General features: G+C 70.7%; 42 protein-coding genes and 1 riboswitch (2 of these 43 cut by a window edge). Of the genes, 32 read left to right on the plus strand and 10 right to left on the minus strand.

The genetic code is table 11. From position 1 onward, the window contains the following. The 4 genes in view from ABZY45_RS24660 to ABZY45_RS24675 are tightly spaced (at most 60 nt apart) and all read left to right on the plus strand, a layout consistent with a single transcriptional unit that may run on beyond the window. A protein-coding gene (locus tag ABZY45_RS24660) for an IucA/IucC family protein (protein ID WP_356743050.1) crosses the window boundary here: on the plus strand, positions 1–1746 show its 3' portion. The gene continues 156 nt to the left of window position 1, outside the view; the window shows 1746 of its 1902 coding nt (coding positions 157–1902); its start codon lies off the left edge, out of view; the stop codon is at positions 1744–1746. 39 nt (positions 1747–1785) lie between these two features. After that, a complete protein-coding gene (locus ABZY45_RS24665; protein ID WP_356743052.1) occupies positions 1786–2511 on the plus strand; it encodes a GNAT family N-acetyltransferase in 726 nt (241 codons plus the stop codon). Positions 2512–2571: 60 nt separating this feature from the next. Continuing rightward, entirely contained in the window at positions 2572–4476 is a 1905-nt protein-coding gene (locus ABZY45_RS24670) for an IucA/IucC family siderophore biosynthesis protein (RefSeq protein WP_356743054.1), read from the plus strand. A gap of 49 nt (positions 4477–4525) precedes the next feature. Next, positions 4526–6493 carry an ATP-dependent DNA helicase gene (locus ABZY45_RS24675; RefSeq protein WP_356743056.1) on the plus strand — a complete coding sequence of 656 codons (1968 nt, stop codon included), beginning with the start codon at positions 4526–4528 and terminating at the stop codon, positions 6491–6493. Positions 6494–6792: 299 nt separating this feature from the next. Here the strand turns inward: ABZY45_RS24675 and lexA are convergent, their stop codons facing one another. Beyond that, positions 6793–7590, minus strand: a complete 798-nt coding sequence (gene lexA / locus ABZY45_RS24680; RefSeq protein WP_356743058.1) for a transcriptional repressor LexA — start codon at positions 7588–7590, stop codon at positions 6793–6795. A gap of 535 nt (positions 7591–8125) precedes the next feature. Here lexA and nrdR point away from each other — a divergent pair. The 3 genes from nrdR to ABZY45_RS24695 all read left to right on the plus strand — a co-directional run bounded on the left by nrdR (position 8126) and on the right by ABZY45_RS24695 (position 12417). Beyond that, positions 8126–8641: a transcriptional regulator NrdR gene (gene nrdR, locus ABZY45_RS24685; RefSeq protein ID WP_356743060.1), complete on the plus strand. Its 516-nt coding sequence runs from the start codon at positions 8126–8128 to the stop codon at positions 8639–8641. A 155-nt stretch (positions 8642–8796) separates the two neighbouring features. Then, entirely contained in the window at positions 8797–11706 is a 2910-nt protein-coding gene (locus ABZY45_RS24690) for a vitamin B12-dependent ribonucleotide reductase (RefSeq protein WP_356743062.1), read from the plus strand. Positions 11707–12267: 561 nt separating this feature from the next. Further along, positions 12268–12417 (plus strand): hypothetical protein, encoded by a 150-nt coding sequence (locus ABZY45_RS24695; RefSeq protein WP_356743063.1) that lies wholly within the window; start codon positions 12268–12270, stop codon positions 12415–12417. A 31-nt stretch (positions 12418–12448) separates the two neighbouring features. Here ABZY45_RS24695 and ABZY45_RS24700 read toward each other — a convergent pair whose 3' ends face one another. Then, positions 12449–12979: a TerD family protein gene (locus tag ABZY45_RS24700; protein WP_356743064.1), complete on the minus strand. Its 531-nt coding sequence runs from the start codon at positions 12977–12979 to the stop codon at positions 12449–12451. Between the two features lie 193 nt (positions 12980–13172). On the opposite strand from ABZY45_RS24700, the gene ABZY45_RS24705 reads away from it, so the two are divergent. The 6 genes from ABZY45_RS24705 (at position 13173) to ABZY45_RS24730 (ending at position 19748) form a co-directional block, all read left to right on the plus strand. Beyond that, positions 13173–13778 carry a YdbC family protein gene (locus ABZY45_RS24705; RefSeq protein ID WP_356743066.1) on the plus strand — a complete coding sequence of 202 codons (606 nt, stop codon included), beginning with the start codon at positions 13173–13175 and terminating at the stop codon, positions 13776–13778. Positions 13779–13927: 149 nt separating this feature from the next. Continuing rightward, positions 13928–14587, plus strand: a complete 660-nt coding sequence (locus tag ABZY45_RS24710) for a histidine phosphatase family protein (RefSeq protein ID WP_356743068.1) — start codon at positions 13928–13930, stop codon at positions 14585–14587. A gap of 12 nt (positions 14588–14599) precedes the next feature. Beyond that, the gene (locus tag ABZY45_RS24715) at positions 14600–15514 is read left to right on the plus strand and encodes an ADP-ribosylglycohydrolase family protein (protein WP_356743069.1); all 915 of its coding nucleotides are present in this window, start codon (positions 14600–14602) and stop codon (positions 15512–15514) included. A 321-nt stretch (positions 15515–15835) separates the two neighbouring features. After that, positions 15836–17743, plus strand: coding sequence for a DUF4173 domain-containing protein (locus ABZY45_RS24720; protein ID WP_356743071.1), 1908 nt, complete (start codon positions 15836–15838; stop codon positions 17741–17743). A gap of 579 nt (positions 17744–18322) precedes the next feature. Next, positions 18323–19033 (plus strand): ribonuclease HII, encoded by a 711-nt coding sequence (locus ABZY45_RS24725; protein WP_356743072.1) that lies wholly within the window; start codon positions 18323–18325, stop codon positions 19031–19033. 58 nt (positions 19034–19091) lie between these two features. Further along, the gene (locus tag ABZY45_RS24730; protein WP_356743384.1) at positions 19092–19748 is read left to right on the plus strand and encodes a hypothetical protein; all 657 of its coding nucleotides are present in this window, start codon (positions 19092–19094) and stop codon (positions 19746–19748) included. 57 nt (positions 19749–19805) lie between these two features. Here ABZY45_RS24730 and ABZY45_RS24735 read toward each other — a convergent pair whose 3' ends face one another. Then, positions 19806–20438 (minus strand): hypothetical protein, encoded by a 633-nt coding sequence (locus ABZY45_RS24735; RefSeq protein WP_356743073.1) that lies wholly within the window; start codon positions 20436–20438, stop codon positions 19806–19808. Between the two features lie 216 nt (positions 20439–20654). Next, positions 20655–22826, minus strand: coding sequence for a RecQ family ATP-dependent DNA helicase (locus tag ABZY45_RS24740; protein ID WP_356743074.1), 2172 nt, complete (start codon positions 22824–22826; stop codon positions 20655–20657). A 110-nt stretch (positions 22827–22936) separates the two neighbouring features. On the opposite strand from ABZY45_RS24740, the gene ABZY45_RS24745 reads away from it, so the two are divergent. The 6 genes from ABZY45_RS24745 to ABZY45_RS24770 all read left to right on the plus strand — a co-directional run bounded on the left by ABZY45_RS24745 (position 22937) and on the right by ABZY45_RS24770 (position 31295). Then, complete coding sequence (locus tag ABZY45_RS24745; protein WP_356743076.1) at positions 22937–24349, plus strand: DUF4192 domain-containing protein; 1413 nt, start codon at positions 22937–22939, stop codon at positions 24347–24349. A gap of 157 nt (positions 24350–24506) precedes the next feature. Then, on the plus strand, positions 24507–25271 hold the full coding sequence (locus tag ABZY45_RS24750; protein WP_356743077.1) for an NUDIX domain-containing protein: 765 nt from the start codon (positions 24507–24509) through the stop codon (positions 25269–25271). 388 nt (positions 25272–25659) lie between these two features. Further along, positions 25660–27420 (plus strand): ATP-binding cassette domain-containing protein, encoded by a 1761-nt coding sequence (locus ABZY45_RS24755; protein ID WP_356743078.1) that lies wholly within the window; start codon positions 25660–25662, stop codon positions 27418–27420. 181 nt (positions 27421–27601) lie between these two features. After that, positions 27602–28465, plus strand: coding sequence for a FadR/GntR family transcriptional regulator (locus ABZY45_RS24760; RefSeq protein ID WP_356743385.1), 864 nt, complete (start codon positions 27602–27604; stop codon positions 28463–28465). Between the two features lie 323 nt (positions 28466–28788). Beyond that, a complete protein-coding gene (locus ABZY45_RS24765) occupies positions 28789–30336 on the plus strand; it encodes an RNA polymerase sigma factor (protein ID WP_356743080.1) in 1548 nt (515 codons plus the stop codon). Positions 30337–30464: 128 nt separating this feature from the next. Then, positions 30465–31295 carry a serine protease gene (locus ABZY45_RS24770; protein WP_356743081.1) on the plus strand — a complete coding sequence of 277 codons (831 nt, stop codon included), beginning with the start codon at positions 30465–30467 and terminating at the stop codon, positions 31293–31295. A 105-nt stretch (positions 31296–31400) separates the two neighbouring features. Here ABZY45_RS24770 and ABZY45_RS24775 read toward each other — a convergent pair whose 3' ends face one another. Continuing rightward, the gene (locus tag ABZY45_RS24775) at positions 31401–31631 is read right to left on the minus strand and encodes a hypothetical protein (protein WP_014048767.1); all 231 of its coding nucleotides are present in this window, start codon (positions 31629–31631) and stop codon (positions 31401–31403) included. 432 nt (positions 31632–32063) lie between these two features. Here ABZY45_RS24775 and ABZY45_RS24780 point away from each other — a divergent pair, with 432 nt between their 5' ends. The 3 genes from ABZY45_RS24780 to ABZY45_RS24790 all read left to right on the plus strand — a co-directional run bounded on the left by ABZY45_RS24780 (position 32064) and on the right by ABZY45_RS24790 (position 36656). Then, positions 32064–34190 (plus strand): DNA topoisomerase IV subunit B, encoded by a 2127-nt coding sequence (locus ABZY45_RS24780; protein WP_356743083.1) that lies wholly within the window; start codon positions 32064–32066, stop codon positions 34188–34190. A 436-nt stretch (positions 34191–34626) separates the two neighbouring features. Beyond that, complete coding sequence (locus ABZY45_RS24785; protein ID WP_356743387.1) at positions 34627–35067, plus strand: DUF485 domain-containing protein; 441 nt, start codon at positions 34627–34629, stop codon at positions 35065–35067. Then, positions 35064–36656, plus strand: a complete 1593-nt coding sequence (locus ABZY45_RS24790) for a cation acetate symporter (RefSeq protein ID WP_356743084.1) — start codon at positions 35064–35066, stop codon at positions 36654–36656. Before ABZY45_RS24785 ends, ABZY45_RS24790 begins: the two co-directional genes overlap by 4 nt. A 16-nt stretch (positions 36657–36672) precedes the next feature. Here the strand turns inward: ABZY45_RS24790 and ABZY45_RS24795 are convergent, their stop codons facing one another. Both ABZY45_RS24795 and ABZY45_RS24800 read right to left on the minus strand, forming a co-directional pair. After that, positions 36673–37350 (minus strand): response regulator, encoded by a 678-nt coding sequence (locus ABZY45_RS24795; RefSeq protein WP_356743086.1) that lies wholly within the window; start codon positions 37348–37350, stop codon positions 36673–36675. Then, positions 37347–39146, minus strand: a complete 1800-nt coding sequence (locus ABZY45_RS24800; protein ID WP_356743088.1) for a sensor histidine kinase — start codon at positions 39144–39146, stop codon at positions 37347–37349. The genes ABZY45_RS24795 and ABZY45_RS24800 overlap by 4 nt, the downstream gene beginning before the upstream one ends. A 295-nt stretch (positions 39147–39441) precedes the next feature. On the opposite strand from ABZY45_RS24800, the gene ABZY45_RS24805 reads away from it, so the two are divergent. Then, a complete protein-coding gene (locus tag ABZY45_RS24805) occupies positions 39442–40449 on the plus strand; it encodes a LacI family DNA-binding transcriptional regulator (RefSeq protein ID WP_356743090.1) in 1008 nt (335 codons plus the stop codon). Positions 40450–40587: 138 nt separating this feature from the next. On the opposite strand, the gene ABZY45_RS24810 is transcribed toward ABZY45_RS24805, so the two are convergent. Then, a complete protein-coding gene (locus tag ABZY45_RS24810; RefSeq protein WP_356743092.1) occupies positions 40588–41946 on the minus strand; it encodes a citrate/2-methylcitrate synthase in 1359 nt (452 codons plus the stop codon). 140 nt (positions 41947–42086) lie between these two features. Between ABZY45_RS24810 and ABZY45_RS24815 the strand changes: the two genes are divergently transcribed. Together ABZY45_RS24815 and ABZY45_RS24820 are read left to right on the plus strand one after the other, a co-directional pair. Beyond that, the gene (locus tag ABZY45_RS24815) at positions 42087–43250 is read left to right on the plus strand and encodes a citrate synthase/methylcitrate synthase (RefSeq protein ID WP_356743094.1); all 1164 of its coding nucleotides are present in this window, start codon (positions 42087–42089) and stop codon (positions 43248–43250) included. Positions 43251–43271: 21 nt separating this feature from the next. Further along, on the plus strand, positions 43272–44396 hold the full coding sequence (locus tag ABZY45_RS24820; protein ID WP_356743096.1) for a GTP-binding protein: 1125 nt from the start codon (positions 43272–43274) through the stop codon (positions 44394–44396). A gap of 174 nt (positions 44397–44570) precedes the next feature. Here ABZY45_RS24820 and ABZY45_RS24825 read toward each other — a convergent pair whose 3' ends face one another. Then, positions 44571–47021 (minus strand): DNA topoisomerase IV subunit A, encoded by a 2451-nt coding sequence (locus tag ABZY45_RS24825; protein ID WP_356743098.1) that lies wholly within the window; start codon positions 47019–47021, stop codon positions 44571–44573. 246 nt (positions 47022–47267) lie between these two features. On the opposite strand from ABZY45_RS24825, the gene ABZY45_RS24830 reads away from it, so the two are divergent. The 4 genes from ABZY45_RS24830 (at position 47268) to ABZY45_RS24845 (ending at position 52174) form a co-directional block, all read left to right on the plus strand. After that, the gene (locus tag ABZY45_RS24830) at positions 47268–48620 is read left to right on the plus strand and encodes a pitrilysin family protein (RefSeq protein ID WP_356743100.1); all 1353 of its coding nucleotides are present in this window, start codon (positions 47268–47270) and stop codon (positions 48618–48620) included. A gap of 26 nt (positions 48621–48646) precedes the next feature. Continuing rightward, positions 48647–50029, plus strand: a complete 1383-nt coding sequence (locus ABZY45_RS24835; RefSeq protein WP_356743388.1) for a pitrilysin family protein — start codon at positions 48647–48649, stop codon at positions 50027–50029. A gap of 209 nt (positions 50030–50238) precedes the next feature. Further along, a riboswitch (cyclic di-AMP (ydaO/yuaA leader) is annotated at positions 50239–50411 on the plus strand. Positions 50412–50423: 12 nt separating this feature from the next. Next, the gene (locus ABZY45_RS24840) at positions 50424–51218 is read left to right on the plus strand and encodes a M23 family metallopeptidase (protein ID WP_356743102.1); all 795 of its coding nucleotides are present in this window, start codon (positions 50424–50426) and stop codon (positions 51216–51218) included. Positions 51219–51475: 257 nt separating this feature from the next. Further along, positions 51476–52174, plus strand: a complete 699-nt coding sequence (locus tag ABZY45_RS24845; protein ID WP_356743104.1) for a GntR family transcriptional regulator — start codon at positions 51476–51478, stop codon at positions 52172–52174. A gap of 165 nt (positions 52175–52339) precedes the next feature. Here ABZY45_RS24845 and ABZY45_RS24850 read toward each other — a convergent pair whose 3' ends face one another. Then, complete coding sequence (locus ABZY45_RS24850; RefSeq protein ID WP_356743106.1) at positions 52340–52621, minus strand: HPr family phosphocarrier protein; 282 nt, start codon at positions 52619–52621, stop codon at positions 52340–52342. Between the two features lie 164 nt (positions 52622–52785). Here ABZY45_RS24850 and ABZY45_RS24855 point away from each other — a divergent pair, with 164 nt between their 5' ends. The 3 genes from ABZY45_RS24855 to ABZY45_RS24865 all read left to right on the plus strand — a co-directional run. Further along, positions 52786–55857: a GNAT family N-acetyltransferase gene (locus ABZY45_RS24855; RefSeq protein WP_356743108.1), complete on the plus strand. Its 3072-nt coding sequence runs from the start codon at positions 52786–52788 to the stop codon at positions 55855–55857. Between the two features lie 143 nt (positions 55858–56000). After that, on the plus strand, positions 56001–56597 hold the full coding sequence (locus tag ABZY45_RS24860; RefSeq protein ID WP_356743110.1) for a DUF5998 family protein: 597 nt from the start codon (positions 56001–56003) through the stop codon (positions 56595–56597). Beyond that, positions 56597–57671 carry the 5' portion of a nucleotide pyrophosphatase/phosphodiesterase family protein gene (locus ABZY45_RS24865; protein WP_356743112.1) on the plus strand. It continues 116 nt past the right edge of the window, so only the first 1075 of its 1191 coding nucleotides appear in the window; its start codon is at positions 56597–56599; its stop codon lies beyond the right edge, outside the window. The genes ABZY45_RS24860 and ABZY45_RS24865 overlap by 1 nt, the downstream gene beginning before the upstream one ends.

Consider the following 57671-nt stretch of genomic DNA (forward strand, 5'->3'; position numbering starts at 1 on the left):
ACGGCGCTCCTGCCGGGCCCCACCGAACCGGACCCGCTGGACCATCCCGACCCGCTCCGGGCGGCCGACTCGGCCGGCACCGAGAATCTGCTGCGCTGCTGGGCCAGGGAGAACGACCTGCCGCGGCCGCAGGGGAGCACCCTGCGCATTCCGCTCCCCGCGAGTGGCACCGCCCTGCTCGTCCCGGTCTCCCACTGGTCCGCGACCGGATGGCACCGCTTCGGCACGCCGGCCCTGGAGAACGCGCCGGCCGGAGCCCCGGGGGTGGACGCCGTCACCGTGGCCGCACTCCTCGGCCGGGAGAGCGGGCGCGACGCCGGACCCGATCTGGTCGCCAGGGTGGCCGACTCCGTGCGTCACACGGCGGCCTTCATCGCGGAGCGGCGCCGTACGCCCACCGCACTGTCCGAGGCCGACCTCTTCCTCACAGCCGAGCAGTCCCTGGTCCTCGGCCACCCCCTGCATCCCACGCCCAAGAGCCGCGAGGGCCTCACCGAGACCGAATCGCTGCTCTACTCACCCGAGTTGCGCGGCTCCTTCCCGCTCCACTGGATGGCCGTGGACCGTTCGGTGCTGGCCACGGAGTCGTCCTGGACGAAGGCGGGACGCACGGTCCCCGCGGAGGCGCTGCTCGCCCCCCACACCGAGGGGCTGAGCCTCCCCGACGGCACCGCCGCCCTCCCGCTCCACCCCTGGCAGGCGGCAGAGGTGCTGCGCCGCCCCGAGGTCGTCGCGATGTGCGAGAAGGGTCTCCTCCACGATCTCGGCCCGTACGGCGAACGCTGGCACCCCACCTCCTCCGTGCGCACCGTCCACAGGCCCGGCTCCGACCTCATGCTGAAGCTCTCCCTGGGCGTACGCATCACCAACTCCCGCCGGGAGAACCTCCGTAAGGAACTCCACCGCGGAGCCGAGGTCCACCGGCTGCTGCGCACCGGGCTGGCCGAGCGGTGGCAGCGGGAACACCCGGGCTTCGACATCGTCCGAGACCCCGCCTGGCTGGCCGTCGACGGCACGGACGGCAGCCCCGTCCCCGGCCTCGACGTGATGCTGCGCCACAACCCCTTCGGCCCGGCGGACGACGCGGTGTGCATCGCCGGGCTCACCGCACCCCGGCCCCGGCCGGGCAGGCCCGGCACGCACTCGCGGCTCGCCGACACGATCTCCTCGCTGGCAGCCCGGACCGGCAGGACGACCGGAGCGGTCTGCGCCGAGTGGTTCCTCCGCTACCTCGACCGCGTGGTCCTTCCGGTGCTCTGGCTCGACGCCCACGCGGGTGTCGCCCTGGAAGCCCATCAGCAGAACACCCTGGTCATCCTCGACCCGGACGGCTGGCCCGTCGGAGGCAGGTACCGCGACAACCAGGGGTACTACTTCCGGGAATCCCACCGCGCCGCACTCGAGCAGCGGCTCCCGGGCATCGGCGCCGTCAGCGACACCTTCGTCTCGGACGCCGTCACCGACGAGCGCTTCGCCTACTACCTGGGCATCAACAACGTCTTCGGGCTCATCGGAGCCTTCGGCTCGCAGCGGCTGGCCGACGAGCGGCTGCTCCTGGCCGCGCTCCGCCGGTTCCTGCAAGGCGCGGTGGCGCTGGGCTCCCCGCTGCCCGAGTATCTCCTCGGGACACCTCAACTGCGCTGCAAGGCCAACCTGCTGACACGGCTGCACGGCCTCGACGAACTGGTCGGACCGGTGGACACCCAGTCCGTGTACGTCACCATCGCCAACCCCCTGCGCAGCTGAGAGACACGGCCGCCCGACCCACGAGAGGAGAGCGTCACGGTGCACCAGGCCGATGCGCACACCGAGGCCGCGGCCGACGCCGTCCCGGCGGACGGCACAGGCACCGAGGACACCCTGGAGCTGCGGCTCACCGAGGAGCTCCTCGCCCTGCTCGGCCCCGAACGCGCGTCGCCCGAAGCACCGCCCGACGCCTCCGCCCTCGTGGGCAGCCCGGGTGCCTGGAGCCCGGTGACGACCCCGGCGGGCGTCTTCCAGCTGGTTCCCGTGCAGCTCGCACGCGATCTCGCGGTGATCAGCCGCTGGATGAACGACCCCGCCGTCGCGGCCTTCTGGGAGCTCGCCGGACCCGAATCGGTCACCGCCGACCACCTCCGCGCCCAGCTGGAAGGGGACGGCCGCAGCGTCCCGTGCCTCGGAGTGCTCGGCGGAAGGCCGATGAGCTACTGGGAGATCTACCGGGCGGACCTGGACCCGTTGGCCCGTCACTACCCCGCCCGGCCGCACGACACCGGCATCCACCTCCTCATCGGCGGGGTGGCCAACCGGGGGAGAGGCATCGGCTCCGTACTGCTCCGGGCGGTCTCCGGCCTCGTGCTCGACAACCGCCCGCTCTGCGCCCGTGTGGTCGCGGAGCCGGACCTGCGCAACACCCCGTCGGTCTCCGCGTTCCTGAGCGCCGGCTTCCGCTTCAGCGCGGAAGTGGAACTCCCCGACAAGCGAGCCGCCCTGATGATCCGAGACCGAGCCCACCGAGACCACCTGTGAACGATTCGCCGCACCGCACAGCCCGCTCGAACCCCATCGGTCCCACCCGGAGGAGTCCCCGTGCCGACATATCCTGCGAGCCAGCACCAGGCAGCGCCTCGAACGCCGCTCGAGACGCCTGAACTCAACCGGGCCGTCTGGGGCCGGGTCGCGGCCAGGCTCCTCGCGAAGATGCTGGGTGAGTTCGCCTACGAGGAGATCATCGAGCCCGAGCTCCAGCCCTGTACCGAGCCCCGTCCTGAAGTCCGGCCCGGCCCTCCTCCCGGGGCACCGCGGACGGAGAGCCGTCGGGGAACGGCCGACGCGTACACGCTGCCGCTGGACGACGGCGGCATCCTGAGCTTCCACGCCCGGCGCGGTGTCTACGGCAGCTGGCGTGTCGACCCCCTGTCGATCCGCGAGGTCACCGCCGGGACCGGCGGTGACGGCACGCCCTTCGGGGACCCGCTGCGCTTCCTCGCGAGGGGCCGACGCCTTCTCGGTCTCGACGGCGCCACCCTCGGCCACCTCATCCGCGAGCTCACCGCCACCCTCACCGCCGACGCCCGCCTCGACCACCACGCGCTCAGCGCCGCACAGCTCGCCGAACTCCCGTACGCGGAGCTCGAGGGCCACCAGACCGGACACCCCTGGCTGGTGGCGAACAAAGGACGGCTGGGCTTCTCGGCCGCCGACGCCGCCCGCTTCACCCCCGAAGCGCGTACCGCCACCGCACTGCCCTGGATCGCCGTCAGCAAGCGCATAGCGGGCTACCGCGGCGTGCGCGGGCTCGCCGCACCCGGGGACCTCTACGACCGGGAACTGGACCCGCACGTCCGGGAATCCTTCGACGCGATCCTGCGTGGCCGGGAACTCGCCCCGGAGGACTACCTGTTCCTCCCCGTGCACCCGTGGCAGTGGGACGAATGGATCGTGCCGCTCTTCGCGCCGGCCATCGCCGACGGGGACATCGTGCCGCTGCACGCCGACGCCGACCTCCGGCTCCCGCAGCAGTCCATCCGCACCTTCACCAATGTCGGCAGGCCCGACCGGCACACCGTCAAGCTGTCCCTGTCGATCCTCAACACCCTCGTCTGGCGTGGCCTGCCGACCGAACGCACGCTCGCGGCCCCGGCCGTCACCGCGTGGGTCCAGGGCCTGTGCGACGGCGATCCGTTCCTCCGCGACACCTGCGGCGTCATCCTGCTCGGCGAGGTCGCGTCCGTGGCGGTCGAGCACCCGCTCTACGATCACCTCCCCGAGTCGCCGTACCAGTTCAAGGAGATCCTCGGTGCGATCTGGCGGGAGCCGCTCCAGCCACGGCTCGGCGCCGGCGAACGCGCCCGAACGCTGGCCTCGCTGCTGCACACCGACCCCGACGGACGTTCCTTCACCGCCGAGCTCGTCGCCCGCTCCGGACTGACCCCGGCCACCTGGCTGACGAGGCTCTTCGCGGCCCTGCTGCCGCCGCTGCTGCACTTCCTCTACCGCTACGGCACCGTGTTCTCCCCCCACGGCGAGAACGCCATCGTGGTCTTCGACGAGAACGACGTGCCCGTGCGCCTCGCGATCAAGGACTTCGTGGACGACGTGAACATCAGCGGCCGGCCGCTGCCCGAGCACGACACGATGCCGGAGGACGTCCGGGCCGTCCTGCTCACGGAGGACCCCTCCTTCCTCACCCAGTTCATCCACTCCGGTCTCTTCGTAGGGGTCTTCCGCTATCTGTCCCCGCTCTGCGAGGAGCAACTCGACGTCCCGGAGGATGAATTCTGGTCACTCGTCCGTGCGGAGATCCTTCGGCACCACGGCCGCTTCCCGGAGCTCAAGGAGCGCTTCGAGATCTTCGACATGCTGGCTCCGACGATCGAGCGCCTCTGCCTGAACCGCAACCGTCTGCATCTGGACGGCTACCGTGACCGTCCGGAGCGCCCGCACGCCGCCGTCCACGGCCTCGTCCCCAATCCGCTGCACCCCTCCGCCTGAGTCCGGAGCGCGTACTGATGTCAGTGGGGCGCCGTAGGGTGGACGGGCTATGACGAAGCCATCTCTCCCCGACCTCCTCCACGCCGCCGTCACCGCTGTCGGCGGTACGGAGCGGCCCGGCCAGGTGTCCATGGCCGAGGCCGTCGCCGAGGCCGTCGACGACAACGCCCACCTGCTCGTGCAGGCCGGTACCGGCACCGGTAAGTCCCTCGGCTATCTGGTGCCGGCACTGGCCCACGGCGAGCGCGTCGTGGTGGCCACGGCGACGCTCGCCCTCCAGCGCCAGCTGGTGGAGCGGGACCTCCCGCGCACGGTCGACGCGCTGCACCCGCTGCTGCGCCGCCGCCCGCAGTTCGCGATGCTGAAGGGCCGGTCGAACTACCTCTGCCTGCACCGCCTCCACGAGGGTGTGCCGCAGGACGAGGAGGAGGGGCTCTTCGACCAGTTCGAGGCCGCGGCGCCGTCGAGCAAGCTCGGCCAGGACCTGCTGCGCCTGCGCGACTGGTCGGACGACACGGAGACCGGTGACCGGGACGACCTGACCCCGGGCGTCTCGGACCGGGCCTGGGCCCAGGTCTCGGTCTCCTCGCGCGAGTGCCTCGGCGCCAGCAAGTGCGCGTACGGAGCCGAGTGCTTCGCGGAGACGGCACGGGAGCGGGCCAAGCTCGCGGACGTGGTCGTCACGAACCACGCCCTGCTCGCGATCGACGCGATCGAGGGGGCGCCGGTGCTTCCGAAGCACGAGGTGCTCATCGTCGACGAGGCGCACGAGCTGGTCTCGCGGGTGACCGGTGTGGCCACGGGGGAGCTCACTCCTGGCCAGGTGAACCGCGCGGTGCGCCGGGCGGCCAAGCTGGTCAACGAGAAGGCGGCCGACGCCCTGATGACCGCGTCGGAGGGGTTCGAGCGGGTCATGGAGCTGGCGCTCCCGGGCCGCCTGGAAGAGGTGCCGGAGGATCTCGGCTACGCACTGATGGCTCTGCGTGACGCCGCGCGCACGGTGATCTCCGCCCTCGGCGGCACCCGGGACAAGTCCGTCCAGGACGAGGACGCGGTGCGCAAGCAGGCCATGGCGTCGGTGGAGTCGATCCACAGCGTGGCCGAGCGCATCACCCAGGGCTCCGAGTACGACGTCGTGTGGTACGAGCGCCACGACCGCTTCGGCGCCTCCGTGCGGGTGGCCCCGCTCTCGGTCTCCGGGCTGCTGCGGGAGAAGCTCTTCGCCGACCGGTCCGTGGTCCTGACCTCGGCCACTCTCAAGCTCGGCGGCGACTTCAACGGTGTGGGGGCGTCGCTGGGACTCGCGCCCGAGGGCACCGCGGGGGACGACATCCCCCAGTGGAAGGGGCTCGACGTCGGCTCTCCGTTCAACTACCCGAAGCAGGGCATCCTGTACGTCGCACGGCACCTGGCCACGCCCGGCCGGGAGGGGTCCCGCACCGACATGCTCGACGAGCTGGCCGAGCTGGTGGAGGCCGCCGGCGGCCGCACCCTCGGGCTGTTCTCCTCGATGAGGGCGGCCCAGGCCGCCGCGGAGGAGCTGCGCGGCCGGCAGGACAAGCCGATCCTGCTCCAGGGCGAGGAGACGCTCGGGGAGCTGATCAAGAATTTCGCCGCCGATCCGGAGACCTGCCTCTTCGGGACGCTCTCGCTCTGGCAGGGCGTCGATGTACCGGGTCCGAGCTGCCAGCTCGTGGTCATGGACCGGATTCCGTTCCCGCGGCCGGACGACCCGCTGATGAGCGCGCGCCAGAAGGCGGTCGAGGAGGCGGGTGGCAACGGCTTCATGGCGGTCGCGGCGACCCATGCCGCGCTGCTGATGGCGCAGGGCGCCGGTCGCCTCGTCCGCGCCATGGGGGACAAGGGCGTGGTGGCCGTTCTCGACCCCCGTCTTGCCAACGCCCGGTACGGGAGCTATCTCCGGGCCTCGCTGCCTGATTTCTGGTACACCACGGACCGTAATCAGGCTCGCCGCTCGCTCGCGGCCATCGACGCGGCAGCCAAGGCCGCTGAGTGAGGGCGGGACAGGCGACGGGGTGAGTCCTGTGGAAGCCGTGAGGTGAATGCGCGATCGGCCCGGTGCGCGCGGCGGGCCGACCGCGCAGAGAGCGCGGGCCGGGCTTCGAGCGCGGGCCAGGCGGCGCGGTGACTGCGGCGCGGGGTCAGGCGGCGCGGTGACTTCGGTGCAGGCCATCCGTGATCCCTGAGCTGATCCCTGAGCCGGTCACACCGAGCGTGCTCAGGCCGGGGAGGCGGACATGCCAGGGCCCCGGGACCGGCGCAGGGATCCCGGGGCCCAGTCCGGACCGGCGGAGCTCAAACCCGCCGCAGCACCGCCACGACCTTGCCCAGGATGGTGGCCTCGTCGCCGGGGATCGGCTGGTACGCGGAGTTGTGCGGCAGCAGCCACACATGGCCGTCCTCGCGCTTGAAGCGCTTCACGGTGGCCTCGCCGTCCAGCATGGCCGCGACGATGTCGCCGTTCTCCGCGACGGGCTGACGGCGGACGGTCACCCAGTCGCCGTCCATGATCGCGGCCTCGATCATCGAGTCACCGACGACCTTCAGCACGAACAGCTCGCCGTCACCGACGAGCTGGCGGGGAAGCGGGAAGACGTCCTCGACGGACTCCTCGGCGAGGATGGGCCCACCGGCCGCGATACGGCCGACCAACGGCACGTACGAAGCGGCCGGCTTCCCCGTGGTGTCGGTCGGCTGGGTGCTCGGCTGGTCCGAGCCCCGGACCTCGTACGCGCGCGGGCGGTGCGGGTCACGGCGCAGGAAGCCCTTGCGCTCCAGAGCCATCAGCTGGTGAGCGACGGACGAGGTGCTGGACAGTCCCACCGCCTGGCCGATCTCGCGCATCGACGGGGGATAGCCACGCCGCTGCACGGAATCCCGGATCACCTCGATCACGCGCCGCTGCCTGTCGGTGAGCCCCGAGCTGTCCGCCCGGATTCCTGGAGGGCGGCCGGGCAATGAGCGCGCGGGTCGCGCGGACTCTGGGCCCTCCGCGTTCATGACTGACTCATTCATGGCATGCACCGGCTCAAGTCGGCTCTGGGGGCGGTGGTCCTGGGCGGTGATGGTGGCACTGTCTGCGGTGGTGGTCACGTCGGCGGCCCCTCTCGAATGGTCTCCCTAGTTAGGCAACGGTAGTAGCTTTCGAAAGGTTGCGCCAAACACACGTTCGAGTGAAAAACAAATAAAGGGCTGCCGTGCGCCTGCTGCGGGGTGTATGAGCTGCTGCGGCCGGCTTGCGGGCCCGCTTCGGCTCGGGGGGTCCACGCTAGCGTTCCTCCGGCCTGTTCCTGCGCGCGGGGGGTGTCTCCCGGGAGCGTGGCGGAGCACCGTCCGGGGCGTCGTGGCGGTCTCCGGGTAGGGGGTCCGTGGGCTCGGCGCTCGCGCGTTTCCCGTACCCTCGTGCCGGGCCGTAGGCTGCCTCCCGCCCCGCGGAGAGCGCGACACGCGCGGGGGTATAGGTGGGGGGAAACCCTAGATGTAGTGGTTGGATCGTCACCGCCACCCATAAGTAGTGGTCCCCGGTCCATCAAGGTCGAGTTCATCGCCTATGCTTGGGGCTGTCCTCGAGGGCCTGTTCCGGGCCCCGGAGGGCTAATCGGACGTGCCGTGAAGGAGGGTTGGAGATATGCACTGCCCCTTCTGCAGGCACCCCGACAGCCGGGTCGTGGACAGTCGCACCACGGACGACGGGACGTCGATCCGGCGGCGCCGCCAGTGCCCCGACTGCTCCCGTCGCTTCACGACGGTGGAGACCTGCTCGCTGATGGTGGTCAAGCGCAGTGGTGTGACCGAGCCCTTCAGTCGAACCAAGGTCATCTCGGGTGTCCGCAAGGCGTGCCAGGGCCGTCCGGTCACGGAGGACGCGCTCGCGAAGCTCGGCCAGCGGGTCGAGGAGGCGGTGCGTGCGACGGGCAGTGCCGAGCTGACGACACACGACGTGGGCCTGGCCATACTCGGCCCCCTGCAGGAGCTCGACCTCGTCGCGTACCTGCGCTTCGCATCCGTGTACCGGGCGTTCAACTCGCTCGAAGACTTCGAGACCGCTATCGCGGAGCTGCGCGAACAGCGGCCCCGCGCTGAGCAACGCGGGAACGGCGAGTCCTTGGAGGCTCCCGCTCCCGCCGCTGTCGCCGCTGATTGACCACCGGGCCGGCCGGCAGGGCGGGAGAGCCGGCGGCGAGCGGCACCAGACCTGCTCCCGGGCGCTGTGCGTGGCGTCCGGAGCATAAGAAACAGACTGTGCCCTGGGAAGAACTGGGCACTTCAGGGCGTTTTTGCCCACATATGGGAGGCGGCATGACAGAGACGGCGAGCGGCCCGGCACGAGGTTCCCGTACCAAGGGAGCCAAGTCGACTGCGACCAAGCAGGGCCTGCGCATCGAGCGCATCCACACGACCCCTGGCGTGCACCCGTACGACGAGGTCGCGTGGGAGCGCCGTGACGTCGTCATGACCAACTGGCGCGACGGCTCGATCAACTTCGAGCAGCGTGGCGTCGAGTTCCCCGACTTCTGGTCGGTGAACGCGGTCAACATCGTCACCAGCAAGTACTTCCGGGGTGCTGTCGGCACGCCGCAGCGCGAAACCGGGCTGCGGCAGCTGATCGACCGGATCGTGAAGACGTACCGGAAGGCCGGCGAGGACTACAACTACTTCGCTTCCCCCGCCGACGCCGAGATCTTCGAGCACGAGCTGGCCTACGCCCTCCTGCACCAGATCTTCAGCTTCAACTCGCCGGTCTGGTTCAACGTCGGCACGCCCCAGCCGCAGCAGGTCTCGGCCTGCTTCATCCTGGCCGTCGACGACTCCATGGAGTCCATCCTCGACTGGTACAAGGAAGAGGGGATGATCTTCAAGGGCGGCTCCGGCGCCGGCCTGAACCTCTCCCGCATCCGCTCCTCCAAGGAACTGCTCTCCTCCGGCGGCAACGCCTCCGGCCCGGTCTCCTTCATGCGCGGCGCCGACGCGTCCGCAGGAACGATCAAGTCCGGTGGCGCCACCCGCCGCGCGGCCAAGATGGTCATCCTCGACGTCGACCACCCCGACATCGAGAACTTCATCGAGACCAAGGTGAAGGAGGAGGAGAAGATCCGCGCCCTGCGTGACGCGGGCTTCGACATGGACCTGGGCGGCGACGACATCACGTCCGTCCAGTACCAGAACGCCAACAACTCGGTCCGCGTGAACGACGAGTTCATGAAGGCCGTCGAGTCCGGCGGAAAGTTCGGCCTGCGCGCCCGGATGACCGGTGACGTCATCGAAGAGGTCGAGGCCAAGTCCCTCTTCCGCAAGATGGCGGAAGCCGCCTGGGCGTGTGCCGACCCGGGCATCCAGTACGACGACACCATCAACCACTGGCACACCTGCCCGGAGTCCGGCCGGATCAACGGCTCGAACCCCTGCAGCGAGTACATGCACCTGGACAACACCTCGTGCAACCTGGCCTCGCTGAACCTGATGAAGTTCCTGAAGGACGACGGCGAGGGCCACCAGTCCTTCGAGGCCGAGCGCTTCGCCAAGGTCGTCGAGCTGGTCATCACCGCGATGGACATCTCGATCTGCTTCGCGGACTTCCCGACCCAGAAGATCGGCGAGAACACCCGCGCCTACCGTCAGCTGGGCATCGGATACGCCAACCTCGGCGCCCTCCTGATGGCGACCGGCCACGCGTACGACAGCGAGGGCGGCCGTGCGCTCGCCGGCGCCATCACCTCGCTGATGACCGGCACCTCCTACCGCCGTTCCGCCGAGCTCGCCGCGGTCGTCGGCGCGTACGACGGCTACGCCCGTAACGCCGAGCCGCACCAGCGCGTCATGAAGCAGCACTCCGACGCGAACGCCGTGGCCGTCCGCATGGACGACCTGGACGCGCCGATCTGGGCCGCCGCCACGGAGGCCTGGCAGGACGTGCTCCGCCTCGGCGCGAAGAACGGCTTCCGCAACGCGCAGGCGTCGGTCATCGCCCCGACCGGCACCATCGGTCTCGCGATGTCCTGCGACACCACCGGCCTCGAGCCGGACCTCGCGCTGGTCAAGTTCAAGAAGCTCGTCGGCGGCGGCTCGATGCAGATCGTCAACGGCACGGTTCCGCAGGCGCTGCGCCGCCTCGGCTACCAGCCGGAGCAGATCGAGGCGATCGTCGCCCACATCGCCGACCACGGCAATGTGATCGACGCCCCCGGCCTGAAGACCGAGCACTACGAGGTCTTCGACTGCGCGATGGGCGAGCGTTCCATCTCGGCCATGGGCCACGTGCGGATGATGGCGGCGATCCAGCCGTGGATCTCGGGCGCCCTCTCCAAGACGGTCAACCTGCCGGAGACGGCGACCGTCGAGGACGTCGAGGAGGTCTACTTCGAGGCCTGGAAGATGGGCGTCAAGGCGCTCGCCATCTACCGCGACAACTGCAAGGTCGGCCAGCCCCTCTCCGCCAAGACCAAGGAGAAGGAGAAGGAGGCGGTCACCGCCAAGGCCGAGGACACCATCCGTACGGCCGTCGAGAAGGTCGTCGAGTACCGCCCGGTCCGCAAGCGCCTGCCCAAGGGCCGTCCCGGCATCACCACCTCCTTCACGGTGGGCGGGGCCGAGGGTTACATGACCGCCAACTCGTACCCGGACGACGGTCTCGGCGAGGTCTTCCTGAAGATGTCCAAGCAGGGCTCCACCCTCGCGGGCATGATGGACGCCTTCTCGATCGCCGTGTCGGTCGGTCTGCAGTACGGCGTGCCGCTGGAGACCTATGTCTCCAAGTTCACCAACATGCGCTTCGAGCCGGCCGGTATGACGGACGACCCGGACGTGCGGATGGCGCAGTCGATCGTCGACTACATCTTCCGCCGCCTGGCGCTCGACTTCCTGCCCTTCGAGACGCGGTCGGCACTCGGCATCCACTCGGCGGAGGAGCGTCAGCGCCACCTCGACACCGGTTCGTACGAGCCGGAATTCGAGGAGGACGACGTCGACGTCGAGAGCCTGGCCCAGTCCGCTCCCGTGCACGTCGAGCCGCTGAAGGCGGTCGCCTCGCCCGAGGAGACCGCCGCCGAGAAGCCGGCCCCCAGGGCCGCGCACACCTCGGCCGAGCTGGTCGAGATGCAGCTCGGCATCAGCGCGGACGCCCCGCTCTGCTTCTCGTGCGGGACGAAGATGCAGCGCGCCGGGTCCTGCTACATCTGCGAGGGCTGCGGCTCGACCAGCGGTTGCAGCTGACCGGGCAGGTCGCGTCCGGTGCGGGTCTGAGCACCTGCAACTGACGCGCTGATCCGCACACGGAGAGGGTGCCGGCCACGAGCCGGCACCCTCTCCTGCGTCCCTGGGGGCTCGGAGATCCAGGCCGTCGCCTGACGGGCTCTACCGGTCCCTCGTCCGGAGACCGTGCCCCAGGGGAGGGGGATCGCCGGGCGAGCGACCGGGGACGTGCGCGGGCGCCGGACACGCCCCCATGCGCCGGGGCCGTCCGCGAGAAACTGGTGCGACACGAGACCGCGACAGGCCGGACAATCGTCCGGTGACTGAAGAGAAGAGTCGTCTCACCCTCCGTGTCGTCGTTCCGGAGCAGTCGCAGACGGGTGAGCCCGTGCAGGTCAGGCCGCTGGTCGACGGCCTGGACATCCTGGCGGACGCGTTCACCGAGGGGCCGGGCGAGGACCCCATGTACCTCCTGTCGCCGGACGGCCAGAACCCGACCAGGTCAGGCTCTTCCTCTTCCATCCGGGGCGCGCGGCTGTCGGGGGAGACCGCCCGTGGCTGCAGTTCCAGACTGTCCGCGCCGTGTCCGACGACGACCCCGCGGCGCAGGCGAGGAGACTCGCCGAACAGGTCCTGGCCGACGATCCCCGCAGGGTGGCCGAGGTCTGCGGCGGATCGCCGGTCTTCGCCGGGCAGCTCGGTTACGTCTGGCCTCGGTCCACGAGAGCGTGAACCGGTCACGCGTCTCTTCGCCCGCCGCCTGTCAGCCGGCGGCGTTTCCCATCATGGCGGCGAACGAACCGGGGTCGCCGTCGAAGCCGCGCACGGCCGCGCGAAAGGCCCAGGACCCCGCGGCATCCCGTACGAACTCGGCGACGACCGCGGCGGTGGCGGTGGCAACGGCGGAGAAGTCGTCCTCCGCGAGGCTGGTGTAGCCCTCCCGGATCTGTACGGCGGTGTGCTCTATCTGACCGAAAGTCTTGTGACCGTCACGCTGCTGGATGGCGACGCCGACCACGACCCGGGCGTACGCGTCCGACAGCCGGTCGAGTTCGAGCGTCATGACCTCGTCGAAGCCGTAGCCCTGCCCCGTCCGGCTGTCCCGGTTCAGCGTGATCGTTCCGTCCGGGGACCTGCTGTCGAAGTGCACGAGGTAGGCGGGGCTGCCGTAGGGCGCGTCCGCCCCGTAGGTGGCCGCGATGATGTCGAGATCGTTGGCGGGTTCACCGGCAGGGCTCGGATCCCACTTGACCCGCACTTCCACCTTCTCGATGTCCTTGTTGGGAGTGCTCACCGGACGTCCCTCCTCGCTGCCGGGCCGACTGGCCTCTTCCACCCTCAGATCATGTCCGTAACTGTCGGTGATTCCAACCGCGTTGGTGTCCGGCGTCGCTTTCGGGCCACGGCATGGCCGGGGTTGAGCGGTCGACCGCCGCCGACCGCCCGGAGCGTGACCCGCGCCACGCGGGGCGCCGTACGATGGCGCAGTGCTGGTCAAGTGGATTCGCTGCACCGTGGTGGACCGCCGCGGTTTCGAGCGGGGGCAGCGGAAGTGGGCGGGGCTGCTCGACGAGCCCGGATTCCGCGGGCAGGGCGGCGGGTGGAGCCGAGGGCAGCCCGACGTGGCCCACGTGTTCGCCTTCTGGGAGAACCGGGTGTTCTACGACTCCTTCATGGCCAGTGGACACGACCGGCTGGCCGCCGGGCAGTCCGGCATGTACAAGGACATGCGGGTCAAGCTCTTCGAATACCGCTTCGACGTGAAGACCGGATTCGAGCCCCACTTCACCGACGCGGACGTGGTGAGGGTGGCGCACAGCCGTGTGTACGAGGACCGCGTGGACCACTTCGCCCTCATACAGCAGAGGGTGTGGAACCCGGCCATGGCCGGATCCCCAGGGATGCTGCGCGGAGTGTTCGGGGAAGCGCCGGGGCACGAGTTCCTGGTGCTGTCGATGTGGCAGTCGAGCGCGGAGCGGGGCAAGTACCGGCCCGAGAGCATCGCCCGGCTCTCGGCGCGTGCGGAGACCGAGAGGGACGTCGAGACCCTCACGGGCGACGTGGTCCAGCTGGAACCGTCGTGGACGGTCTGACGCACGCCACGGTCTGACACACGCCCTTGCCATCGTCCCCGCGGGGACGCCTGCCTGCCGCACGCGGACCCGCGGTTCTCTCGGTCACATACACCCGATGGAGTCCGCACAATTGCTCGATCCGGCCGTACGGCAACTAGGGTCGGTACATGGCACGACCGCAACGCATCGTTCTCGTCCGGCACGGTGAGTCCGAGGGCAATGTCGACGACTCGGTCTACGAACGTGAGCCCGACCACGCGCTGAGGCTCACGGCGAAGGGCCTGCGCCAGGCAGGGGAGACGGGCGCCCTCCTGCGCGAGCAGTTCGGGGACGAACGGGTCAGCGTGTACATCTCGCCCTACCGGCGTACCCACGAGACGTTCAGGGCCTTCGGTCTCGATCTCGCGCGCGTCCGGGTCAGGGAGGAGCCCCGGCTGCGGGAGCAGGACTGGGGCAACTGGCAGGACCGGGACGACGTCAGGCTGCAGAAGGCGTATCGGGACGCCTACGGCCACTTCTTCTACCGCTTCGCCCAGGGTGAGTCGGGGGCGGACGTGTACGACAGGGTCGACGCGTTCCTGGAGAGCCTTCACCGCAGCTTCGAGGCCGCCGACCATCCGGAGAACGTCCTGCTGGTCACCCACGGCCTCACGATGAGGCTCTTCTGCATGCGGTGGTTCCACTGGTCGGTGGCGGAGTTCGAATCGCTCTCCAACCCTGGAAACGGCGAATCCAGGACCCTGCTGCTCGGCGAGAACGGCCGCTACACGCTCGACCGGCCCTTCGAGCGGTGGCGGACCCCTGAGCCGTACGGCATCACCGGATAGAGTGGCAGGGCGATGACCGCTGACTCCGCTTCCGACCGGCGCTTCGAACGCGCTCTGGCCAGCCTGCGTGGACTGTCCGTGGGCGATGCCCTGGGCTCCCAGTTCTTCGTACCGGCCAACTACCCGCTGCTCAAGGACCGGGCTCTGCCGCCCGGTACCTGGCAGTGGACCGACGACACCGAGATGGCGTGCTCCGTGCTCGCCGTGCTGGCCACGCACGAGCGCGTCGACCAGGACGCCCTCGCGCAGTCCTTCGCCCACCACCATGACTTCGACCGCGGCTACGGGCCCGCAGTGAACCGGCTGCTCCGGCTGGTGAGGGAGGGCGGCGACTGGCGTGAGCTGGCGTCGGCGCTCTTCCAGGGCCAGGGGTCCTGGGGAAACGGCTCGGCGATGCGCATCGCACCGCTGGGCGCCTGGTACGCCCACGATCCGGAGCAGGCCACGCATCAGGCCGAGATCTCCTCCTACACCACCCACCAGCACCGCGAAGCCGTCGTGGGCGCCATGGCCGTCGCGGCAGCCGCGGCGCTCGTCGCCGCGCCGGAAGGACCGCCCACGCCGGAGGACCTGCTCGACGGCGTCGTCGCGCTCGTCCCGCGCAGCGCGGTCGGGGCCGGCCTGCGCCGTGCGCGCGACATGCTGGACTACCGGGACGCGGGGACGGTCGCCGCGGTGCTCGGCAACGGCCGGCGTACGAGCGCGCACGACACCGTGCCGTTCGCCCTCTGGTCGGCCGCCCGGAGTCTCGGTGACTTCGAGGAGGCCTTCTGGGTGACGGCGCAGGCGGGCGGTGACGTGGACACCACCTGCGCGATCGTCGGCGGCATCGTTGCCTCCGGTGCGGGTGGCGCACCCCCTGCGGACTGGTTGGTTCGCACGGAGGAACTGCCGGAGTGGGTCCCGCTCGCTCGCGCGAGTCGCTGACGTACGACGGGCGGCGGTCCCGGACCGGCCTCGGTGACGTTGCCGCTGATGGGGCGGGGCTGCTCAGGGCCTGGCTGCACCGCTCTCCCGGCCGCTGGGAAGGACCTCTGCTCCGCCGACGGTCGCCCGCTGCTCTGCTTTGTCATGTCTACTGTCACGGTCCTGCCACAGGGGCGGCCCCGACCGGCCGAAGAGCCCGGAGGGGACTTACGCTTCGGCCACGCCGCCCCCAGCGATCTTGGTGGGTGTGCGCCTTAAAGACTCCGGGGCCGGCGCGCCGCGATGTGGCCGTGCGAGCGGCCCCGGGTGGGGAGGGGTCCCATGTCCGATCAGCAGCCCGAGGCTTCCGAGCCCGAGGCGTCCGTGCCTGAGGTGTCTGTGTCCAAGGCATCCGAGGCGTCCGCGCCTGAGGATTCTGTGCCGAAGGCGTCCGCGCCTGAGGCCGCCGAGGCGCCCGGGTCCGAGGTGCCTGAGCGCAAGGCGTCGTCCGGGTCCGTCGACGCCGCCGGGGCGGGTACGCCCGGCGGCTCGCCCGGCTCCGGCGGGGAGGCCGCTCCTGAGAATGCCGGCCGCGCGAAGGCACGGAGCGCGTCCGCGCAGGCGCCTGCCTCAGCCGTGCCGCCGCAGTATCCCGGCCCGGACGTGCCGAAGGTGCCCGCCTACCTCCAGGCACCGCCCCCGCCGGACGTCTGGCAGCGACGGGCACAGCAGCAACCGCCCAGCCTGCTGTCCCGGCTGCGGCCGCCCGCCCCGCCCGCGATCGACGCTGCGACGCTCTGGTCGGTGCTCGCCACGGCGCTCCTCAGCGGACTGCTGCTCGGCGACGGCCTGGGGGTGAACCTTTTGATCGTGGCCGTGCCGGCCGCTCTCGCGGCGTACTTCGCCGCGCGCGCGGCGGGGCGCAGGCTGCGGCCCTGGACCGCTGTATGGGCGGTGGGCGGCCTCGCGCTCCTGGCGATCCCGGCTCTCCGCGACGCGGGCTGGCCCGTGTTCCTCGCCGTCGTGTCCGCCCTGGCCCTCGGCTCGCTCGCCCTCCACGGCAGCCGCAGCTGGCCGGGAGTGCTGCTGGGATCGGTGGGACTGTTCCCCTCGATCGCGGCAGGCATGCGCTGGGGATGGCGTGGAGTGCGCGCCCGTGCGGACGACTCCAAAGGCCGTGTGCGCACTGTGGTGCGCACCTCGGCGGTGGCAGTCGTACTGCTCGTCGTCTTCGGCACCCTCTTCGCCAGCGCGGACGCCGCCTTCGCCGATCTGCTGGGCAGCCTGACCCCCGATGTGTCGGTCGGCGACAGCCCGTGGCGTGTCTTCCTCTTCGTGCTCGGACTCGTCGGAGCACTCGCGGCCGCCTACACCGCTGCCGCCCCGGTGCGGTGGGACCGCATCAGCGTCCGGCCGGGCAAGGCCAGGGGCCGGGCGGAGTGGGCCCTGCCGCTGATCGTGCTCAACCTGCTCTTCGCGGCGTTCATCGCACTTCAGCTCGTCGTGCTCCTCGGCGGGTACGACAAGGTGCTGGAGGAGACGGGCCTGACGCCCAGCGCCTACGCCCGCCAGGGCTTCTGGCAGCTCCTCTGGGCCACCGTCCTGACCCTGCTCGTCATCGCCCTCGCTCTGCGCTGGGCGCCGCGCGGCGGCCCCCGTGACCGCACGCTGGTCCGGGGCGTGCTCGGCGTCCTGTGCGCACTCACACTGGTGGTCGTGGCCTCCGCGCTGCGCCGCATGGACCTGTACGTGGACGCGTTCGGGCTCACCAGGCTGCGGATCTCGGTGGCGGCCGTGGAACTCTGGCTCGGTGTCGTCCTGGTGCTCATCCTCGCGGCAGGTGTCTTCGGTGCCAGGATGCTGCCCCGCGCCGTCGCGGTCAGCGCCGCCGTGGGAGTCCTCGCCTTCGGGCTGGTGTCGCCCGACGGGCGGATCGCTGAGCAGAACGTCCAGCGGTACCAGAGCGACAGGACCATAGACATCCAGTACCTCAAGGGGCTCTCGGCCGATGCCGTACCCGCCCTGAACGAGTTGCCGGAACCACTGCGGTCCTGTGCGCTGAAGAACTTCCAGCGTGACTTCGCCGTGGAGGACGCTCCCTGGTACTCCTCCAGCTGGGGCGAGACCCGAGCCAGGGACATCCTGGAGAAGAACCCTCCGCGTGAGGACGGGACCGACTGCTACGGCGTCGGCCGGGAGGCCGACGAGCGCGACGGTTACGAGGAGGAGGACTCCTACGACCCGTACTGAGTCGTCCCGTCCATGACGCGACTCCCGTTTGTGGCCCGACACCCCGAACGTCTGCCCGCCTGCCGCGCTTCGGGGAGGGCCGTCGTGATGGCCGACGGCGGCCGGCCGGTAACTCCCCGGCGTTCCATGCAAGTCGGCCGAGGAGGAGCCGAGCGCCGGGCCGGGTTCACGACTGCGATGCGCGTGAGGCGGAACGCGTGCGGGTGGTGCATCCGCGCGGGTGCTTCAGGTCCTGCGGCCGACGGTGCCGGGGTGTGTCCGTTCAGGGGGTGGCACCGGTCGGTGGTCACTTCGGCGGGGTCGGGTGCTGACGGGAGCCGATCCGCTGCGACGGTGTGCGGCCCCGACCTCACGAGGGTGACGTGCCGCACCGACGTGTGCGACAGCGAATCGTGGGACGGTGGAGCGGCCGGGGCCGGCCTGTCGGCTCACGGGGCCTGCGGCTGCCTCTCGGGCGGCCGGCACGCCCCGCCGGACCCGAGCCCGCCATGTCCCGGATAGGACCGGAAGAGCCTCCGGTCGCCGGACGGTGCCCCGGGGTGTTCTTGCCGTGCCCATCGGCGTAACCTGGCAGGCGCCATGCCGTACGAACCACCCACGCACACCGTCGAGCGCTCACTGCGCGCTACCTCCGGTGCCAGAACCGTCGCCGGTGTCGACGAGGTCGGACGCGGAGCGTGGGCCGGCCCCGTCACCGTGTGCGCGGCCGTCACCGGTCTCCGCAGACCTCCAGAGGGCCTGACCGACTCCAAGCTGATCAGCCCCAAGCGCCGGGCGGAACTCGCCCCGCTGCTCGAGAAGTGGGTCACGGCCTACGGTCTGGGGCACGCCTCACCGCTGGAGATCGACGACCTCGGCATGACGGCGGCGCTGCGTCTGGCGGCGGTCAGGGCGCTGGAGGCACTGCCCGTGCGTCCGGACGCCGTGATTCTCGACGGGAAGCACGACTATCTCGGAGCGCCCTGGAACGTCCGTACGGTGATCAAAGGTGACCAGTCCTGCATCGCCGTCGCGGCGGCCTCGGTCATAGCCAAGGTCCACAGAGACACCATGATGGCCGAACTGGGCGCCGACACAGGGCAGTACGAAGACTTCGCCTTCGGCGCGAACGCGGGCTATCCGTCACCCGTGCACCGGGCCGCGCTGGAGGAACAGGGGCCTACGCCCCACCACCGCCTCAGCTGGTCCTACCTCGACGCGCTGCCCCGGTGGCAGCACCTGAAGAAGGTCCGATTCTCCGCCGAGGCGGCTGCACTGGAAAGCGGGGGCCAGCTCGGCTTCGACTTCTGATCGCACAGGCGCATCCACCCGTCGGCGTACCGCGCCGGCCGTGACAGACAACCCATTCATGCCTCTCATCCCCGAGGAGCCTCAGATTCCCGAGAGCGCCCAGGGTCCCCGCGTAACTCCGGCCGCCGGCCGCACCGCGCCGACCCCCCGTCCCGTACCTGGTCCGCGTTCCGCGGCCACGCCGCGTCCCGGAAACCCGGGCCGAGGCCCCGCGCGTCCCGCGCCCCCGGCACAGCGCCCGCATCCCGCACCCCCGGTGCCCGCCGCTCCGGTGCAGACCGCCGCCAAGGCCCCGACCGCCCGGCAGCTGCCGGGTGACGGTGCCGCGGCACAGTTCCAGCTGATCCCGGCCCCGGTGGGCGGCGCGATCGACGCGGCCGACGAGGCCGTCGACCTGCTGCTCGACTCCGGACGGGCACCCGGCGACATCCTGGTGCTCACCACCGGCGAGCAGCACCCCTGGGCCGCGCACGAACTCTCCTTCGGGGAGGCCGCGTACTGGGCCCAGCACGACGCGGGCGACGACGTCTTCTTCGCCCGCACGGCGAACGCCGACCGCTGCGCCTCGCGTTCCGTGATCGTCGTCGCGGTCAATGGCGACCTCGACGAGACGTCGGCCCGCGCACTGGCCGACGTACGTGAGCGCGCCGGCGCGCTGCTGATCGTCTGCGGCGACCCGCAGAAGGTCAACTCGGCGCTCGGCGCAGGCGTCTGAGCTGTATTTCGCGTGGGTCCCGGCCGTCCATGAGGACGCTCGGGGCCCACGTCTGCCTCAGCGTGCGGCGGTCCGTCTCAGGGCGTCCGCCGCGCCGCCACCGGTCCGCAACGGAACCGGATCGTGGTCGGCCGAGGTGTCGGCCAGAGCCGAAGGCGTGGACGACAGCGTGGGGCTGCGCCCGCCCCGGCCCTCGCCGAGGACCTGCCAGCCGCCGTGCGTCAGGGTGATGTAGGCCCCGCACCGCAGGCCGTGCAGTGTGCAGGCGTCCCGCAGCCCCCACATCCAGGCACCGTCCTCCTCGGTCCAGCGCTCGTCGCCCTCACGGCAGTAGAGAAGGACGGCTGTACGCACCGGGGTACGGCGGCGCAGGTCGTGCGGGATCACCCTGCGCAGATGCGCCAGCAGGGCATTGCGGAACTCCCATCCGTCCGTGGCCACCGTGGCTCGACGGGCGAACGAGGCGCTGGCCGTCAGGCGTTCCTCATGGTCGAGGACGGCGACGACCGCGGTGGCGGGTGCCGGACGGTGCCGGGCATGGAGACCGCTGACGACTTCACGTGGGCTGCGGAGCAGTGGTATCCCGGCCGCCGCCCACTCGGCCGGTTCGAGCATCCTGGCTACGTGGTTGACGGAGCCGGCGGATGCCGACAGCGATGTGGCTGCGGACGGAGCGAATCCGAAGGTCACGGTCCTCCCTTCGCTACGCGCCCACGGTGCGGGCAGGGTCGAGTGAGGGCGCGCCGCGGCACAGCCCTTTCGGGCCCGCGAAAAGACCGTGCGGGGAGCGACTCCAATTCTTCCTGTCGTACCGGCGGGCGGCAACGAGCAATTGATGCGGCTGACGGGAATCGGACGGAATGGTACGGATATCCCTGCCCGTTCGGCGCCGGACGAAGCCACCTGTCATGCCTGGACGGCAAGGACCAGCGGAAACACCCCCTCAGCTCCGGCGCGGCGCAGCAGACGTGCGGCGACGGCGAGAGTCCACCCGGTGTCGGAGAGATCGTCCACGAGCAGCACGGGACCTCTCGCGGAGGCGAGGGCATCCGCCAGATCGGGTTCGACGACGAGTGCCTCGTGCAGCGCTTTCACCCTCTGCGCGCTGTTGGTCTGCGAAATCCGCAGATCCTCGCTGCCGGGCGCGTAGGTGACCGTGCCCAGCAGGGGCATCCGGCCGATCTCCGCGATACGGCTGCCGAGCGAATGGACGAGCTGCGGCCTTCGGCGCGAGGCGACCGTGACGACCCCCACCGGCCTCGGGGCGGCGTCCGGGGCGCCCGATGCCCAGCCGCCGGGTCCCTTCGCCCAGTCGCTCACGACGGTGACCACCGCGCTCGTCACGTCGTCGGGTACAGGGGTGTCCGGGGCCTGCGCCGCGAGGAGCGGACGGAGTCTGTTGCCCCATCCGATGTCCGAGAGGCGGCCGAGCGCCCGTCCCGGCAGGGCGATTTCGCCTGCCGGGATACGGCCCTTGAGGTCGATCCCCACAGCGGACAGGCCCGTGGGCCACATCTTGCGCGGCTCCACCTCGACACCGGGCCTGCCCAGCTCGCCCCGGGCGCCGTCGAGGGCCGTGGTGGAGACCTTGTCGTCGAACCGCGGGCCGGCGCAGTTGTCACAGCGTCCGCACGCGGTGGCCTCCTCGTCGTCCAGCTGCCGCCGGAGGAACTCCATGCGGCACCCGGTTCCTGACGCGTAGTCGCGCATGGCCTGCTGCTCGGAGGCACGCTGCCGCGCGACCCATGCGTAGCGCTCGGCGTCGTAGACCCAGGGTTCACCCGTGGAGATCCAGCCGCCCTTCACCCGCTTCACCGCGCCGTCGACGTCCAGCACCTTGAGCATCGTCTCGAGACGGGTGCGCCGCAGATCCACCAGCGGTTCCATGGCGGGCAGTGAGAGGGGCCGGCTGGCCTGCGCCAGGACATCGAGGGTGCGGCGCACCTGCTCCTCCGGAGGGAAGGCCACGGAGGCGAAGTACTGCCAGATGGCTTCGTCCTCCTTCCCCGGGAGCAGCAGGACCTCCGCATGGTCCACCCCACGCCCCGCGCGGCCGACCTGCTGGTAATAGGCGATGGGGGACGACGGCGAACCCAGATGCACGACGAAGCCGAGATCGGGTTTGTCGAATCCCATACCGAGCGCCGACGTCGCCACGAGAGCCTTGACCCTGTTGGCCAGCAGATCGTCCTCGGCCTGCTGCCGGTCGGCGTTCTCGGTCCGGCCGGTGTAGGACGCGACCGGATAGCCACACTGGCGGAGATACGCGGTGATCTCCTCGGCCGCCGCGACCGTGAGCGTGTAGATGATGCCGGAACCCGGGAGTTCCCCGAGGTGATCGCCCAGCCAGGCCAGCCGGTGCGCCGCGTTGGGCAGTTGCAGCACGCTCAGACTGAGGCTCTCGCGGTCCAGCGCGCCCCGCAGGACCAGCGCGTCCGTGCCCGCCCCTGTGCCGAGCTGCTCCGCGACGTCCGCTGTCACGCGCGCGTTGGCGGTGGCCGTCGTTGCGAGCACCGGTACGCCGGCGGGCAGATCGGCGAGCATGGTCCGCAGCCGGCGGTAATCCGGCCGGAAATCATGACCCCAGTCGGAGATGCAGTGGGCCTCGTCGACCACGAGCAGTCCTGTCGCCGCGGCCAGCTGAGGCAGCACCTGATCCCGGAAATCCGGGTTGTTGAGCCGCTCCGGACTGACCAGGAGCACATCCACCTCTCCCGCGGCCACCTCCGCCTGGACGGTCTCCCACTCCTCGGTGTTGGAGGAGTTGATCGTGCGTGCGCTGATACCGGCTCTCGCCGCCGCTGCCACCTGGTTGCGCATCAGCGCCAGCAGAGGCGAGACGATCACCGTCGGCCCGCTCCCCCGCGCACGCAGCAGTGAGGTCGCGACGAAGTACACCGCCGACTTGCCCCAGCCCGTCCTCTGGACGACCAGCGCTCTGCGCTTGTCCGCGACGAGAGCCTCGATGGCCCGCCACTGGTCCTCGCGCAGCCGGGCGGCGCCCGTGGCGTCCCCGACCAGGCGGGCGAGTACGGAGTCGGCCGAGGCCCTGAGCTCTGCGCGGTCTGCGTTGGTCATGCCCCCATGCAACCTGATGCCTGCCACAACTGCGAACGGCCCTGCTGTCCCTGTGGACAAAGTTATCCACAGGGGTCGCGGAAATCGGCGTCTCGCGGGACGGTCATGCCATGAACAACCACCACGAATCGATCGGCTCGTCCGACACACAGCAGATCACTCTGCGCGGTCCCGCCGAGCTGGCCGACGCGCTCCCGTACCTGATGGGGTTCCATCCGAACGACAGTGTGGTCATGGTGGCCCTGCACGGCGGGCGGGGCCGTTTCGGCGGGCGCCTCAGGATGGGGATCCCGAGTGCGCCCGGCGAGTGGGCGCCGGTGGCCGACCAGCTTGCGCAGTGCCTCGTCGCCGGCAGCGAGAAGCGTGAGGCCCGTCCCGACGCCATCGTCGTGTTCCTGTGCCAGGACCCGGCCGAGGGGGAGAGCGCCTCGCAGACCATGGAGCGGCTCAGGCCGTTCGCACAGCTCCTGCGCACCGCGTGCGGGGCGCTCGACGTTCCCGTACTCGAAGCGCTCTGCATCTCCGACGGCCGGTACTGGTCCTACTGCTGTCCCGATGCGCGCTGCTGCCCGGTCGAGGGGAACCCGTTGGCCCTGCCGGGCACCACGGTGATGGCAGCGGCGGCCGCGTACGCCGGGGTCCAGGTCCGCGGGACGCTCCGGGACATGGAGGCGCAACTCGCACCGGGGGAGTCCGCGCAGGCGCAGGAGCAGGAACGGGCGCTGGACTCCGCGGGGGCCGTGCTGGTGTCCCGCATCCTCGACGTCCACGGGAGGGGCGAGGTGGCGAGCGAGACCCTGGCGCTCGCCCGTGTCCTCATGAGGCGCCTCGAAAGCGCCCCGCCCGTCGGCGCCGCCGGATCGGACGCGGCCGACGACGCCCTGGTCACCCCGGAGGAGGCCGCGGCCGTGATCCTCGGCCTCCAGGACCGGGAGACCAGGGACAGGGCCGCCGAATGGATGGAAGGCCGCGAGGCCGAAACGGCGCTGAGGCTGTGGCGAGTGCTGGCCCGGCGGTGTGTCGGGCCGTACGTGGAACACTCAGCCGCTCCGCTCACACTGGCGGGCTGGGTCTCGTGGTCCACCGGCGACGAGTCCGCAGCCAGGGTGGCCCTGGGGCTCGCCCTGCGGGCCGACCCGCACTACACGTTCGCGCAACTGCTGCACCAGGCGTGCAACCAGGGCCTGGACCCGGAGACACTGCGCCGCTGTCTGCGCGAGGAACGCGGCTCGCGCGAAGCAGGGGAGAGGCACGGAAGCGGCGCTCAGGAGCCCGCTGCTCCACGGCAGGAGCGCGCCGCGGGGAAGCAGGAGCGCGCTGCCGGCCGGCAGGCGCGTACCGCCGGGCGGCCGGAGACGGGGAGCGATCGGCCACGGGCGCGCCTCCGGGCCGCGAAGCGGCCGCGGCGGGTGACGGATCGTCCCGCCCGTGTCGCGGCCCCTCGACCGGGCTCTGCCACGGCCAGGCGCCGGGCACGGGAGACCCGGCGCCTTGGGCATCAGAGCGCCGAGGGCCACATCTGACGAAGTCCTTCCGCCGGGCGGAGGAGGCCCGCCGCCGTCGGGCGGCCTGGTGGGTGGAGGCCAGGGCCGGGCATCACACGCCGAACAGGTGTCGCGCGGCAGGAACCAACATCGCGAAGGGAGTGTTTATCGTCAGGAAGACGACTATGATTTCGGCATGCCGCCCTACGACCCGTCGACCTTCCCGCCCTTCGCCGTCACCGTCGACCTGGTTGTCCTCACGGTGCGCCGTCACGCGCTCTGCGCGCTGGTGGTACGCCGTGGTGAATCGCCGTTCCAGGGCCGGTGGGCACTGCCCGGCGGATTCGTCAGGACCGATGAGGACCTCGGTGCGGCGGCAGCGCGCGAACTGGTCGAGGAGACCGGCCTCTGCGCCCACGACCCGGCTGCCCCCGCTGTGGGGAACGGCGCTCACCTCGAACAACTGGCGACTTACGGAGACCCCGGCCGCGATCCCAGGATGCGGGTCGTCAGCGTCGCGCACCTCGCGCTGGCGCCCGATCTTCCGGCCCCGCGAGCGGGTGGTGACGCGAACAGCGCTCGCTGGGCACCGGTCGGAGACCTGCTCGGGCCCGGGGGTGATTTCGGTCGTGACGGCGAGCAGTCCACGCCTCTGGCCTTCGACCACGCGAGGATCCTCGACGACGGGGTGGAACGAGCCCGCTCGAAGATCGAGTACTCCTCGCTGGCCACGGCTTTCTGTCCGCCGGAGTTCACTGTCGGCGAGCTGCGGAGGGTCTACGAAGCGGTGTGGGGAGTGGTCCTGGACCCCAGGAACTTCCACCGCAAGGTGACGGGCACGCCCGGCTTCCTCGTTCCCTCCGGCGGCACGACCACGCGGCAGGGTGGCCGCCCTGCCCAGCTCTTCCGAGCCGGTGCGGCCACGGTGCTCAACCCCCCGATGCTGCGACCGGAAGTCTGACCCCTGGTCCACCGGTCCACGAGACCGGCCCTCCGGACGGCGCCGAGAATCCGGCCGGGGTCGGCGGCCGCACCGGGTACGTGACCCCAGCCGGGCGGGCTGCCGCCGGGCCCGGACCGCGGTCGACGCCGAACCTGGGGCTCGCTACCTGGGGCGGCTCGGAACCATGACCGGCACCCGGGCGGGAACGGGGCCGGCAGCCGGGTCGGGGCCCACTTGGGTCCGACCCGGATGCGTCGGGCCGGGAGAAGCGCGCCCCACACCCTTCGCCGTCGAACCCACGGAGCGCCCCAGAGGCATCGGTGCACCAAAAGTCTGAAATGTCGCGTTATCTTGCTGGGGTACTCCACCCTGCCGCCGAGCGGTCACACCCTCTGCGAGAGAAGCGATGCTCCAGGCCATCGGACTCACCAGCGCTCCCCGTCGCGACGCCCTGCCCGCCGTTGACGACCTGACCTTCGAAGCTCCGTCCGGCAGTGTCACGGTGCTGCTCGGCGCTCCCGGCTCCGGGAAGAGCACCGCCCTCCGTCTGATGCTCGAACTCGAGGCCGGAAGGGGCGTCACCTATTTCCGAGGCCGTCCACTGCACCGCATCGGTCACCCCGCTCGCGAGGTCGGGGTGCTGCTCGGGGATGTGCCGGGCCATCCCGCTCGCACTGCCCGGGGGCAGCTCCGCATGCTCTGTGCGGCGGCGGGGGTCCCTGCGTCGCGAGCCGACGAGCTGCTCGAGGTCGTCGGTCTCGCGGGCCTCGGAGACCAGCGCATCGGGACTCTCTCGGCAGGCATGGACCGGCGGCTCGGCCTCGCCTCGGCGTTGCTCGGCGATCCCCACACGCTCGTCCTGGACGAGCCTGCCGAGGGCCTCTCGCCGCGCGAGAGGAGCTGGCTCCACGGGCTGCTGCGGGCGCACGCGGCCGAGGGCGGAACCGTGTTGCACACGACCAGTGACCCCAAGGAGGCCGCCCGCGCGGCCGACCGTGTGGTGACCATCCACGACGGGCGCCTCGTCGCCGATCAGGGCGTCGCCGACTTCTCCCGTACGCGCCTGCGGCCCCGGGTCGCGGTGCGGACCCCGCACGCCGCACGTCTGGCCGCCGTGATGAACCGGGAGGCGCGTGCTGCCCGGCGCTCCGTCGAGGTGGTGGCGGAGGACGGCAGCCGGCTGTCGGTGTACGGCAGCAGTTGCGCCGAGGTCGGCGACACGGCGTACCGGCACGGTGTCCCGGTGCATCAACTCGCGGATGAGACAGGGGACGCGGGGCCGGTCGCGCCGCCGGGCCGAGCGATGGCCGACGGTCACGTGAGGCAGGTTCCGCCCGGGCCCGCGTCGGCAGTGGCGATCTCGGAACTTCCCCCTCCGATCCCAGTCCGTCCGGCGCGTGGCCCGCTGCGGCCCTTGCGGTACGAACTGCGCCGCCTCTTCGGGGTGCGGACAACCGCCATGACCATGATGGCCGTTGTGCTTGTCTCGGCAGGTCTCTCCGTGGTGCTGGCGCGCTCGGGTCGCACGCCGTTGCCCGATCTGCTGGTCGCCTGGCCGGACCTGCTGCCCCTGCCGCCCGCCGCCTTCGCCGCCGGGCTGCTGGGCGCACTCTCCTTCGGCGACGAGTTCCGCTACCCGGCGCTCGCCGCCGGGCGGGGGACGGTGCCCCGCCGACTCGGACTTCTCCTCGCCAAGCTGGTCGTGTCGGCAGGCGTGGCGCTGTCGCTCGCTCTGCTCTGCGTACTGGCGGACGCCGAAGCTCTCCGACTCGTGTACGGCGCGGACTTGGTTTCGATCCCCGCGAATGCCACGCAACTGGCGCTCAGTTGGGCTGGCCTCTCCGTCGGCTGCGCCTGGGCGGGGCTCCTGGCGGCCGGAGTCTTCCGTCTCACCGGCGCCGGAGTCGCCGCGGTGCTCGCGGTGCCGGTGCTCGTCGTACCACTGGTGCAGAAGCTCCTCGCCGTTCCGGCCGCCCGTTCGATTGCCGGGCTGCCGGCGCGTCTGCGTGAACTCACCTGGCTGCAGTGGCCGAGCGAGACGGACCGGTGGGCCGTGGCCGCCGTGCGGGTCCTGACGCAGCCCGTGGGGCTGGCGCTGTCTCTTTCCCTGGGGGCTCTGATCTGCGCGTATGCATTCACCAGCCTGCGCGGCAGGGCACGTTGGTGACGCAGGGAACCAGCGCCCATGACACGCGGCCGTCAACTCCCCCGATAAGGAGTGATTTCCGTACATAGGGCGTCAATTGCAAGGCGAGTGCCGATCACCCTTTCGTGTGCTTTTCAGCAAAGACCTCAAGGGGTGGCTGAGCCGCGCCGAAAAAGACTCCGTGAGTACCCTTGCGCACACCATGATGACCGCCGCCCGCTCCGCCGACTCCGGCCTCGCCGGGCCGGGCGAACTCGACCGCTACCCCTACACGGAGGCGCCGGCCGGCGAGCGTGCCGCGCTGCGTTCCTGGGGCGGTGCCGAATCCGACTTGGGGCGGGCGAGCCGGCGCGGAGCCAGCCGAGGCCGTGGACTGCATGGCCAACTGGTCCAGCAGCTCGGCCAGATGATTGTTTCCGGCGACCTCGGTGCGGACCGGCCCCTCGTTCCTGAGGAGATCGGGCAGCGATTCGAGGTCTCCCGCACCGTTGTGCGGGAGTCCCTGCGCGTCCTCGAGGCCAAGGGCCTGGTCAGCGCCCGGCCCAATGTGGGCACCCGTGTCCGGCCGGTGAGCGACTGGAATCTGCTGGACCCCGACATCATCGAATGGCGGGCTTTCGGGCCGCAGCGGGAGGGTCAGCGCCGCGAGCTGGACGAGCTTCGCTGGACCATCGAGCCGCTGGCCGCCCGGCTGGCAGCCGGACATGGCCGGGAGGACATCCAGCAGCGCCTCGGCGACATGATCGAGATCATGGGGCACGCGATGGGGCAGGGGGACGCCATCACGTTCTCCCGCGCCGACGCGGAGTTTCACGCGCTGCTGATCCAGGCGGCGGGCAACCGCATGCTCGAACACCTCTCCGGGATCGTGTCGGCGGCCCTCCATGTCTCGGGTGGGCCCGTCACGGCCTGCGACCGGCCGGCGGAGACGTCGCTGGGCCACCATGCGCGCATTGCCGAGGCCCTGGCATCGGGCGATGCCGCAGGCGCCGAGGCCGCCATGCGGCAGCTGCTGCTCGGCCACCTGGACGGGGAACGGGTGGTTCCCGCGCCCCGCGAGCACTGAAGCACCACAAACCGGGGTATGCGGACCGTGTGCCGCCGGGCCTCCCGGTTCGGCGGCATAGTTGTACGGAGATGTGACCTCTGGTTCGGTTTGTCGCGAATGAGGTGTGACTGGGGCCACGCGAATTGGGCGTAACACTCCTCGAAACAGTGCGATGACCTAAGAGGTGACCGCCGCGGAAGGAATACAGCAGCCACGTAGTGCGCTGTGCAGTTCTGAGGCCAAGCCCGCGCCGTCGGCAACATCCCCAGCCGCCGGTCGTCGGTTCCAGCCCCTCCCAGGGCCGGACCGGAAGCCGTTTCCATCGTTCCGAGAGGTTGTTCGTGTCGGCCAGCACATCCCGTACGCTCCCGCCGGAGATCGCCGAGTCCGAGTCTGTGATGGCGCTCATCGAGCGGGGAAAGGCTGATGGGCAGATCGCCGGCGATGACGTGCGTCGGGCCTTCGAGGCTGACCAGATTCCGCCAACCCAGTGGAAGAATGTTCTGCGCAGCCTCAACCAGATCCTCGAGGAAGAGGGTGTGACGCTGATGGTCAGTGCCGCGGAGTCGCCTAAACGCGCCCGCAAGAGCGTCGCAGCGAAGAGCCCGGTCAAGCGCACCGCCACCAAGACCGTCGCGGCCAAGACAGCCGTGACCCGTACCGTCGCGGCCTCCGCCGCTCCGGCGGCAGAGAGCGCGGACGTGGCGGCCGACGACGCTGCCGTTGCCGCTCCTGCGAAGAAGACGGCAGCCAAGAAGACGGTTGCCAAGAAGACCGCCGCGAAGAAGACGGCGGCCAAGAAGACCGCCGCGAAGAAGTCCGGCAAGCAGGACGACGAGCTGCTCGACGGTGACGAGGCTGTCGAGGAAGTCAAGGCCGGCAAGGGCGAGGAAGAGGAGGGCGAGGGCGAGAACAAGGGCTTCGTCCTCTCCGACGACGACGAGGACGACGCGCCTGCGCAGCAGGTCGCCGTCGCCGGCGCCACCGCCGACCCGGTCAAGGACTACCTGAAGCAGATCGGCAAGGTTCCCCTCCTCAACGCCGAGCAGGAGGTCGAGCTCGCCAAGCGCATCGAGGCCGGCCTGTTCGCCGAGGACAAGCTCGCCAACGCCGACAAGCTCGCACCGAAGCTCAAGCGCGAGCTGGAGATCATCGCCGAGGACGGCCGCCGGGCCAAGAACCACCTGCTGGAGGCCAACCTCCGGCTCGTGGTCTCGCTGGCCAAGCGCTACACCGGCCGCGGCATGCTCTTCCTGGACCTCATCCAGGAGGGCAACCTCGGTCTGATCCGCGCGGTGGAGAAGTTCGACTACACCAAGGGCTACAAGTTCTCCACGTACGCCACCTGGTGGATCCGTCAGGCCATCACCCGCGCCATGGCCGACCAGGCTCGCACCATCCGTATTCCGGTGCACATGGTCGAGGTCATCAACAAGCTCGCGCGCGTGCAGCGCCAGATGCTCCAGGACCTGGGCCGTGAGCCCACGCCGGAGGAGCTGGCCAAGGAGCTCGACATGACCCCTGAGAAGGTCATCGAGGTCCAGAAGTACGGCCGCGAGCCGATTTCCCTCCACACCCCGCTGGGTGAGGACGGGGACAGCGAGTTCGGTGACCTGATCGAGGACTCCGAGGCCGTCGTCCCGGCCGACGCCGTGAGCTTCACGCTGCTCCAGGAGCAGCTGCACTCGGTGCTCGACACGCTCTCCGAGCGCGAGGCGGGCGTGGTCTCGATGCGCTTCGGTCTCACCGACGGACAGCCGAAGACGCTCGACGAGATCGGCAAGGTCTACGGCGTGACGCGCGAGCGCATCCGTCAGATCGAGTCGAAGACGATGTCGAAGCTGCGCCACCCGTCGCGTTCGCAGGTGCTGCGCGACTACCTCGACTAGATCGAGGACGGACATGGGCGGGGCCCGGAACCACTTCAGGTTCCGGGCCCCGCCCGTATCCGCATGCGGCTCGCACCGGCTCGGATGACGCTGAGTAGGCAACGTTCACCTCGGCGTCAGGAGTCCACATGCCCCGCCTTCTCGTCCGCGCCCTTCCCGCCGCATTCCTCCTGGCGGCCGCGGCGGCCGCGATACCGGTCGGCCCCCCGCCCCTTGCCGCTGCGGACAGCATCATCGTCGGCGGGAAGCCCGTCTCCGTCGCGGACAGCCCGTGGGTGGTGGCGCTGTCGAGCCGTGACCGGTTCGGAGGAACCCGTGGCGGTCAGTTCTGCGGCGGAGTCGCTGTCGGGCCCACCAAGGTGCTGACGGCCGCGCACTGCCTGAGGGAGGAGGTGCTGGGCGCACCAGTCCCGGAGATCCGCGACCTGAGGGTCATCGCCGGACGGGACGAATTGAGCGGTCCTGGTGGCCGGGAGATCTCCGTGCGTTCGGCGTGGGTCAATCCGGGCTATGACCCGCACACCAATGCGGCGGACCTCGCCGTGCTCACCCTGGCTCAGCCGCTTCCGGCAGGCAGTGTGATCCCGATGGCGGCAACAGGCAGCGCGGCCTACGAGCCGGGCACGAAGGCCACGGTGTACGGCTGGGGGGACACGACGGGCTACGGCGCCTACGCGTCCGGGCTGCGCGCCGCCACAGTGCGCGTACTCCCGGACGCCGACTGCGCGCGGGCGTACCCAGGCGGCTCACAGGGCCTGTACGACGCGTCGTCCATGCTCTGCGCCGGTGCCACCGCAGGCGGGCGTGATGCGTGCCAGGGGGACAGCGGAGGCCCGCTGGTGGCCCGTGGGCGCCTTGTAGGCCTCGTCTCGTGGGGCAGCGGCTGTGGAAGCCCAGGAAGCCCCGGTGTGTACACCCGCATCTCCGCGGCGATCCGGTGGATGGCCGACCGGAACTGACCGCGGACGGGCCGAAGGGTATGAGAACGGGCGGCTTTCCCTACTGGGAGGCCGCCCGTCGGCCGGTCCGGGACCGTACCCATGGCTCGTCGTGGATGCGAGGTGTCAGTGTTCCTCGTCGGCAGCACTGGCCTGCGCGGCAGTGAGCCGATCCGTCTCATCCTGTATTTCCGCGGCGATCTTCTTGAGTTCCGGCTCGAACTTGCGCCCGTGGTGGGCGCAGAAGAGCAGTTCACCGCCGCTGATCAGGACGACGCGCAGATAAGCCTGGGCGCCGCAACGGTCACAGCGGTCTGCTGCGGTCAGCGGGCTCGCGGGGGTCAGAACAGTAGTCACGTCGCCTCTTCTCTAGCTCGACGAGCTGTCGTACCAGGGTCAACATCCAACCAGGCCGAAAACGTTCCCGCTCGTGGCATTTCTTCGAAACTTCTTCTCAGGATGGCTGTCTGTTGCCGGTTGGCGGCGAATGTGCCGTATTGCGTAGCGCTACGGTTTCGCGTTGCTTGTGTGGGCCGGTCCGCCGGCTGGCTTGCCGGTTGTTCATGAGGACGTGCCCGGAGCCTAAATGGTTCATGCCTCGAAGGGAACGTGATGTGCACGTCACTCCAACGAATGATCGAACGCGTATGCGAGGCTGCACTAGCATGAGGATTCCCCCTGGGTGGCGTTACAACCGCTCTACCAGGCCTCGGTAGGCTCTCAGCGGCTACCGAGGCCGAGCCCGCTACCCACTGGGCCCCAAATGAAATTCAGCGAGGAGCGAACCGCGTGACCGCCGATTCCGTGCCGTCCACTGCGCTGCTGACCGGAGCAGGCGGCGCAGACAGGGACAGCTCCAACTACACCGCGCGGCACCTTCTCGTCCTCGAAGGGCTCGAAGCGGTGCGCAAGCGCCCCGGGATGTACATCGGGTCCACGGACAGCCGCGGGCTCATGCACTGCCTCTGGGAGATCATCGACAACTCCGTCGACGAGGCCCTCGGCGGCTACTGCGACAACATCGAGGTCATCCTCCACGACGACGGTTCCGTCGAGGTGCGTGACAACGGCCGGGGCATCCCGGTCGACGTGGAGCCCAAGACCGGGCTCTCCGGCATCGAGGTGGTCATGACCAAGCTGCACGCCGGCGGAAAGTTCGGTGGCGGCTCCTACGCCGCGTCCGGCGGTCTGCACGGCGTCGGTGCCTCGGTCGTGAACGCACTCTCGGCCCGGCTGGACGTCGAGGTCGACCGCAACAGCGCGACCCACTCGATCAGTTTCCGGCGTGGTGTCCCGGGCATGTTCACCGAACAGGGTCCGGACAGCCCGTTCGACCCCGCCAACGGGCTCCGCAAGGGAAAGCGGGTCCCGAAGACGCGTACGGGTACCCGGGTGAGGTACTGGGCGGACCGCCAGATCTTCCTCAAGGACGCCAAGCTCAGCCTGGAGACGCTCTACCAGCGGGCGCGCCAGACCGCCTTCCTCGTCCCCGGTCTCACCATCGTCGTGCGTGACGAGCGGGGCATCGACGGTGAGGGCAAGACGGAGGAGACGTTCCGTTTCGACGGCGGGATCAGCGAGTTCTGCGAGTACCTCGCTCAGGACAAGGCCGTCTGCGACGTCCAGCGGCTGAGCGGGACGGGAACGTTCAAGGAGACCGTGCCGGTCCTGGACGACCGGGGTCACATGACGGCCACCGAGGTCACCCGCGAGCTGGGTGTCGACATCGCCCTGCGCTGGGGCACCGGCTACGACACCAACGTCAAGTCCTTCGTCAACATCATCGCCACCCCCAAGGGCGGCACCCACGTGAGCGGCTTCGAGCGCTCCCTCACGAGGACGGTCAACGAGGTCCTGCGCTCCGCCAAGCTGCTGCGCGTCGCCGAGGACGACATCGTCAAGGACGACGCGCTCGAGGGCCTGACCGCGGTCGTCACCGTGCGGCTCGCGGAGCCGCAGTTCGAGGGCCAGACCAAGGAGGTGCTGGGCACCTCGGCGGCCAACCGCATCGTGGCCAACGTGGTCGCCAAGGAGCTCAAGGCGTTCCTGACCTCCACGAAGCGTGACGCGAAGGCCCAGGCCAGGGCGGTGCTGGACAAGGCGGTCGCGGCGGCCCGCACCCGCATCGCCGCCCGTCAGCACAAGGACGCGCAGCGTCGCAAGACCGCGCTCGAGTCCTCGTCGCTGCCCGCGAAGCTCGCGGACTGCCGCAGCGACGACGTGGACCGCAGCGAGCTCTTCATCGTCGAGGGCGACTCGGCGCTCGGTACCGCGAAGCTGGCCCGCAACAGTGAGTTCCAGGCGCTGCTGCCGATCCGCGGGAAGATCCTCAACGTCCAGAAGTCGTCCGTCTCGGACATGCTCAAGAACGCGGAATGCGGCGCCATCATCCAGGTCATAGGAGCGGGCTCGGGGCGCACCTTCGACATCGACGCCGCGCGCTACGGCAAGGTCATCATGATGACGGACGCCGACGTCGACGGTTCGCACATCCGCACGCTGCTGCTCACGCTCTTCCAGCGGTACATGCGGCCGATGGTCGAGGCGGGGCGGGTCTTCGCGGCCGTGCCCCCGCTGCACCGGATCGAGCTCGTCCAGCCCAAGAAGGGCCAGGACAAGTACATCTACACCTACTCCGACAACGAGCTGCGTCAGACCCTGCTGGAGCTCCAGCGCAAGAACGTCCGCTTCAAGGACTCGATCCAGCGCTACAAGGGCCTCGGCGAAATGGACGCGGACCAGCTGGCGGAGACGACCATGGACCCCCGCCACCGCACCTTGAGGCGCATCAACATCGGCGACCTGGAGTCCTCCGAGCAGATCTTCGACCTGCTGATGGGCAACGAGGTCGCCCCCCGCAAGGAGTTCATCACCAGCTCGGCCGCCACGCTGGACCGCTCGCGCATCGACGTCTGACGCTCTTCAACCGTGGGTGGAGAGCCTTCTCCACCCACGGTCGACCCTTGAGCCGATCCCTTGATCTCCCGACATCCGGGCAGGACGTACACCGGTGCTTCCGAGCTGCCCGACGGGCGCACGCCCAGGGAGGCCGAGGTGCTGGTTCTCATCGCGGATCGCACGCACGCTGCACATCTCACGGGCCACGGTGAAGACACACATCAAACGATCTCTTCGCCAAGACAGGGGCGCGCGGCAGGACGGGGCCGTGCGCTACGCGTACGGGCGTGGGCTTGCACAGCCGCCCGGCAGTTCCGTCACCTGAAATGGTGAAGCCCGGCGAATGATGTGCCCGGGATCTTCCCGATCTGCCCATTCTTGACTACGCGGCCGAAAAGGCTCGTGGACAAGGGAGTTGTCGGTGGAGAAGGAAGCAGGGCCGGACGCCGCAGTGATGCGGCTCGACGACCCGTGGGACGGGACGACGGCCACCGGATGGGGCGATCCGGAAGGTGTGGGAGGCATCGCGGCCGACGGACGGTCCCGGCCGGCCGGGCAGTCAGGCCACAGCGCGGCCGAGATCTATCTGGAGGTGCAGAGCAGCCCGGTGTTCCGTGAAGTGCGGCGCCGGTACAGGCGTTTCGTGGTGCCCGCGACGACCGCCTTCCTGCTCTGGTATCTCGCCTATGTCATCGCGGCCACCACGGCGCACGACCTGATGGCACGTCCCGTGGCCGGAGTGGTGAACGTGGCCATGGTCGCCGGGCTCGGGCAGTTCCTCACCACGTTCCTGCTCACCTGGGCGTATGTGCGTCATGCGCGACTGCACCGGGACCGTGCGGCGCTGGAGCTGCGGTGGGAGACGCAGGAGATGACAAGAGGGGCCGGCCGGTGAGAGGGGACCATCAGACTCTGGCGCTCGTGCTGTTCAGCGTGTTCATCGCCGTGACGCTCGGGATCACCACGTGGGTGAGCCGGAACAGGCACGGGTCCGCGGAGGAGTTCTATGCGGGCGGGCGGCTGTTCTCACCCATGGAGAACGGATTCGCCATCGCCGGTGACTACATGTCCGCGGCGTCCTTCCTCGGCATCTCGGGCCTGATCGCCCTCTTCGGCTACGACGGCATGCTGTACTCGGTCGGCTTCCTCGTGGCCTGGCTGGTGGTGCTGCTCCTCGTCGCCGAACTCGTGCGTAACTGCGGGCGGTTCACCCTTGCCGACGTGGTCGCGGCCCGCATGGCGGAGCGTCCTGTGCGCATGGCGGTGGGAACCTCGTCCGTCACGGTCTCGGTGATGTACCTGGTGGCCCAGATGGTCGGCGCGGGAAGCCTCGTCGCACTCCTGCTGGGCGGCACGAGTGACACCGCCCGCTCCTGGACCGTCGTCGGGGTCGGAGCGCTCATGGTGATCTACGTGTCGTTCGGCGGCATGCGGGCCACGACCTGGATCCAGATCGTCAAAGCCGTCCTGCTCATGGCCGGCGCGGTCGCGCTCACCGTGCTCGTGCTCGTACGTTTCCACGGCGACTTCAACGCCCTGCTCACCTCCGCCGCCGAACGCAGCGGTCACGGGCGGGACTTCCTCTCGCCCGGCCTCAGGTACGGCGAGAGCTGGACGGCGCGCTTCGACTTCATCAGCCTCGGCCTGGCGCTCGTCCTGGGCACGGCCGGTCTGCCGCACATCCTGTCGCGCTTCTACACCGTGCCCACCGCCCGCGCGGCCCGTCGCTCGGTCGTCTGGTCCATCGGGCTGATCGGCAGCTTCTACCTGATGACCATCGTCCTGGGGTTCGGAGCGGCGGCGCTGGTGGGCTCCGCGGAGGTCCGGGCCTCCAACGCCTCGGGGAACACGGCTGTTCCCCTCCTCGCGCTCGTGCTCGGGGGAGGAGAAGGCTCCACGGGCGGAACCCTGCTGTTCGCCGTCGTGGCCGCCATCGCCTTCGCCACGATCCTCGCGGTCGTCGCCGGCATCACGCTCGCCTCCTCCGCCTCGGTCGCTCATGATCTCTACGCCTCGTTCCGGCGCCCGGGTGCCAAGCAGCGCGGCGAGGTCGGCGTCGCCAGGGTGGCCGCGGCGGCCGTCGGAGTGGTCGCCATCGGGCTCGGCCTGCTCGCCCAGAATCTGAACGTCGCGTTCCTCGTGGGCCTGGCCTTCGCGGTCGCCGCCTCCGCCAATCTCCCGGCGCTGCTCTACTCGCTGTTCTGGCGCGGCTTCACCACGCGAGGAGCGGTCTGGGCCGTGTACGGCGGATTGATCCCGGCCGTGTTGCTCGTCCTGCTCTCACCCATCGTCTCGGGAAGCCCCACCTCGCTCTTCCCGGGAGTGGACATCGCCCTCTTCCCGCTGGAGAACCCGGGGCTGGTGTCGATTCCGGCCGGTTTCCTCGCCGGGTGGATCGGCACGGTCACCTCCTCGGTACCACCGGACGCGGCGAAGCATGCGGAGACGGAGGTCCGGTCACTCACCGGAGCGGGCGCGGCGTAGGGCTGGAGGGGGCGCTTCAGGCCCCCGTGGCCCACGTGTACCGGTGTTCCGGGCGGCCCGTATCGCCGTACTTGAGGGACAGCCGCACCCGCCCGGTGCGCTCCAGCAGCTTCAGATAGCGCTGAGCGGTCTGCCGGCTCATCCCGGCGCACTCGGCGACCTCCTGTGCGGAGAGGGGCCCCTCGGCGGCACGCAGGGCCTGGCGGACCAGTTCCGCGGTGGTGGGTGAATGTCCCTTGGGCAGGTCTGACCCTCCGGTCGCCCAGAGGCCCCCGAACAACCGGTCCACCTCCGTCTGCTCGGCCTCACCGCCGTTCTCGAAGGTACGGCGCAGTGCCGCGTACGCCTCCAGTTTCGTGCGGAGTCCGGCGTACGCGAACGGCTTGACCAGATACTGGAGCGCCCCGTGACGCATCGCCGCCTGAACGGTCGCCACGTCGCGGGCCGCCGTCACCATGATCACGTCGGCGTGATGCCCGAGCCCTCGGAGCTCACGCACGACGGCCAGGCCGTTGCGGTCCGGCAGGTAGTGGTCGAGCAGGATCAGGTCGATGGGCAGCTTCTCGACCATGGTGAGAGCTTCGGCCGCGGAGTGAGCCATGGCGGCCACCCGGAATCCGGGCACTTTGGAGGCGTAGGCCGCGTTGATCCGGGCCACCCGGACGTCGTCGTCCACGACGAGGACCTCGATCACGGGGCGTCTCCTGTCGTCGTCGGTCGTACAGAGGCCGGAGGCCCGGGGGGTGCCGGTTCGCCCTGGTGCACCGGTCCGCCCGGAGGCACCGGCTCGCGACGCGGCTCCGGTCCGGAAGGGGCTTCGGATCCTGGCGGGACGTGCGGTCCTGGCGGGGGCTGTGGGCCTGGCGGGGTCCGCGGTTCGCTCAGGGCCTCGGGGAGGACGACGGTGAACGTGGCCCCGCCCTCGGGGGCGTCCGAGACGGACACGGTGCCGCCCTGCCGCTCCGCGAACCGCCGCACCAGCGGTAGTCCCAGACCGCGCTTGCCGTGGGCCGGGAGTTCCTTGGTCGACCAGCCCTCGGTGAAGATGGACTCGTGGTCGCCGGCCGGTACGCCGGGACCGCTGTCCCGCACGCGCAGCACCACCGTACGGTCCTCGGCCCGCAGGTAGACCTCGATCCTGGCCTCGGCCGACCCCGCGGCCGCGTCCATGGCGTTGTCGACCAGGTTGCCGAGGACCGTGACCAGGCCGCGAGGGTCCACCAGGCTGTCCGGCAGCAGGGTCTCCGGGGCCATACGCAGGGCGACCCCCCGCTCCGCGGCCACGGTGGCCTTGCCGACCAGGAGCGAGGCCAGCAAGGGGTCGTGGACCTTCTCGGTGACCTGTTCGGCCGTCGCCCGGTGGACGCCCACCACTTCCGTGACGAACTCCATGGCGTCCCCGTACATCTCCAGTTCCAGCAGCCCCAGCAGGGTGTGCAGCCGGTTCGCGTGTTCGTGGTCCTGGGCGCGGAGCGCGTCGATCAGACCCCGGGTGGAGTCGAGTTCACGGCCGAGGTGCTCCAGCTCCGTACGGTCGCGCAGGGTGGCCACCGCCCCGCCGTCGTCGGTCGGCATCCGGTTGGCGAGAAGCACCCGGTTGCCCCGGACCGTCACGAGGTCGTCCCCGACCACCCGCCCGGCCAGCACATCGGTGGTCCTGCCTTCCCCCAGAGCCTCATCGAGCTGTTTGCCCGAGGCGTCGGGACCGAGGCCGAGCAGACGCTGCGCCTCGTCGTTCAGAAGCCTGATGCGCCCCGCGCCGTCGAGTGCGACGACGCCTTCGCGGATGCTGTGCAGCATCGCCTCGCGTTCGGTCAGGAGCGCCGAGATGTCGGAGAACGCCAGGTCGTGCGTCTGGCGCTGGAGACGGCGTGAGATGAGATAGGCGGCCAGGGCTCCCACGGCCAGCGCCCCGCCGGCGTATGCGAGCAACCCGGGGATGGCCGCGAGCAGCCGGGCCCGGACGCTGTCGTAGGCGATGCCGACCGATACGGCGCCGACGACCCGGTCCGTCGAGTCGAGGAGCGGCACCTTGCCGCGGGCCGAACGTCCGAGCGTCCCGCTGTCGATCTCCATCACGGACCTGCCCGAGAGGGCGGTGCTGGGGTCCGTGGAGACGACGCCGCCGATGCGGGACACGTCCGTGTGTGACCAGCGCACCCCACGCCGGTCCATGATCACCACGTACTCCGCGCCGGTCGACCGCCTGATGCGCTCCGCCGCGATCTGGACGGCACCGTCCTGGCGCGGCTCGGTGCTGAGCAGCGAGGCGGCGATCTGCGGTTGCGCAGCCGTACTCTGCGCGATCGCCAGTGCGCGGCGCATCGCCTGGTCGTCGAGCTGAGCACTGAGGGGTGCCAGGAACAGACCGGTGACAAGAACCGTGACGCCCGTGACGATGGCCAGCTGCATCAGCAGGACCTGCGAGAAGACCCGCTTCGGCCAGCCGAACCTGCGCGGTCCCCGGGGGACGATCGGTGGGGCGCTCATCGTATGAACGGTAAGGGGCGAAACGTCCTGACCGAAATTCCGTCCGCGTCAGGTCCGCATACCGGTCCGGGAACCGGTTCCGCATCCCGGTCAGGCACGCCGGTCCGCGCCCGTCGACCCGCCTCGGTCCGCGCGTACGCGGGCACGATCCGAAGGCCGGCCGTCGGGCCTGGCCCGGCGTGCCCCGAACCCCGCGCGCACCGGCTCTTGCCTCCGAGGGCCTTCGTCTGTGAGCGTTCTGTGGGTATCCACAGCCACGCAATCTGCTTGCGTATCTTGCGCTAATCTTGCGCGCATGACGCGACGACTTGCTCAGGTTGCCCAGAAAGTTGGAGTCAGCGAGGCCACGGTCAGCCGCGTGCTGAACGGGAAGCCAGGCGTCTCCGACGCCACACGGCAAGCCGTCCTCTCCGCCCTCGACGTGCTGGGTTACGAGCGTCCGACGCAGCTCCGTGGTGAGCGTGCCCGGCTGGTCGGGCTCGTCCTGCCGGAGTTGCAGAACCCGATCTTCCCGGCCTTCGCCGAAGTGGTCGGCGGCGCGCTCGCCCAACAGGGACTGACGCCCGTGCTCTGCACCCAGACCAAGGGAGGAGTGTCCGAGGCCGACTACGTCGAGCTGCTCCTGCAGCAGCAGGTGTCCGGTGTCGTGTTCGCGGGCGGTCTGTACGCCCAGGCCGATGCCCCCCACGACCACTACAAGGTGCTCGCCGATCGCAAGATCCCTGTCGTCCTGATCAACGCGGCCATCGCCCACCTCGGTTTCCCCGCCGTCTCGTGCGACGACTCGGTGGCTGTCGAGCAGGCCTGGCGCCATCTCGTCTCCCTCGGCCACGAGAAGATCGGGTTCGTCCTCGGCCCGGCCGACCACATGCCCTCGCAGCGCAAGCTCACCGCCGCGCGTACGCTGGCCGCGCAGTCGGGGATCACGGTGCAGGACGAGTGGGTGGCCCGGGCGATGTTCTCGCTGGAGGGCGGTCAGGCAGCCGCCACTCGTCTGCTCGACCGAGGGGTCACCGGCATCATCTGCGCCAGCGACCCGCTGGCGCTGGGTGCGGTGCGTGCGGCCCGGCGACGGGGCCTGTCGGTGCCCGCGGACGTCTCCGTCGTCGGCTACGACGACTCGGCGTTCATGAACTGCACCGAGCCGCCGCTGACCACGGTGCGCCAGCCCATCGAAGCCATGGGCAGGGCAGCGGTCGAACTGCTCTCGGTCCAGATCAGCGGGCGCAAGGTGGCGTCCGACGAGCTGCTCTTCGAACCCGAGCTCGTCGTACGCGGATCGACCGCCCGGCCTCCCCGATGACCCGGCTGAACCCGGGGGAGCGCTCCGCCCCGGCCGGGGCGGGCTCCTTTCGTGCCGTGAGATTTTGCGCAGGCTGTAGCTAATTTGCAGAGCCGCACCCAGGGCCGCCGTCGGCTCAGGGGCACGGGGCGACGCTGCCTAGGCCGACCCTGACCCCGCTGTGGGCAGCGGCTGTGGCGGGCGGGGGCCCTCGTACTGCCCGCTGGGCCGCATCCGCAGGGGCCGTTCCGTGTACTCCTCCATCGCATGGGCGATCCAGCCCGCCGTGCGCGCCACGGCGAAAATCGTCTCGCCCGCCGCCGCCGGCATGTCGGCGGCGACCGAGAGAACGGCCAGGGCCAGGTCGACGTTGGCGTGCAGGGGCGTGTGGCGGGTGGTGGTCGCGATGACATCGCGTGCCGCCGCCAGGGCGGCGGCAGCCTGTGGCACCTCCTCCAGCAGCCCGAAGAGTGCGGTCGCCCTCGGGTCCTCGCCTGTGTACAGACGGTGTCCGAGTCCCGGCACTCGGCGTCCTGCGCGGAGGTGGTCGGCGACGACGGGGGCGGCGCTGCCCCGGTCCACGACCTCGGAGAGCATCCGGTGCGCCAGCCCGCTGGCGGCGCCGTGCAGCGGTCCCTCCAGCACGCCGAGTCCCGCGGAGACCACTGCGTAAGGATGTGCGTGGGTCGACGCCGCGACCCGTGCCGCCAAGGTCGAAGCCGCCAGATCGTGATCGGTCAGCAGGGCGAGCGCGGTGTCCAGCACGGCGAGTGACGCCGCGTCCGAGGAGCGCGGCGACAGCCTCGGCCACAGCCGTGCGGCGAGAGAGCCGGCCTCTGCACTCTGCTCCCCGGCCGTCGGCAGCGCGCCGACCAGGGTGGGGATCAGGCCGCGCGCGCTGTTGAGGACCCCTTGTGGCGAGAGGTCGAAACGCAGGGGGTCGGCGACCGCGGCGGCGGCGACAGCGACCCGGAGGCGGTCCGTCGAGCTGCTGTGGCGTGGCAGTGATGCGGCGGCCCGCCGTGCCGCGTCGAGGAATTCGGGCGCCGCGTCGAAGCGGATGCCCGGACGGAGCTCGCCGGTCCAGAGCCACTCGGCGACCTCCTCGAAGCTGTGGCGGCGCGCGAGTTCGGTCGCGTCGACGCCGCGGAAGAAGTAGCGGTCGGGCTCGATGAGCGTGAGACCCGTGCGGAAGACAAGGCCGTTCGCGGCCACCGGGGACGGCTCCCTGCGCCCGGTACGGCGGGCCAGCGCCTCGACCTCGCCCGCGTCGAACGTACTGCCCCTCCCGCCAGGGGTGCGCCTGCTCGCGAGCTGGCCCCGGCTCACGTAGGCGTACACGGTCTCGGGCTTCACGCCGAGCAGGTCGGCAGCCTCGCGTGTGGTGAGCCGACGTCCTTCGTCCCCGTCCCGCGTCGTCGGCGGGCGCTCGCCGGCCGCCTCCGGAGCGCCGGGCTCAAGTCGCCCCGCCGCCTTCCCGTCCCCCGTACCGGCTCCGTGCACCGCCTCATGCGTCATGTGCCCACCGTATCCATGCCTGATCCATGCGCGGTCCCATCCATCGCGATGACACATTGATTAATCAATATTGACACTCTTTGCATCAATCATGGACAGTCGAATCAATGTGCAACTCGTCAAGGGAAGAGAGACCTGCCATGTCTGCCTCACGTACGGAAACAGTGCCGCTCGACGTGCCCAGGGGCCTCGCCGGTGTGATCGTCACCGAGACCGCCCTGGGCGACGTACGCGGACGCGAGGGCTTCTACCACTACCGGCAGTACTCGGCGATCGACCTGGCGCGCAGCCGCAGCTTCGAGGACGTCTGGTACCTGATGTTCCACGGCGAGCTGCCCGGCCGGGAGGCGAGCGTCGCCTTCGCCGCGCGTACCGCCGGACTGCGTCGACTGCCCGCCGAGGTGCGGGAGGCGCTGCCCGCCATCGCCCGCGCCGGTGTGGTGTCCGGCCCGCTGGCCGGGCTGCGTACCGCGCTCTCGCTGCTCGGAGCGTCGGCGGGATTCCGGCCGGTGTACGACATCGGTGCCGACCGTCGCCGCGAGGACGCGCTCGCCGTCTGTGCGGCGGTGCCGACCGTCCTGACAGCCCTGTACCGCCTCGGCCAGGGCCTCGAACCGGTCGAACCCCGCGACGACCTCCCGTTCGCGGCGAACTACCTCCACATGCTCACCGGCGAGGAGCCGGACGCCGCACGGACGGCCGCCGTCGAGCAGTACCTCGTCTCCACGATCGACCACGGCTTCAACGCCTCCACCTTCACCGCGCGCGTGATCGCCTCCACCGGCGCCGACGTCGCCGCCTGCCTCGGCGGGGCCGTGGGCGCCCTATCGGGACCGCTGCACGGCGGCGCGCCCAGCCGTGCACTGGACACCCTGGACGCCATCGGCACGCCGGACCGCATCGACGGCTGGATTCGTGAGCGGGTGCTCGCGGGGGACCGGATCATGGGTTTCGGGCACCCCGTCTACCGCACCGAGGATCCACGCTCACGCATGCTGCGCTCGGTCGCGCAGGACTTCGGCGGGCCGCTCGTCGACTTCGCCGTCGAGGTGGAACGGCAGGTCGAGGCGATCCTCGCCGAGCTCAAGCCCGGGCGTGAGCTGCACACCAATGTGGAGTTCTACGCGGGGGTCGTCATGGAGCTCTGCGGACTGCCCCGCGAGATGTTCACTCCGACCTTCTGCGCGGCGCGGATGGTCGGCTGGAGCGCCAATATCCTGGAGCAGGCGGAGGACTCGAAGATCATCCGCCCGGCGGCGCGCTATGTCGGTACGCCGCCCCCGCAGCCCGTTCCGACCCTCTGAACCACCCCGAGGAAGGCCACTTTGACCCCGCCCCACGCCTCGCAGATCCCGGTCGTCGTCCTGGCGGGATTCCTCGGATCCGGCAAGACGACCCTGCTCAACCACTTGCTCCGGAACAGGGCGGGCAACCGCATCGGCGTGATCGTCAACGACTTCGGTTCCATCGAGATCGACGCCCTGACCGTCTCCGGACAGGTCGGTTCCACGGTGTCGCTGGGCAACGGCTGTATGTGCTGCGCCGTGGACGCGAGCGAACTCGACACCTACCTGGAGACCCTGACCAGGCCCTCCGCCCGGCTCGACGTGATCGTCATCGAGGCGAGCGGACTGGCGGAGCCCCAGGAACTCGTGCGGATGGTGCTGGCGAGCGACAACCCGGACATCAGGTACGGGGGCCTGGTCGAGGTCGTCGACGCGGCCGAATTCGGCGCCACCCGGGAGCGGCACCCCGAGATCGACCGCCATCTCACGGTCGCGGACCTGATCGTCCTGAACAAGACCGACCGGGTCTCCGACGACGATCTGCTGCGCGTGCGGGAGGCGGTCGCGAGGGCCGGCGGCAGGGGGGCTGTCATCAGCGCCGCCTACGGGCGGATCGACCCGGAGATGCTCCTCGATCCCGTTCTCCGGCCGGACGAGGACGACCTCGACCGCCAGCTGAGCTTCGAGGACCTGCTGCCCGAGGCGGACCGCACGCACGACACCCACCTGCACGCGGCGTACGAGAGCGTCTCCTTCACCACGGACGTACCGCTCAGCCCCCGCCGCTTCATGGCGTTCCTCGACTCGCGGCCCGAGGGCCTCTACCGGATCAAGGGGTTCGCCGACTTCGGGGCGGGCGACCGGGACAACCGCTACGCCCTGCACGCGGTCGGCAGGTTCCTGCGATTCGTACCGCAGTCCTGGGGCCGGGATGAGGAGCGTCGGACCCAGCTCGTGCTGATCGGCTCCGGCATCGACGCGGAGGCGCTGCACAAGGAGCTCGAGAACTGCCAGGACCACGGCCAGGTGACCACGGCAGGACCGGAGCTCGGCCAGGACGCCACGGAGGGGCTGGTCCCCGGCCAGGACGCCACGGAAGAGCTGGAGCGCAGCATGTGGGGCGTCCTGAGATACGTGCGACAGCCGGACGGCGACGAGGCCTGACGGCCGGCCCCCGGACGGCGAGGAGGCCTTGACGGCCCCGGTCGGCGAGGAGGCCGGATCCCCCGGACCCCCTGGGCGGGACGCCGAACCCGCAGCCCCAGCGACCCCCGGACGCCTGAACCCGCGACCCCGGACGGCGACGAGGCGCGAGGCCCCGCGCCGTCCGGACAGGCCCTACAGCGATCCGGCGACCACCGCGACGGGGCTCGTCGACGGTGTGCCCGAGCCGTCACGGCGCGGATCCGGAGCCGGCAGCTCGGCCGGCGAGCCGTTCTTCTGCGCGGCACGCGCCGGGGTCCCGCCCGCCCAGGCGAACACCAGCACGTCCTCCCCCTTGAGGAAGCGCTGGCAGCGCACCCCTCCGGTGGCCCTGCCCTTGCGCGGATACTGGTCGAACGGGGTGAGCTTCCAGGTGCGCTCCGAGTCGTCCAGCGTGCCGTGCGACCCGGCGACCGTGAACACCACGGCATCCGCCGCCGGATCCACCGCGGTGAACGACAGCACCGTGGCGCCGGCACTGAGCTTGACTCCCGCCATGCCGCCCGCCGGGCGCCCCTGCGGACGCACCGACGCGGCCGGGTAGCGCAGCAGTTGGGCGTCGGACGTGATGAAGACCAGGTCCTCCTCGCCCGTACGCAGCTGAGTGGCGCCGACGATACGGTCACCGTCCTTCAGCGAGATGACCTCCAACTCGTCCTTGTTGGCCGGGTAGTCGGGCACCACCCGCTTCACCACCCCCTGAAGGGTGCCGATGGCCAGGCCCGGGGCGTCCTCGTCCAGAGTGGTGAGGCAGACCAGCTCCTCGTCCGCCGCCAGCGTGAGGAACTCCGAGATCTGAGCCCCGCCCGAAAGGCTGGGGGCCGCGTGCGTGTCCGGCAGCTGCGGAAGGTCGATCACGGAGAGACGCAGCAGCCGTCCGGTGGACGTCACCGCACCCACGTCCCCGCGGGCTGTCGCGGCGACCGCCGAGACGATCACATCGTGCTTGGTGCGCCTGGCGTCCTCGGTCTGGACGACCGGCTCGGCGTTCGCCGTACGGGCCAGCAGACCGGTCGAGGAGAGGAGCACGTGGCACGGGTCGTCCGCGACCTCCAGGGGGACGGACGCGACCTGCGAACCCGCCGACTCCAGCAGGACGGTGCGCCGGTCGGTACCGAACTTCTTCGCCACGGCGGCCAGTTCGGACGAGACGAGCTTGCGCAGCTCGGCGTCCGACTCCAGGATCGCGGTCAGCTTGGCGATCTCCTCGTTGAGGGTGTCGCGCTCGCTCTCCAGCTCGATCCGGTCGAAGCGGGTCAGCCTGCGCAGCGGGGTGTCCAGGATGTACTGCGTCTGGATCTCGCTGAGCGAGAAGCGCTCCATCAGGCGCTCCTTCGCCTGAGCGGAGTTGTCGCTGTCCCGGATGAGACGGATGACCTCGTCGATGTCGAGGAGCGCGACGAGCAGGCCCTCGACCAGGTGCAGCCGGTTGCGGCGCTTGGTCCTGCGGAACTCGCTGCGCCGTCGCACCACGTCGAAGCGGTGGTCGAGGTAGACCTCGAGGAGCTCCTTGAGCCCCAGGGTGAGCGGCTGCCCGTCGACGAGCGCCACGTTGTTGATGCCGAAGGACTCCTCCATCGGCGTCAGCTTGTAGAGCTGTTCCAGCACGGCCTCGGGCACGAAGCCGTTCTTGACCTCGATCACCAGGCGCAGACCGTGCGCCCTGTCGGTGAGGTCCTTGACGTCCGCGATGCCCTGGAGCTTCTTCGAGCCGACGAGGTCCTTGATCTTCGCGATCACCTTCTCCGGACCGACGGTGAAGGGCAGTTCGGTGACGACGAGGCCCTTGCGGCGCGCCGTGACGTTCTCTATGGCGACCGTGGCGCGGATCTTGAACGTGCCGCGCCCGGCGGCGTACGCGTCCTTGATGCCGCCGAGTCCGACGATCCTGCCGCCTGTCGGCAGGTCGGGGCCCGGGACGAAGCGCATCAGGGTCTCGAGGTCGGCGCCCGGGTGCCGGATGAGGTGGCGGGCCGCGGCGATGACCTCGCCGAGGTTGTGCGGGGGCATGTTGGTCGCCATGCCGACCGCGATCCCGGACGCACCGTTGACCAGGAGGTTCGGATACGCGGCGGGGAGGACGACCGGTTCCTGCTCCTGGCCGTCGTAGTTCGACTGGAAATCGACGGTGTCCTCGTCGATCGACTCCGTCATCAGGGACGTGGCGTCGGCCATCCGGCACTCGGTGTACCGCATGGCGGCCGGTGGATCGTCGTTGCCGAGCGAGCCGAAGTTTCCGTGTCCGTCGACGAGAGGCAGACGCATCGAGAACGGCTGTGCCATGCGCACCAGTGCGTCATAGATCGACGCGTCACCGTGCGGGTGCAGTTTGCCCATCACCTCGCCCACGACACGGGCGCACTTCACGTAGCCGCGGTCGGGACGCAGACCCATCTCGTTCATCTGGGACACGATGCGGCGGTGCACGGGCTTCATGCCGTCGCGGGCGTCGGGGAGAGCCCTGGAGTAGATCACCGAGTACGCGTACTCGAGGAAGGAGCCCTGCATTTCGTCGACGACGTCGATGTCGAGGATCTTCTCCTCGAAGTCGTCCGGCGGCGGGGTTTTCGTGCTGCGGCGGGCCATCGCGGCTGCGACTCCTTCACAGATTCTGTCGGGCAACCTCAGGTTCTGACGCCGACCATTGTGGACCGCCGTACCGACAACGCCGACCTCGACCCGTCCGAAGCGGTCCCGAGGGACTGTGCCGGGCCCGTCTTTACGGCAGCATCTACGACAACATTCACCCAACGGGAACTTCGCCAGGTGCCCGTGCGCTTGCTTAGAGTGGCAGGTCCGGCAGGAAATCCTGTACCGATCGAAGGGACGTACATGCCCATGGGTCACACGGCCACAGCCCAGGCCGGTTCCGGCGGCTTGACGGCGACCGAGCACCGTCTGGCCAACGGCCTGCGCGTGGTGCTCTCCGAGGACCATCTGACCCCGGTCGCCGCGGTCTGCCTCTGGTACGACGTCGGGTCCCGCCACGAGGTCGCGGGACGCACCGGTCTGGCTCACCTCTTCGAGCACCTGATGTTCCAGGGCTCGGGCCAGGTCAAGGGGAACGGGCACTTCGAGCTGGTGCAGGGGGCGGGCGGCTCCCTCAACGGCACCACCAGCTTCGAGCGCACCAACTACTTCGAGACGATGCCCACGCACCAGCTGGAGCTGGCCCTGTGGCTCGAGGCCGACCGGATGGGCTCGCTGCTCGCCGCGCTCGACGAGGAGTCCATGGAGAACCAGCGCGACGTCGTCAAGAACGAGCGCCGCCAGCGTTACGACAACGTCCCGTACGGCACCGCGTTCGAGAAGCTCACCGCGCTCGCCTACCCGGAGGGCCACCCCTACCACCACACGCCGATCGGCTCGATGGCCGACCTGGACGCGGCGACGCTGGAGGACGCGCAGGCGTTCTTCCGTACGTACTACGCCCCGAACAACGCGGTGCTCTCCGTGGTCGGGGACATCGACCCGGAGCAGACCCTCGCCTGGATCGAGAAGTACTTCGGCTCCATCCCCTCCCATGACGGCAAGCAGCCCCCGCGGGACGGCACGCTGCCCGGAATCATCGGCGAGCAGCTGCGCGAGGTGGTCCACGAGGAGGTCCCCGCGCGTGCGCTGATGGCCGCCTACCGGCTGCCGCACGACGGAACCCGTGAGTGCGACGCCGCGGACCTGGCGCTGACCGTGCTCGGCGGCGGCGAGTCGTCGCGGCTGCACAACCGCCTGGTCCGCCGCGACCGGACGGCGGTCGCAGCGGGGTTCGGGCTGCTCAGGCTCTCCGGCGCGCCCTCACTGGGCTGGCTGGACGTCAAGACGTCCGGCGGGGTCGAGGTGCCGCAGATCGAGGCCGCCGTCGACGAGGAGCTGGCCCGCTTCGCCGAGGAGGGCCCCACGCCCGAGGAAATGGAACGGGCGCAGGCACAGTTGGAGCGCGAGTGGCTGGACCGGCTCGGCACGGTCGCGGGCCGTGCCGACGAACTGTGCCGTTACGCCGTCCTGTTCGGTGACCCGCAGCTCGCCCTGACCGCGGTGGGCCGGGTGCTCGACGTGACGGCAGACGAGGTCAAGGAGGCCGCCCGGGCGCACCTGCGTCCCGACAACCGCGCGGTCCTGGTCTACGAGCCGCTCGAGCCGGCCGACGAGACGGACGGCGCCGACGCGCACGAAGGGGCCGACAAGTGACCGACGCCGCCGTGACTGGAGTAGCGATGCAGTACCACCCGCAGCCCACCGCCGGCGAAGCCAGGCCGTGGGCCTTCCCCGCGCCCGAGCGCGGCGCCCTGCCCAACGGCCTGACCGTGCTGCGCTGCCACCGCCCCGGCCAGCAGGTCGTCGCCGTGGAGATCTTCCTCGACGCGCCCCTGGACGCCGAGCCCGAAGGCCTGGACGGCGTGGCCACGATCATGGCGCGGGCCCTGTCCGAGGGGACGGACAAGCGCTCCGCGGAAGAGTTCGCGGCCGAGCTGGAGCGCTGCGGCGCCACCCTGGACGCGCACGCCGACCACCCGGGGCTCCGCGTCTCCCTCGAGGTCCCGGTCTCCCGGCTGGCCAAGGCCCTCGGCCTGGTCGCCGAGGCACTTCGGGCGCCCGCCTTCGCGGAGAGCGAGATCGAGCGCCTGGTGGGCAACCGGCTCGACGAGATCCCGCACGAGCAGGCCAACCCGGCCCGCAGGGCCGCCAAGCAGCTCTCCAAGGAACTCTTCCCCGCGACGGCACGGATGTCGCGTCCGCGCCAGGGCACCGAGGAGACGGTCCGGGGGATCGACGCCGCGGCCGTGCGCGCCTTCTACGACGCCCATGTCCGTCCGTCCACCGCGACCGCGGTCGTCGTCGGCGACCTCACCGGGGTGGACCTCGACGCCCTGCTCGCCGACACCCTCGGTGACTGGTCGGGCAACACCGCCCAGGCCCGCCCGGTTCCCCCGATCACCGCGGACGACACCGGCCGCGTGGTCATCGTGGACCGTCCCGGAGCCGTGCAGACGCAGCTCCTGATCGGCCGTATCGGGGCGGACCGCCACGACAGTGTGTGGCCCGCGCAGGTCCTCGGCACGTACTGCCTCGGAGGCACGCTCACCTCGCGGCTGGACCGTGTGCTGCGTGAGGAGAAGGGCTACACCTACGGTGTCCGGGCCTTCGGGCAGGTGCTGCGCTCCACCGCCCCCGGTTCCTCCTCCGGAGCGACCGGTGCCGCGATGCTCGCGATCAGCGGCTCCGTGGACACCGAGTCCACCGGACCCGCGCTCGACGACCTGTGGAAGGTCCTGCGCACTCTCGCGGCCGAAGGGCTGACCGACGCCGAGCGCGAGACCGCCGTGCAGAACCTGGTGGGTGTGGCCCCGCTGAAGTACGAGACGGCCGCCTCGGTGGCCGGCACGCTCGCCGACCAGGTCGAGCAGCACCTGCCGGACGACTACCAGGCCCAGCTGTACGCGCGGCTGGCCGAGACCGGCACGGTCGAGGCGACCGCGGCCGTGGTCAACGCGTTCCCGGTGGACCGGCTGGTCACCGTGCTCGTGGGGGACGCGGCCCAGATCGCCGAGCCCGTCAGGGCACTGGGTATCGGTGAGGTGTCGGTCGTCAGCGGCTGACAGCGGAGAATGCCCTTCAGGGCATGACAGAACGGACCCCGGTGAGCACGTGCTCACCGGGGTCCGTTCGTCTGTCCCATTTGGTATTGAAGATCCGCATATGCCCTGTGGGATGTGCGACATAAGGCCCTTTACGTTTGGTTCCCCGAGGCGGCCCGACCTACCGTCAGCCCGGCTGTTCGTCAGACGTATGCCGCGCCCGCGGCGCCGGACAGTCATCGCCGAGTCCCCGTCAGGCGCGAGCCTGGGGAGCCGGGGACCCATGAAGTCCCTGGGGTGAATCGGGCAATTCCGCGCCTCGCACGAGACGCGGAGGGGCCCGTAGGAGACCTTCCTGCTCCGAACCCGTCAGCTAACCCGGTAGGCGAGAAGGAAGGAAAGGACCAGCCCTTACATGGCGTTCATCCGTGCCACCGGGAAGCACCGTGCCCCGAGCCGCCTGACGCGCAGGAGCGCTCAGGTCGCCGGCATCGCGGCCCTGGCCACCACCGGCGTCATCGGCGCCACGGCCTCCCCGGCCCTCGCCGCGGATTCCGAGTCCGTCACCACGGGCAGCACCGGTCTGACCCAGGCCGTCTCCCTCGACGTCACGCTCGCCGCCCAGATCGACGCCCAGGCGGAGGCGCAGCAGCACCAGGCCGAGGCCGCCGCCAAGGCGAAGGCCGAGGCGAAGGCGAAGGCCGAGGCCAAGGCGGAGGCGAAGCGCAAGGCCGAGGCCCGCGCCAAGGAGGTCCGCGAGGCCGAGGCCCGTGCGGCCCGCGCCGCCGAGCGTGCCCGGCTGAACGCCTTCCACCTCCCGGTCGCCGGCTCCCACGTGACCACCGGCTACAAGTCGGGTGGCGCGCTGTGGTCCTCCGGCAGCCACTCCGGAGTGGACTTCCAGGCGGCGTCCGGCTCCTCCGTGGTCGCGGTCGGCGCCGGTACGGTCGTCGAGGCGGGCTGGGGCGGCGCGTACGGCAACAACATCGTGCTCCGGATGAAGGACGGCACCTACACCCAGTACGGCCACCTCTCGTCGATCGGTGTCTCGGTCGGACAGAGCGTCACCTCGGGCCAGCAGATAGGCCTCTCCGGCTCGACCGGCAACTCCACGGGCCCGCACCTGCACTTCGAGGCCCGGACCACCCCCGACTACGGGTCCGACATGGACCCGGTCGCCTACCTCCGCGCCCATGGCGTGCAGGTCTGACAGGCCTCCGCACGACGACGCTCCGCACGAAGGCCCCGGCCCGTCGCCGGAGTTCAGCACGAAGGCCCCGGCTCACCCGCCGGGGCCTTCGCCGTGCCCTGGCGGAGGAGTCCGCGGAGCGTGCGCGGAAGTGCCCCGCGGCCAAAAGCAATCCACGGATTCCACCCTGCCATCGGAAATTCCCGCCGATTGCAATAGAGTCACAGAACAGGCGTCGATCGGCCGCGTTTCGCGGGGATTAAGGCGGAGGTTCGGACATGCGCATTCCCGCGCATTCGGTATGCACGGCGATCCGTGACGACATCGTCTCCGGTGTCTTCGAACGTGGCAGCCGCCTCACCGAAGAGGTGCTCGCGCGACGTTACGGCGTCTCGCGCGTCCCGGTGCGCGAGGCGCTGCGCACCCTGGAGTCCGAGGGGTTCGTCGTCACCCGCCGGCACGCCGGTGCCTGTGTCGCCGAGCCGACGGAGCAGGAGGCCGCGGACCTGCTGGAGATCCGCATGCTCCTGGAGCCCCTCGGGGCGGCCCGGGCGGCGCAGCGACGCACCGACGCCCACCTCAAGGTGCTCCGAGGCCTGGTCAGACTGGGGCAGGAGCGGGTGCGCCGCGGCGAGGGGGAGGATCTGCGCTCGCTGGGCGGCTGGTTCCACGAGACGCTGGCGCAGGCGTCGGGCAGCCCCGCCCTGATCGCGCTGCTCACCCAGCTCCGGCACAAGATCGCGTGGATGTACTCCGTCGAACAGCCCGCCCGCCCCGCGGACTCCTGGGCGGAGCACGGTGCCCTCGTCGACGCCGTGGCGCGCGGCGACGCCGAACGGGCCAGGGCCCTCGCCGCCCAGCACGCCGAGCGGGCCACCGCCGCGCACCGGCTGCGCCGTCCGCCCGGTGGCACGGCGGGCGGCGTGCGGGTGAGGACTTCGCAACACCCCGTAAACATCGCGGGAGCACGTCATTAACAATTGCGCCGTATACAAAGAAGGTAATTGTCGCGGGGCTTTATTTCTGCTGCCCTAATTCGGGCGCGAGGAGTGCCGCTGCCCGCTCGTGAAACAGAAAAGCCGCGACTCCCGGTGAGAGGGCGCCGCGGCTTATCCGCAGAAAAGATTCCGGACGGGCCGGACTCAGACGGTCTCCGGGAGCTCCTCCAGCCCCTCGGCGACCAGCTTCGCCAGACGGTCCAGAGCGACCTCGGCGTTGTCCGCCTCGGAGGAGAGCACGATCTCCTCGCCGCCCTGGGCGCCCAGGCCGAGCACCGCGAGCATGGAAGCGGCGTTCACGGGGTTGCCGTCCGCCTTGGCGATCGTCACCGGGACGCCGGAGGCCGTGGCGGCACGGACGAAGATGGAAGCGGGGCGGGCGTGCAGGCCCTCGGCCCAACCGACGTTGACGCGGCGCTCAGCCATGGTTCTGCCCTTCACGTATCAATGGTTGTCTAGACCAGTGTCTCATGCGGTGTGCACTGCCTGCTCTGGGCTCGCCGCCGGCCCGCGCACCGCCCGCCGGCACCCTCAGCGTGCCCCCGCCGCAATGCCGACGCGACCGGTGCGACGAGCCGTAGGCTTTGCCCATGGAGCCCTCGCCCTCACCGGAGCAGAGTCCGCACCACGCGTACCCCGACCACTGGGAGGCGGACGTGGTGCTCCGTGACGGTGGCACCGCGCGCATCAGGCCCATCACCACGGACGACGCCGAGCGTCTCGTCAGCTTCTACGAGCAGGTGTCCGACGAGTCGAAGTACTACCGCTTCTTCGCCCCGTACCCTCGCCTCTCCGCCCGCGACGTGCACCGCTTCACCCATCACGACTACGTCGACCGGGTGGGACTGGCCGTCACGATCGGCGGCGAGTTCATCGCGACCGTGCGCTACGACCGCATCGACGACCAGGGCAGGCCGGCCTCCGCCCCCGCGGACGAGGCGGAGGTCGCCTTCCTCGTCCAGGACGCCCACCAGGGCCGTGGCGTCGCGTCGGCCCTCCTCGAACACATCGCGGCGGTCGCCAGGGAACGTGGCATCCGCCGATTCGCCGCCGAGGTGCTGCCCGCCAACAACAAGATGATCAAGGTGTTCCGCGACGCCGGGTTCACCCAGCAGCGCAGCTTCGAGGAAGGCTCCGTCCATCTCACCCTCGACATCGAGCCCACGGCGGAGTCCCTGGCCGTCCAGCGCGCCCGTGAGCAGCGGGCCGAGGCCCGCTCGGTGCAGCGCCTGCTGACGCCCGGCTCCGTCGCGGTCGTGGGCGCCGGACGCGCGCCCGGGGGAGTGGGCCGCACGGTGCTGCGCAACCTCCTGGGCTCAGGCTTCACCGGGCGCGCGTACGCGGTGAACACGTCCTTCGACGCAGGTCTGGAGACCGTCGACGGGGTCCCCGCGTACCGCTCCGTGGGCGAGATCGGCGCACAGGTCGATCTCGCGGTCGTGGCCGTCCCCGCCGACCGGGTCCCGCAGGCAGTCGCGGACTGCGGAGAACACGGGGTCCAGGGACTCGTCGTCCTCTCCGCCGGTTACGCGGAGCAGGGCGCCGAAGGGCGGGAGCGCCAGCGCGAACTGGTCCGGCAGGCACGCTCGTACGGCATGCGGATCATCGGCCCCAACGCCTTCGGCATCATCAACACCTCTGAATCCGTCCGCCTGAACGCCTCGCTCGCCCCCGAGTCCCCGCAGCCCGGGCGCATCGGCCTCTTCACCCAGTCCGGCGCCATCGGGATTGCCGTCCTGTCCGGTCTCCACCGGCGCGGAGCCGGACTGTCGGCCTTCATCTCCGCGGGCAACCGGGCCGACGTCTCGGGCAACGACTTCCTGCAGTACTGGTACGAGGACCAGGGAACCGACGTCGCCCTGCTGTACCTGGAGTCGCTCGGCAACCCGCGCAAGTTCACCCGGCTCGCGCGCCGTACGGCCGCGGTGAAGCCCGTGGTCGTGGTGAAGGGGGCGCGGCACAGCGGGTCCAACCCGCCGGGCCATGCCGTACCTGTCAGCCGGATCCCGGACGCGACGGTCTCCGCGCTGATGCGGCAGGCGGGAGTGATCCGTGTCGACACCGTGACCGAGCTGGTCGACGTGGGCCTGCTCCTCGCGGGCCAGCCACTGCCGGACGGGCCCCGGGTGGCGATCCTGGGCAACTCCGAGTCCCTCGGCCTCCTCACCTACGACGCCTGCCTCGCCGAGGGGCTGCGCCCACGTCCGCCGCGCGATCTCACGACGGCCGCCGGACCGCAGGACTTCCGGGACGCGCTCGCGGACGCGCTCGCCGACCGGACCTGCGACGCGGTGATCGTGACCGCGATCCCGTGGGTGGGGGAGAACGGCGAGGCCGAGACCGGTGACGGCGAGACCCTGGCCGCCGCGCTGCGCGAGGCTGCGGCCGGCGGCCCGGCCAAGCCGGTGGCCGTGGTGCACGTGGAGATGGGCGGCCTGGCGGCGGCCCTCGCCGCCGCCACGAGCACGGCGGCGCCCCGGCCCCGCACGACCGCCCCCGGAGCGACGCAGGAACCAGGACCCGGGACGGAGTCCCACGCGGCGGCCTCGGGCTCCGAGAGGGAGCCGGAGCCACAGCTCCGGACGCCGGCCCCGGGCGCCGTCCGCGCCACGACCCCCGTCCAGGGAGTGGGGGACACCGCGGCCACCGGCAACCCACCGGCGGCCACCGGCGATCCCGCTCCGCCACGTACGGGCGCTCCCGTACGTGGCGGCACGGCGGATACGGCACCGGCGGGCGTGGGCGCTCCCGCCCCGGCGCCTGCGGGCGGCCCCGGCTCCTCCACCGGCCGGATCCCCGCCTACCCCGCCGCCGAACGAGCCGTACGCGCCCTCGCCGAGGCCGTGAAGTACGCACAGTGGCGGCGCCAGGCCGCGTCCCCCGGCAAGGTGCCCGAATTCCTGGACGACACGATCGACGAACCGGGGGCCGCCGGGCTGATCGACGCGTTGCTGGGCCCCGGCCCCGACCCGCGGGGCCGCCCGCTCACCCCGGACGAGGCACGCGACCTGCTCGCCCGTTACGGGATCGCCGTCCGGCCCGCTCTTCCCGCCCCGGATCCCGGGGAAGCCGTGGCTGCCGCCTCCGAGCTCGGCTACCCGGTGGCACTGAAGACCACCGCCCCCCATCTCCGCCACCGCGCCGACCTCGGTGGCGTCCGGCTCGACCTCGCCAACGAGAACGCGCTGCGCCGGGCCTACGGCGAACTCACCGAGCTGCTGGGCACACCGGCCGAACTCCGCCCCGTGGTCCAGGCCATGGCACCCAGGGGGGTCGACACCGTCGTCAAGGCGTCGATCGACGCCGCCGCCGGTGCCGTCCTCTCCTTCGGGCTGGCCGGCGCGCCCTCCGAGCTGCTGGGCGACACCGCGCACCGTCTCGTGCCCGCCACCGACCGCGACGCCGCCGAGCTGATCCGCTCCATCAGGGCGGCTCCGGTGCTGTTCGGCTGGCGCGGGTCCGCGCCGGCGGACACAGCGGCGCTCGAAGAGCTTCTGCTGAGGGTGTCCCGGCTGGTCGACGACCACCCCGAGGTGGTCTCGGTCACCCTGGAGCCCGTAGTCGTCGCCACGCAGGGCCTGACGGTCCTCGGAGCGAGTGTCCGGCTCGCCCCGCCGCCCGCCCGCAGTGACCTCGGCCCCCGCCGGCTGCCCAGCTACTGACCGGCGGGGACTTCGGCCCCGGCGGGCTCTCAGCTACTGACCGCGCAGGGATCTCGGCCCCCGCCGGCTCCCCAGCTACTGACCGCCCGCCGACCCGCGCACGGCGTCCCCGGCAGCCACCGGCCCCCCGTAGGATGGTCCCTATGGCAAAGACCGGTACGACGACCCAGGGGCTGCGCGCGGCGATCGAGCGCAGCGGCTACTACCCGGCCCTCGTGGCCGAGGCGGTGGAGGCCGCCGTCGGCGGGGAGCCGGTCGCGTCGTATCTGGTCCACCAGGAGACCACCTTCGACTCCAACGAGGTGCGCCGCCATGTCACGGTCCTCGTCCTGACGGACACCCGCTTCATCGTCAGCCATACCGACGAGCAGGCCGCAGACACGAGCTCCCCGACGCCGTACGCCACGACGTCCACCGAGTCGGTCAAGCTCGACCGGATCTCGTCCGTCGTGGTCAGCCGCGTGGTCGCCAACCCCGAGAAGTACGTGCCCGGCACGCTGCCCCGCGAGGTCGTCCTGACGATCGGCTGGGGTGCCGTCTCCCGCATCGACCTGGAGCCCGCCGCCTGCGGTGACCCCAACTGCGAGGCCGACCACGGCTACACCGGCAGCTCCACCGCCGACGACCTGAGCCTGCGTGTCAGCGAGGCCGGGGACGGCCCGGACACCGTGCGCCAGACCCTCGCCTTCGCCCAGGCGCTCTCCGAGGCCACGGCCGCCACCGCGGCCACCACCCGCTGATGGTCCAGCCGCCGGCCTGGCAGGACCCGGTCCTGCTCGATCCCGAGACCGCGCCCGTTCCGGAGTACGGCAGCGGCTCGCTCGCCGACCTCCTGCCGACGCTGGCCGCGGGCCAGGGTGTCCCGGGCTTCGAGGCGACGATCCCGGAGCTCACCCCGGCCGACCGCAACTGCGTCTTCCTGATCGACGGACTCGGCTGGGAGCAGATCAAGGCCCACCCGGACGAGGCCCCCTTCCTGCACTCCCTGCTCCCCACCTCCCGCGGCGGCACGGGCAGGCCGCTCACCTCGGGTTTCCCGTCCACCACGGCCACCTCGCTCGCTTCGGTCGGCACGGGTCTGCCCCCAGGCGAACACGGGCTCCCCGGCTATACCGTGCGCAACCCGGAGACCGGCGAGCTGATGAACCAGCTCCGCTGGAAGCCCTGGACCGCGCCGAAGGTCTGGCAGCCCTACCCCACCGTCTTCACGCTCGCGGACGCCGCAGGGGTACGCACCGCGCAGGTCTCCGCCCCGGACTTCGAGCAGACGCCCCTGACCAAGGTCGCGCTCAGTGGTGGTTCCTTCCTCGGCCGGCTCTCCGGCGAGGAGCGGATGGACGTCGCCGCCGAGCGTCTCGCCGCCGGTGACAGGTCCCTCGTCTACACGTACTACAGCGAGGTCGACGGCCAGGGCCACCGCTTCGGTACCGACTCCGATGCCTGGCGTGGCCAGCTGATGTACGTGGACGGTCTCGCCCAGCGCCTCGCCGAGCAGCTCCCGCCGCGCTCGGCGCTGTACATCACCGCCGACCACGGCATGATCGACATCCCGTTCGACGAGCAGTCCCGTATCGACTTCGACGAGGACTGGGAGCTCGGCGCGGGCGTGGCCCTGCTGGGCGGCGAGGGCCGGGCCCGCCATGTGTACGCGGTTCCCGGGGCCCAGGCCGACGTACTCACCGTCTGGCGCGAGGTGCTCGGCGAGCAGTTCTGGGTGGCGAGCCGCGACGAGGCCGTCGCGGCGGGCTGGTTCGGGCCGCGGATCGACGAGCGCGTGTACGGCAGGATCGGCGACGTGGTGGCAGCGGCTCACG

It is taken from the genome of Streptomyces sp. NPDC006516 (assembly GCF_040611875.1).
Taxonomy (GTDB): Bacteria; Actinomycetota; Actinomycetes; order Streptomycetales; family Streptomycetaceae; genus Streptomyces.

What these genes read in the sequence shown, in the direction of transcription:
- ABZY45_RS24740 (WP_356743074.1), bottom strand. Translation starts at nt 22,826, where the DNA reads ATGACCAACGCAGACCGCGCAGAGCTCAGGGCCTCGGCCGACTCCGTA.
- ABZY45_RS24750 (WP_356743077.1), top strand. Translation starts at nt 24,507, where the DNA reads ATGCCGCCCTACGACCCGTCGACCTTCCCGCCCTTCGCCGTCACCGTC.
- ABZY45_RS24715 (WP_356743069.1), top strand. Translation starts at nt 14,600, where the DNA reads ATGACCGCTGACTCCGCTTCCGACCGGCGCTTCGAACGCGCTCTGGCC.
- ABZY45_RS24770 (WP_356743081.1), top strand. Translation starts at nt 30,465, where the DNA reads ATGCCCCGCCTTCTCGTCCGCGCCCTTCCCGCCGCATTCCTCCTGGCG.
- ABZY45_RS24810 (WP_356743092.1), bottom strand. Translation starts at nt 41,946, where the DNA reads ATGACGCATGAGGCGGTGCACGGAGCCGGTACGGGGGACGGGAAGGCG.
- ABZY45_RS24745 (WP_356743076.1), top strand. Translation starts at nt 22,937, where the DNA reads ATGAACAACCACCACGAATCGATCGGCTCGTCCGACACACAGCAGATC.
- ABZY45_RS24730 (WP_356743384.1), top strand. Translation starts at nt 19,092, where the DNA reads ATGCCTCTCATCCCCGAGGAGCCTCAGATTCCCGAGAGCGCCCAGGGT.
- ABZY45_RS24710 (WP_356743068.1), top strand. Translation starts at nt 13,928, where the DNA reads ATGGCACGACCGCAACGCATCGTTCTCGTCCGGCACGGTGAGTCCGAG.
- ABZY45_RS24830 (WP_356743100.1), top strand. Translation starts at nt 47,268, where the DNA reads ATGCCCATGGGTCACACGGCCACAGCCCAGGCCGGTTCCGGCGGCTTG.
- ABZY45_RS24675 (WP_356743056.1), top strand. Translation starts at nt 4,526, where the DNA reads ATGACGAAGCCATCTCTCCCCGACCTCCTCCACGCCGCCGTCACCGCT.
- ABZY45_RS24860 (WP_356743110.1), top strand. Translation starts at nt 56,001, where the DNA reads ATGGCAAAGACCGGTACGACGACCCAGGGGCTGCGCGCGGCGATCGAG.
- ABZY45_RS24840 (WP_356743102.1), top strand. Translation starts at nt 50,424, where the DNA reads ATGGCGTTCATCCGTGCCACCGGGAAGCACCGTGCCCCGAGCCGCCTG.
- ABZY45_RS24850 (WP_356743106.1), bottom strand. Translation starts at nt 52,621, where the DNA reads ATGGCTGAGCGCCGCGTCAACGTCGGTTGGGCCGAGGGCCTGCACGCC.
- ABZY45_RS24725 (WP_356743072.1), top strand. Translation starts at nt 18,323, where the DNA reads ATGCCGTACGAACCACCCACGCACACCGTCGAGCGCTCACTGCGCGCT.
- ABZY45_RS24835 (WP_356743388.1), top strand. Translation starts at nt 48,647, where the DNA reads ATGCAGTACCACCCGCAGCCCACCGCCGGCGAAGCCAGGCCGTGGGCC.
- ABZY45_RS24825 (WP_356743098.1), bottom strand. Translation starts at nt 47,021, where the DNA reads ATGGCCCGCCGCAGCACGAAAACCCCGCCGCCGGACGACTTCGAGGAG.
- ABZY45_RS24785 (WP_356743387.1), top strand. Translation starts at nt 34,627, where the DNA reads ATGCGGCTCGACGACCCGTGGGACGGGACGACGGCCACCGGATGGGGC.
- ABZY45_RS24845 (WP_356743104.1), top strand. Translation starts at nt 51,476, where the DNA reads ATGCGCATTCCCGCGCATTCGGTATGCACGGCGATCCGTGACGACATC.
- ABZY45_RS24755 (WP_356743078.1), top strand. Translation starts at nt 25,660, where the DNA reads ATGCTCCAGGCCATCGGACTCACCAGCGCTCCCCGTCGCGACGCCCTG.
- ABZY45_RS24720 (WP_356743071.1), top strand. Translation starts at nt 15,836, where the DNA reads ATGTCCGATCAGCAGCCCGAGGCTTCCGAGCCCGAGGCGTCCGTGCCT.
- ABZY45_RS24800 (WP_356743088.1), bottom strand. Translation starts at nt 39,146, where the DNA reads ATGAGCGCCCCACCGATCGTCCCCCGGGGACCGCGCAGGTTCGGCTGG.
- ABZY45_RS24690 (WP_356743062.1), top strand. Translation starts at nt 8,797, where the DNA reads ATGACAGAGACGGCGAGCGGCCCGGCACGAGGTTCCCGTACCAAGGGA.
- ABZY45_RS24855 (WP_356743108.1), top strand. Translation starts at nt 52,786, where the DNA reads ATGGAGCCCTCGCCCTCACCGGAGCAGAGTCCGCACCACGCGTACCCC.
- nrdR (WP_356743060.1), top strand. Translation starts at nt 8,126, where the DNA reads ATGCACTGCCCCTTCTGCAGGCACCCCGACAGCCGGGTCGTGGACAGT.
- ABZY45_RS24760 (WP_356743385.1), top strand. Translation starts at nt 27,602, where the DNA reads ATGATGACCGCCGCCCGCTCCGCCGACTCCGGCCTCGCCGGGCCGGGC.
- ABZY45_RS24815 (WP_356743094.1), top strand. Translation starts at nt 42,087, where the DNA reads ATGTCTGCCTCACGTACGGAAACAGTGCCGCTCGACGTGCCCAGGGGC.
- ABZY45_RS24805 (WP_356743090.1), top strand. Translation starts at nt 39,442, where the DNA reads ATGACGCGACGACTTGCTCAGGTTGCCCAGAAAGTTGGAGTCAGCGAG.